A 54,037-nucleotide genomic window follows, 5' to 3' on the forward strand; every position below is an offset into this window, starting at 1 on the left:
AACCTGACAGCGCCGTTCGTCCGCACGAAGTTTTGGGCTCACGGAGAGCAATCCGCCCTGCCCAATCCTCTCGCACCCGACGCTGCCGCGTCCACCGCAGGCCCGGCTCGCGAAAATGACGACCACACGATCGCCCCTCAAGGATGAGCCGGGATGGGCAACACATACGACATTTCCGAATTTCGGTAAAGTGGAATATTTTCGAACGCGCGTCTTGACAACATCGCTGTGACCGCGCGGTGTTTTGCCCGACGGAAGGCATCGCATATCTTTCATGATATGATCACGCGGCAATCGTCCCAGCCCTGAGGTTCATATGATCATTGACCGAAACGCTCTGTCCGTCGACGTCGAATACGTCATCGACGCGAATGGTCGAAAAGCAGTTCTGGTGGTGGAAACCGGCTTGCAGCTGGATCCTGCCGAAATCGATTTTGACAAGGCGGCCGTCGATGCGATTTGCGCCGAGCTCGAGCGGCATCGCGCATCCACTCTCTCGATCGATGCTGTCCGGCTCGTGAGAAGACGACTTGGGCCAGCCGAGGCGATCAAGGTCACCGGAACGCTCGGCGAGCACCATGTCAGGACCGTCCTTAATTCGGACTAGGAGGGCCATGGGATAAAGGCTAAGGGACCACTTGTAAGTCAAACGGTGAAAGCATGGGCCGGTTCGCAAGCACGGCGTCACTCTACGAGCATTTGCGCCCGCCCTATCCGAGCGAGTTCTTTCGCAGCGTCGCGCACAAGCTCGGTCTCTCCAGACAGAGCAGCCTGATCGATCTCGGCACCGGACCCGGGCTGCTGGCGCTCGGCTTCGCGCCCTATGCCGGCCGCATCGTCGGTGTCGACCCGGAGCCGGCAATGCTCGATGCGGCGCGACGCGCGACTGCGAGCGCTGGCCACGTGCTCACGCTGATCGAGGGAAAGACCGAAACGCTTGCCCCTGATATCGGCAGCTTCGATGTCGTGACGATCGGCCGTGCGCTGCATTGGATGGATCGTGAGCCGACGCTGGCACGGCTCGACGGGCTGGTCGCGCCCAACGGTGCAATTGCCATCTGCGCCTCGTTCTCGGCGACCGACGGCAACAATCCGTGGCTCGAGGGCTACAACGAGATCCGCCGCCGCTGGTCGCCGGCCAAGCTCTGGGAGGAGGCAGGCTGGGGCACGCGCACCCATCGCGACTTGCGGGCATTCTTTCGCGGCAGCGCCTTTGCCCCCACCGAGCTCCTCAAGGTCGAAACCAGCCACATGGTCAGCGTGCAAGACCTGACACAACGCTTGCTCACCTACTCGTCATCGTCGCCCGAAGCGTTGGGCGACAACGTCGAGGCCGCACTGCGCGACATCGAGAGCCATTTGGCCTCGTTCAGTCGCGACGGCGCCATCACCGAGACCATCGTCTCGACGGCTGAGATCATAAAGCGCTAGGGAAATTGTCGCGAAGAGCGGAAAGCAAGGCGATCCAGACAACGCCGCCGCAAGACTGGATCGCCTGCCATTCCCTCCGTCCTCAATCGAGTCGAATCCGACGTGACCGTTCGCGCAACCGTGGAGTGGCGGCTGCGTTGAATGCGGTCGAGCAATCGTCGTCGTTCTCGCCATCGAGCAGCGGAGCACCACAGTGCCGGCACATGCGCACCGACAACGACGGCGCCTTGCCGCTCGCCACGGCCTGACGATAGCTCGTCAGATCGATGACGTTGCGGGGCGTCGTTATGTGTTTTTCAACCATGGCTGTTCCTCGCGGCTAACCCGCTGGTTATCGCAGACAAGTTTCGCGCAAACGTTCAGCCCACTGCTCAAATTTTACCGGAGGAATTGGGGCGGCGCGCACACATCACCGCGTGGCCGCAATCCCGCTCTATTCTGCGACACCAACCGCCGTGTCTCTGCGAACGGCGTAAGATATCGGTAGGTATCTTTGCCGGAGTGGCGATACGAACGTCAGGCTGTCGTTCCTGGCATGATCTCGCGGCAAGCTAGTTCCGGATCGCGCTTACAGCCACTTCTTCCACTTGAAGATCCAGTACGGAACGATGGCCGCGAACAGCATCATCACGATCGCCATCGGATAGCCGTGCGCCCATTCGAGTTCCGGCATCGACTTGAAGTTCATGCCGTAGATCGAGGCGATCAGCGTCGGCGGCATCAGGACAACAGCCATGACCGAGAACAGCTTGATAATGTTGTTCTGCTCGAGATTGACGACGCCGAGCATGGCGTCCAGCACAAAGGTGATCTTGCTGGAGAGATAGGAGGCGTGGTCGGTCAGTGACGCCACGTCGCGCTGCATGGTCTTGAGCTGCTCGCGCATGTCCTTCGACCATTTCACGCCTTCTACCACCGCCGAGAGGAACGTGACGACGCGGCCGATCGAGACCAGGCTCTCGCGCACCTTCGAGGTCAAATCGCCCTTGCGGCCGATCGAGATCAGGATCTGGGAATATTGCTTGGCGTGGCCGTGACGCTCGCTCTCGGGCTCGAAGATGTCGTGCGAAACCTGGTCGATCTCGGCGCCGCAGCGTTCCAGAATGTCGGCGCAGCGATCGATCACGGCGTCCAGCAGTTCCATCAGCACCATCTCGCCGGAGATGGAAGGCGTGCAGGAGCGGGCGAGCTTGGCCTCGACCAGCGCGAAGGGTTTTGGCTGATCGTAGCGCACCGTCACCAGGCGATGGTCGCCGAGGATGAAGGTCACCGCCGTGGTCCGGGGCATGTCGGTATCGGAGTGGCACATCAGCGTCGCGGTCATGTAGCGCGCGCTATTTTCGATATAGAGGCGGCTGGAGATCTCGATCTCCTGCATGTCCTCCCGGGTCGGGATCGCAATGCCCAGGAACCGCTCCACCGCCTTGTCCTCAGCGCCAGTCGGGTTGACCAGATCGACCCATACCGCGTGCTCCGGCACGGCCGCCAGATCCTCGACCACGGCCTTCTTGAGGCTGCCCTCGGAGGGAACGAACACAGAAAACATGCACAACTCCAGCAGGGGCCTGCGACAGACTGACAGCCCTTAGCGCGATTCTGACAAGTTGAAGATGACAAGCACATTAACGGAGCGTTTGCATTTATGGCGGCGCCGTGGCACGGAATCGACAGTTTTCGGCATCCTCGGCCCCAAAAACCGCCCAAGGGCGCAAAAATTGCGGCAAAAAAGCCACAGGTTCGCTCTCGCAGCGCGGGAAAAGGTCCGAAACGCTGGAATTGTGGCAGATTTCAACGATAATAGGGACCAACGGAGTCGTGGTTTTGGGCTTTGGCTCAAGCTCCGCGAAAGCTTGTTGTTGTCGATTGGAACCAAATCATGTCGTCGCTGAAAGTTTTGCTGGGTGTTTTGGCCGCTGGCCTGATGCTGTCGGGCTGCATGCAGGCCACGCATTTTGAGGCGACCGACACCAAGGCCTTCAAGCCGAAGGATAAGGAACTGCTCGCCAAGGTCCGGTACGAGAATACCCCGGTCGCCGAGCCGTTCCGCCGCGCCATCGTCGAATACCACCGCAAGGAATCGCCGGGCTCGATCGTGGTCGATTCCGACAACCACTATCTCTACTACGTGCTGGATGGCGGCAAGGCGATCCGTTACGGCATCACCGTCGGTGAAGAGGCCATGGCCTGGTCCGGCATCGCCAAGGTCGGCAGCATGACCGAGTGGCCGGCCTGGCATCCGACCCCGGGCGAGATCTCGCGCCTGGGCGTTCCGACCTATGTCGCGCCTGGCCCGGACAATCCGATGGGCTCTCGCGCGATGTATCTCTACTCGGGCGGCAAGGACACGCTGTTCCGCATCCACGGCACCAACCAGCCGGAATATATCGGCGCCTCGATCTCGTCGGGCTGCATCCGCCTGACCAACGAGGACGCGATCGACCTCTACGGCCGCGTCAAGGTCGGCACCATCGTCGTGGTGCTCGAGCCGAAGCACGGCGACTCGCCCTACAATTCGCGTCTGGCGCTCGGCGCCGGCGGAACCGGCCAGGCGGGCAGCTACTGATCGCCTTCTGATCTCCGAGATTTTAAAAGCGCCGGTTTCACCGGCGCTTTTTTGTTGCCGGCTTGTGCGATCGGGCTTTGTTGCCATCGACCGCCGGCTTGTCCGCAGGCGCCGGAGATTTCTCCGCCGCCTCGTCATCAGCACCCTCCTTCGCCTCGGGCTTGGCATCAGACTTGTTGCCATCAGACTTGTTGCCATCAGACTTGGCGGCGACCTCGCGCGGCGGCGCTTCCTCGGGACGTTCCGCCGGCAACAGCGGGGCGACCTGCGGCAGGGGATCCCAGACATTCCACTGGCAGATCCGGTAGTCGTTGCGCCGCTGCGCCAGATCGAGATGGATGTGGTCCTCGTGGTACCAGTCCGAGCCCGGCCCAAGCACGGTCGAAAACCGCGAACAGACCGAATGCAGCACGCGCTCGCGCACGTCGCGCGGCATGGTGCGGTCGGTGAGGCCGATCGACTGCCCGTTGGCGAGCTTGATGGCGCGGACGTCGAGCGCGTTGGCCTTGCCGTGCTCGGACAGCATTGCGCCTGCGATGCGGTTGCGGCCGCGGCACTCGAAGCTGTCGAAATTGTCGAGATCGCTGATGGTCGAGCCGAGGCTGGTGGCTATCGGCACCATGTCCTTGCGCACCCAGTCGGCGATCGCGGAGGCCATGGTGCAGCGGAGGATCGCCGCCGGCTTGACCGCGACCTTACGCTTGTCCGGCAGCACGATGGCCTCCAACCGCACCAGATCCTGGCCGCCGCAGGCACCGGGACCGCGAATGTCAGGGATCGACGGCGCGATCGCGATCTCCTCGGTCAGTGCAAGCCGGCAGGCCGAGAGCTGCTTCTCCGGCGGCGCCGCGGCCTCAGCGGGTTTGCTGCCGTTCGGCTTGTCGGGAGCAGGTTTTCCTTCGGTCTCGGGCGCGGCCTCGTCCGTTGCCTTCTCGTCCGCCGCCTTGGGGGCTTCCGCCGGGCGGGGCTTTGGTAGCGGTATCTTGGTGGCGTGCACGACCGTGCGCGGCCGTGGTGTACCAAGACCGAAGATATCGAACGGCGCAGCGTGTTTTCGCGCCTCCGCCCGATCGGCGAGCACAAGCGTTAGCCCCAGCACAGCGGTAACCATTGCCGCGCCGGAGGACATATAGCCGCGACAAGACCATTTGCGGCGAAAGTCCGGCAGGCTAAAACTCATGACAATTCTTTGGCCCTGCGCTGAGAGCGACAACCGCCCAGCGAATTCTCGGAGGAACGACGGAATGCTTGGTTTGATGCAAGATTGGCCCCTGCTCTGCCACCGGATCATCGAACACGCCGCCAGGATTCATGGCAAGCAGGAGGTCGTCACGCGATCGGTCGAGGGACCGATCCATCGCACCACCTACGGTGAAATCCACAAGCGCGCGCTCAAGGTCTCCCAGATGCTGGAGCGCGACGGCATCAAGCTCGGCGACCGTGTCGCAACGATCGCCTGGAACACCTGGCGCCATCTCGAAGTCTGGTACGGCATCATGGGGATCGGCGCCATCTGCCATACCGTCAATCCCCGCCTTTTCCCCGAACAGATCGCCTGGATCATCAACCATGCGGAAGACCGCATCGTGATGACCGACCTCACCTTCATTCCGATGCTGGAAAAGATCGCCGACAAGCTGCCGAGCGTGGAGCGCTACGTCGTTCTCACCGACAAGGCGCATCTGCCGCAGACCACGCTGAAGAATGTCGTCGCCTACGAGGACTGGATCGCGGAGGCCGACGGCAAATTCACATGGAAGGAGTTTGACGAGAACACGGCAGCCGCGATGTGCTACACGTCGGGCACCACCGGCGATCCGAAGGGTGTGCTGTATTCGCATCGCTCCAACGTGCTGCACGCGCTGATGGCCAACAATGTCGACGCCCTCGGCACCAGCGCCTCCGAGACAATGCTGCCGGTGGTTCCGCTGTTCCATGCCAACAGCTGGGGCATTGCCTTCTCCGCGCCTTCGCAGGGCACCAAGCTGGTGATGCCCGGCGCCAAGCTCGACGGCGCCTCGGTCTACGAGCTGCTCTCGACCGAGAAGGTGACGCACACCGCGGGCGTGCCGACGGTGTGGCTGATGCTGCTCCAGCACATGACCGCCAACAATCTGAAGCTGCCCGACCTGAAGATGGTGATCTGCGGCGGCTCGGCGATGCCGCGCTCGATGATCAAGGCTTTCCTCGACATGGGCTCGAACGTGCGCCACGCCTGGGGCATGACCGAGATGAGCCCGATCGGCAGCGTCGCGGCGTTGAAGCCGCCGTTCCAGAACGCGACCGGCGAAGCCAGGCTCGACGTGCTGCAGATGCAGGGCTATGCGCCCTTCGCGGTCGAGATGAAGATCACCGACGACGCCGGCAAGGAGCTGCCCTGGGACGGCAAGACTTTTGGCCGCCTCAAGGTCTCCGGCCCGGCCGTCGCCAAGGCCTATTACCGCGTCGACGCCAACATCCTCGACGAGGACGGCTTCTTCGACACCGGCGACGTCTCGACCATCGACGAGGCCGGCTACATGCGGATCACTGACCGCTCCAAGGACGTGATCAAGTCGGGCGGCGAGTGGATCTCCTCGATCGACCTCGAGAACCTCGCGGTCGGTCATCCCGCCGTGGCGGAAGCCGCCGTGATCGGCGTGTTCCACCCCAAATGGGACGAGCGGCCGCTGCTGATCGTGCAACTCAAGCAGGGCCAGCAGGCCAGCCGCGAGGACATCCTGAAATACATGGATGGCAAGATCGCCAAATGGTGGATGCCCGACGACGTCGCCTTCGTCGAAGGCATCCCCCACACCGCCACCGGCAAGATCCTGAAGACGGCGCTGCGCGACCAGTTCAAGGATTATCGTTTCCCGAACGCGGCGGCGTAGGTCCCCACAAGGCGCCATGCCCGGGCAGGAGCGCGAAGCGCGTCTTCGCGCCACCGGGCATCGGCCTCCCGAGCGCGAAAAGATAGACGTGGATGGCCGGGTCCAGCCCGGCCATGACGGCGAGAGGGGTAGCGGAACCCTTGAATTTGCCCCCGGGCCGTGGTCTCAACGGCCTATCGTCGCGCCACACGGCCGGCACCGCCTTCAACACCCCGGCAGAGCTCTTCCGATGGCCCGCAGGTTTTCCGCTCCCTATCAGACGGAGCCCGTGTCCAGCCTCGCGACCTGGGCGCGCAATCTGGCGGTGTTCGCGGTGGTGGCGGTGGTGGTGTCGATCCTCATCGTCCGCTTCGGCTTTCTGGAGCCGAAGCCGGCGGTCGTCACCTTCTTCGGCGGCCTTGCGATCGCCGTGCTCTCCATCCTGTTCGGCCTCGCCGGCTTCGCTTCGATCTGGCAGAACGGCTCGCGCGGCATGGGGCGCATCCTGATCGCCTTCCTGATCAACGGGGCGGTCCTCGCCTATCCCGCCTATCTCGCCCTGCAATACCGCAAGCTGCCGGCGATCCACGACATCACCACCGACCCGATCGACCCGCCCCGCTTCGATGCGCTGGCGCGCCTGCGCTCCGTCGACGGCGCCAACACCGCCGTCTACGCCGGCCTCTACTCGGCCGAGCAGCAGCGCCATTTCTATCCTGAGATCGAGCCGATCGAGCTCGAGATCCCGGTCGACCGCGCCTATGCGATCGCGCTCCAGCTCGTCCACAAGCGCAAATGGCTGGTCATCGACGAGCGCTCGCCGCAGCCGCCGCGCCGCATCGGCCGCATCGAGGCGGTGGCGCGCACGCCGATCATGGGTTTCCGTGAAGACGTTTCGATCAGGGTCGTGCCTGACGGCGACGATTCCCGCGTCGATATCCGCTCGTCCTCGCGCTATTTCGACAGCGACCTCGGCAGCAACGCCGCGCGCGTGACAAAATTCATCGACGATCTCAACACTGCGGCCGACGCCGACGCGCTCAAGCCGGTGAAGAAGACGCCGGTCGCGCCGCCGAAGGCGCCGGCGGCGAAGACGGTGAAGAAGTGAAGTTGGCGAGTAGCGAATAGCGAGTGGCGAATGACCGCCGCCTATTCGCTACTCGCCATTCGCCTCAAGCCATCCGGTACGTCCCGCCGATCACGGGATCGCCGTCGGTCGCCACCACGCCGCGCGCGACCAGATCTTCCAGATGCGCCAGCACGGAATAGCCGGCGGCCGTCGTCAGGCGCGGGTCGATGCCGATATAGATCGCGCGCACCATGGTCGGGATGTCGGTCTCGCCCTTGGCGAGGCGGTGCAGGATCGAGGCCTCGCGCGCCTTGCGGTGGCGGATCAGGAAGCGCACGAAGCGCTGGCCCTCCGGGATCTCCGGACCGTGGCCGGAGAAATAGAGGTCCTCCTCGCGCGCGGCGAGGCGGTCGAGCGAGTCCATGTAGTCGATCATCGAGCCGTCGGGCGGTGCCACGATCGAGGTCGACCAGCCCATCACGTGGTCGCCGACGAAGTTGAACTTCCGCTCCGGCCAGGCGAAGGCGAGATGGTTGGCGGTGTGGCCGGGCGTCGCCACGGCCTCGAGCCGCCAGCCGTCGCCTTCGACGACGTCGCCATGGGCGATCCGGATATCGGGCACGAAATCGCGATCGGAGCCGGATTCCGGATTGTGCTTCTCGCTCTCGAAGCGCGGGCGCGAGGCGCGGTGCGGGCCCTCGGCATAGACCGGCGCGCCCGTCGCCTGCTTGATCCGGCCTGTGTTCGGCGAATGGTCGCGGTGGGTGTGGGTGACGAAGATGTGGCTCACCGTCTCGCCGCGCACAGCATCGAGCAGTGCCGCCGCATGGGCCGCGTCGTCCGGGCCGGGATCGATGATGGCGACGTTGCCCTTGCCGACGATGTAGCTGACCGTCCCGGTGAAGGTGAACGGGCTCGGATTGTTACAGAGCACGCGCCGCACGCCGGGGCGGACTTCCTCGACGACGCCGGGCTGAAGCGGAAAGTTGCGGTTGAACGGGACGTCGTCGTTGTCGGACATGGCTTGCTCATTCCTTGCTGACTTCGTCATGCCCGGCCTTGTGCCGGGCATCCACGTTCCTCGCTTGAGCCAAGATGTGGATGGCCGGGACATCTAGCGCGAAGACGCGCTTCGCGCTTCTGCCCGGCCATGACGGAGTTGGAGAGTTCTCTTGCCTAGTATCCTAACCGCGGGACTCAGAAAAACGCCTGAATGCCCGTGATCGCGCGGCCCAGGATCAGGGCATGGACGTCGTGGGTGCCCTCGTAGGTGTTGACCGTCTCGAGGTTATGAACGTGGCGCATCACGTGGTACTCGGCCGAGATGCCGTTGCCGCCGTGCATGTCGCGGGCGACGCGGGCGATGTCGAGGGCCTTGCCGCAATTGTTGCGCTTCATGATCGAGATCATCTCGGGCGCGAACTTGCCCTCGTCCATCAGGCGGCCGACGCGAAGCGAGCCCTGCAGGCCGAGCGCGATCTCGGTCTCCATGTCGGCAAGCTTCTTCTGCACCAGCTGGGTCGCAGCCAGCGGCTTGCCGAACTGCTTGCGGTCGAGCGTGTACTGGCGGGCACGGTGCATGCAGTCCTCGGCGGCGCCGAGCGCGCCCCAGGAGATGCCGTAGCGGGCACGGTTGAGGCAGCCGAACGGGCCCTTGAGGCCGGAGACGTTGGGCAGCAGCGCGCTTTCGGGGACCACGACGCCGTCCATCACGACTTCGCCGGTGATGGAGGCGCGGAGCGACAGCTTGCTGCCGATCTTCGGCGCGGACAGGCCCTTCATGCCCTTCTCCAGCACGAAGCCGCGGATCTGGTTGTCGTGCTCGGCCGACTTGGCCCAGATCACGAACACGTCGGCGATCGGCGCGTTCGAGATCCACATCTTGCTGCCGGTCAGGCGATAGCCGTCCGAGACCTTCTCGGCGCGGGTCTTCATGCCGGCCGGGTCGGAGCCGGCGTCGGGCTCGGTCAGACCGAAGCAGCCGACCCACTCGCCGCTGGCGAGCTTGGGCAGGTACTTCTTGCGCTGGTTCTCGTCGCCATAGGCGTAGATCGGATACATCACCAGCGAGGACTGCACCGAGTTCATCGAGCGGTAGCCGGAATCGACCCGCTCGATCTCGCGGGCGACGAGGCCATAGGCCACATAGCTGGCATTGGCGCAGCCATATTCTTCCGGCAGCGTGATGCCGATCAGGCCGAGCTCGCCCATCTCGTTGAAGATCTCGCGGTCGGTCTTCTCTTCCAGATAGGCCTTGGTGACGCGCGGCAGTAGCTTGTCCTGGGCGTAGGCGCGGGCGGTGTCGCGCACCATGCGCTCGTCTTCGGTCAGCTGCTCGTCGAGCAGGAACGGATCGTCCCACTGGAAGGAAGCCGCCGCCGGCTTGTCCTTGGTCTGAGGGCGCACGCTCATGAAACGTCCTTTCGCGTCTGGTTCCGTCTAAAAATTGCCCGACAAATTAAAGCGCCGCGGCAACAAGTGCAATTGCGTTGCAGATGTACGGGTCTGCGTGAATCCCGGGGGATGCGCTTCGCGCACCCCGGGGCACGCGACGCGCGTCCCCAGGATGACAGCGCTAACTCTCGAGCTGCTCGTTAGCGACGATCTCGATGCCGAAGCCCGACAGGCCCTTGTAGTCGTGCACCGAGGAGGTGAGATGGCGGATCGAGGTGACGCCGAGATCGCGCAGGATCTGCGCGCCGACACCGACTTCGCGCCACTGGCGGTTGCGGTCGGCCTCGCTCGCGCTTTCATCAGCAAGCGGGGCCACAGGGACACCGGCCGCGCCGTCGCGCAAGTAAACCAGCACGCCGCGGCCGGACTTCCTGAAGTGCTCGAGCACGGCGGCCATGCGCTTGTGGCCGGTAAAGGTGTCCTTGACGATGTTCGGCTTGTGGAAGCGCGTCAGCACGTTCTTGCCGTCGCCGACGCCGTTATAGACGAAGGCGACGTGGGCGATGGAATCGAACGGCGAGCGGTAGGCATAACCCTGCAGCGGCCCGATCGGACTTTCGGTGACGAAGGTCGAGACCCGCTCGATCAGCTTTTCGCGCGCCTGGCGGTAGGCGATCATGTCGGCGATGGTGACGTGCTTCAGCTTGTGCCTGGCCGCAAACTGCGCGACCTGCTCGCCCTTCATCACGCTGCCGTCGTCGTTCATCAGTTCGCTGATGACGCCGACCGGGGGCAGGCCGGACAGCTTGCAGAGGTCCACCGCGGCCTCGGTATGGCCGGAGCGCAGCAGCACGCCGCCGTCCTTGGCGATCAGCGGGAAGATGTGGCCGGGGCGGGCGAAATCGTTGGCGCCGACATTGGGATTGGACAGCGCGCGGCAGCACGAGGCGCGCTCCTCGGCCGAGATGCCGGTGCCGCCGTCGGGCTTGTAGTCGATCGAGACCGTGAACGCGGTGGTGTGCGCGGAATCGTTGTGGGCCACCATCGGATCGAGCCGCAGCCGGCGCGCGTCCTCGGTGGTGACGGGCGCGCAGACGATGCCGGAGGTGTGGCGGATAATGAACGCCATCTTCTCCGCGGTGCAGAGCGAGGCGGCGACGATCAGATCGCCCTCGCCCTCGCGATCTTCGTCGTCGGTCACGACGACGAGCTCACCCCGGGCAAAGGCCTGCAAGACTTCCTGGACGCTATCGGGCATTTCCCAATCTCTATCGGTTATGGCCGGGAGGCTTAGCCGGAGTTGGGCCGGGGCGCTAGTCTCCCCAGCGCAACCACATATGCCTGACGGCAGGCCTGCCAGCAGGTTTCAGGCTTGCACCGAAGATACCAGGGATATAGGCGCGCGGGCCCCCGGACGGAAGGCGCCCGGACACCGTCAGGGCAGCACTTCGCGCCGCTCGCCCAGCCGCACATCGAGCTCGGCGCGCTTGTCGGCCAGAAGCCCGGCCTGGGCGGCTTCGATCACGGTAAACAGCTCATGAGCGTCGCTGAGCCGGGTCACCGTGACGTAGTTGGCGCCGGCCGCATAAAGTTCGCCCACATCCGACAAGAGATCGGCCGTGGCCACGATCATGGCCGTCGGGTTGAGCGTGCGGACGTGGCGGACCAGCTTCTCGTTACTGGCGCCCTTCAGAAGCGCATCCGGCACGCTGAGGATGATCATCTCGGACTTGCCAACGCCGGCATGGAGCAGCGTATCGGCGCTGCTGATGTCGCCATAAATCACGTGCAGGCCGCGTGAGAGCAGGGTCTGGTACACATTGGGGTTGAAGTCGACCACGGTGATCTGCTCGAGCAGCACCGGGGCCTGCCGTTCGATCTCGGCCAGCAGCGCGCTCGCCGCACGGAAAAAGCCGAGGATGACGATGCGGCGGGCCTCGCCATGGCCGCCCCCGTGCCCCTCCTCGCCGCGCGCCTGGCCGTCGCCGAGGTCCTTCAGTCCGATGCGCTTCAGGGGGCCGATCGCCCAGCGGGTGATCTCGTCGCTGCGGCTCATCGCGAAGGTCGAGAGCACCGCGAGCACCACGAAGGCGAAGGAGGCCGCATTCGCGGTCTCGGCCGCGATATGGTGGTCGGCAACGCCGGTCTGGATCACCACCAGCGAGAACTCGGAGATCTGCGCGAGGTTCAGGGCCGGCAACAGGCTGGCGCGCAGGCCCTGCTTCATCAGGTAAAGCGGGGTGAAGGTGGTGACGAGGCGGCTCACCACCGTGAACGCCGCGATCATCAACGCCAGCCCGATCACGGAGAGGCCCGGCACGGGAATGGTCATGCCGAGCGCGACGAAGAACAGCGTGATGAAGAAGTCCCGCAGCGTGGTGACCTTGGCGGTGACGTCGAGCGCGTAAGGGAAGGTCGAGAGCGAGACGCCGGCGATCAGGGCGCCCATCTCGCGCGACAGCGACAGCCGCTCGGCGGTCTCGGCGACGAGAAAGCACCAGGCGAGCGCGCCGAGCAGGATCAGTTCGGGACGGCGGGCGATCTGGTGGAACAGGCGCGGCAACACATAGCGGCTGACCAGCAGCGCGGCGGCGACCAGCACCGCGACGCGGCCGATCGAGAGCAGGATGACGCTGACCTGCAGGTTGGCGAGGCTCGGCTGCACCGCCAGGAACAGGATGGCGAAGATGTCCTGCAACACCAGGACGCCGAGCGTGATGCGGCCCGGCAGCGTGTCGAGCTCGCGCTTCTCGTAGAGCACCTTGACGATGATGACGGTGCTCGATAGCGCGCAGGCGACGCAGAGATAGACCGCATCGAAATGCCCGCCGCCGAGCGACAGGCCGATGCCGACGAAGAACAGCACCCCGAGCAGGCAGCCGCCGAGCAGCTGGCCCCCCGCTGCGAACAGGATCACCTTGCCCGCCCGCACGATCTTCTTCAGGTCGATCTCGAGCCCGATCATGAACAGCATGAAGATCAGGCCGAGCTCGGAGATGACGCTGATCGATTCCTGCGACTGGACCCAACCGGCGCCGAATGGACCTATGCAAAAGCCGGCGATAAGGTAGGCCAGGATCAGCGGCTGCCGGGAGAAATGGGCGAGCAGGCCCAGCATCCAGGCAAACAGAATACAGAGAGTGATGTCGCGAATGAGCTCGTGCATACCAAATCGGTCCGTTTTGCCGCACCCTAGAGACGGGTTGCGGCGCGGCAAGCGAGCAATTCGTCACATGCAAAAAGGGCTTTTCGCGGCATTGCTGCTATGCCCCCTCGCCTGCGCCGTGCCCGCCGCCGCGCAATCCAAGGTCAATATCGAACAAAACTTTGCCGATTCGCTCACCGCAGTGCCGAAGGAGGAACTTGCCGTCTCCGGCGGGTTCTACGTGCCCGCCTATTCCAGCGTTGCGATGAGCCAGGGAAAGCTGCGCGTCGATTTCTCGGTGACGCTGAGCGTGCACAACGCCTCCGAGACCCAGCCGCTGGTGGTCAAACGCATCGCCTATTTCGACACCGCGGGCAAGCAGGTCGAGACCTACCTGAAGGGTCAGGTCGCTCTGAAGCCGCTGGCCACGATCTCGATCTTCGTTCCGACCGACGACGTGCGCGGCGGGACCGGGGCCAATTTCCTCGTCGACTGGGCCGCCACGGGCGAGATCGCCGAGCCGGTGGTCGAGGCCTTGATGGTTGGCGGCGTCGCCAATGCGCATTACGCTTTCATCAGCCAAGGCCGTCCGACTAGGACGGCCGGTAAGAAGTGAGGCCGTCCGACTAGGACGGCCTGCAAGAGACCAGGCAAGCCGGCGCAACGCCGGCTGCTCAACAAGAACAAAACGAGGAACGCCCCCATGACGTCCAGCTTCGATTTCGCGCCCCTGTTTCCTGCAGGGCTGCCGGCCCCTTCTGCGCGCTGGACGGGCCTCGCCAAATACAGCTTCGTCGGCGGCAACAACGATTCCGAGCAGGTGCCGCTCGACGAGCTGATCGAAGCAACCAATGCGGTGCTGCGGCGCGAGGGCCGATCGCTCGCCACATACGGGCTGGCACATGGCCCGCAGGGCTACCTGCCCTTGCGCGAATTCCTCGTCACCAAGCTGAAACGTGATGCCGGCATCAACTGCACGGTCGACGATCTCCTGATCGTTTCCGGCTCGCTGCAGGCGCTCGACCTCGTCAACGCGACGCTACTGACGCGCGGCGACACCGTGATCTTCGAACAGGACAGCTATCAGGGCTCCCTGACCCGTCTGGCGCGGCTTGGCGTCAACGTGGTCGGCATCCCCCTCGACAAGGACGGCATGCGCATGGACGTGCTGGCCTCGACGCTGGCCGAACTCAAGGGCCGCGGCATCCGTCCGAAATACATCTACACCATCCCGACGGTGCAGAACCCGACCGGCAGCATCATGCCGGAAGGCCGCCGCGCCGAGCTGGTGCGGCTCGCGACCGAATATGGCGTGCCCATCTTCGAGGACGATTGCTATGCCGATCTCGTCTGGTCCGGACAGCGGCCGCCCGCGATCCACGCGATGAGCCCGAACGGCGGCGTCATCCATATCGGCTCGTTCTCGAAATCGATCGCACCGGCGCTGCGTGTCGGCTTCATCGTCGCGCCCTGGGATGTGATGTCGCGGATGCTGTCGCTGAAGACGGATGCCGGCTCCGGCGCGCTGGAGCAGATGGTGCTCGCAACCTATTGCAAGCCGCACTTCTCGACCCACGTGCCCGCGCTGACCAAGGCGCTGCGCACCAAACTCGACACGCTGATGGAAGCCCTCAACGAGCAGTTCGGGACGGCGGCGGAGTTCGAAGAGCCGAAGGGCGGCATCTTCCTCTGGGTGAAGCTGCCCGACCAGGTCGACACGCTCAAGCTGTACCAGGCCGCGCTCGCCGCCGGCGTCTCGATCAACCCGGGACCGGAATGGTCGACCAACAAGGGCCATTCCAGCTCGCGCCTGCGGCTGTGCTTTGCCAGCCCGTCGCACCAGCAGATCCGCGAGGGCGTCGCCGTGCTGGCCGAAGTCTGCCGCAAGGAATTCGGCGTGCCGGCCCGCAGCGCCAATGTGGAGAAGCGGGCCTAAGCTGGAGAGTTAAGCCACTTGCGGCTGGCTGCTGTGGATCGCGGCGGCCAGCCGCAGCAGCAGCACGATCGAGACGTTGCCCTTGCCGGCCTCGATCTGGGCGATGTAGCGCTCGGAAATCCCGGAGCGGCGGGCCAGCTCCCGGCGCGACAGCTCGCAGCGGGCGCGCGACGATCTCAGGCGCTCGCCCAGCTCGGCCAGAAACGCGGTCTCGGAATAAGGCGGCACGGCACAGCTACCCGGCAGCACCTCGCCCGCGAAATCCATGACTTGATTCAGCATCGGTCTATCCACGTTCGCCTTCGGGAGCGCCATCCTACCCCTGATGCGACCGGCCTCATTGACGCGGATCAAATTCGCGCGCGAATGGCCGGCGCCGTGGACGACCGCGTGCGGGATGCTAGAATTTGGAATTCTTCGAAGCGGGGCTTTTCGGGACATGATGCGTTGTTTGGGCCGCTGGATCGCGGCTGCGGTGCTGTGGATGATTTGCATGCCCCTCGCCCACGCCGAGCCGCTTGCGGCGACCATCGAGCAATGGGGGCTGCTCGGCTCCTGGGCGGTCGATTGCGCCGCCCGGCCCGACCGTGACAAGGGCGCGCTGCTAACTTACGAAATCCGGAAAGACGGCCGGGTGATGTACCGGCGCAATTTCGGCGATGCCAAGGACGAGAACGAAGTGGTGTCCGCCACGGTCGACGCCGAGGGCCTGATCAACGTGATGGTGTACTTCCCCTCGCTGCAGCAGACGCGCGAATTCGGCTTGCAGTTTTCAGAAGAAGGCAGCCTGCGCGCGATCTACAATCGCAGCGAGCGCGGCGTGTACACGATCAAGGACGGCAAGTACGCCGCGACAGGCGCGCCGACGCCGCAGCAGCAACGCTGCGATTAACGATATCGTTCGATCCTGAATATCCATTCAGAATTCTCTTCGCGTTCCTTCGGAACGTTCACGCGAATGCGCGGTTTAGATTTGCATTCGATTGGAGGAGGACATCATGAAGAAGCTTGGTTATGTCGTTGCCGCTCTGGGTGCGCTCGCGGTTGCGGCGCCGACGCTGGCAAGTGCCGAGACGGTGGTGATCAGGAACGGTCATCATCACGGCCCGTACGGCGCCCGTGCCGAATTCCGCGAGCACCGCGATTATGGCTGGCATCGCGGCTGGCACCATCGCGACAATGTCGTCGTGATCAAGCATCGCCATCACCGCTGGGACTAATGCGCAACGCAAGATGGAAATGGCCCCTCGCGGGGCCATTTCTTTGCGTTCGTTCTCCTTCCTTCTCCCGTTGTGGGAGAAGGTGGCATAGGCGGCCAATGGCCGCCGCTCTTAAGAACGCCGAAGCAAAGCTTCGGCTATGGCGCCGGATGAGGGGTTCTTTCAACTCGAAAGACTGTTCGCGAGGATAGAGACCCCTCACCCGTCTCGCCGCTTCGCGGCGAGCCACCCTCTCCCACAAGGGGAGAGGGTGAAAGAGCAGCTAATCCCACGCCGGCGCAAAGCCCGGATTGACGCAGCGCCTGTCCTTGGGCAGCGCGGCGATCTTGTTGCGGTCGGCATCGTCGAGCGTGATCTTCAGCGCGTCGAGATTGGACTGCTGGCTCTCGCGGCGCGAAGCCTTCAGGATCGCAGCGACGCCGTCCTGATCGAGCAGCCATTTCAGCCCGACCTGGGCTGCGGTGGCGTTGTGCTTGGCGCCGATCTCGGCAAGCACCGGATCCGACGCAATACGCCCCTGCGCGAGCGGACAATAGGCGACCAGCGGGATCGATTTGGCGTTGAGATAGGCCAGCACCTTCGATTGATCGAGCATGGCGTGATATTCGATCTGGTTGCAGGCGATCGGCGCCTTGATGTCCTCGACGGCGATCTTGAGCAGCGCCGTGGTGAAATTGGCAACGCCGATGGCCCGGGTGCGCCCCTCCTCCTTCAGCTTCATCAGGGTCTCGAACACCGCGCCCCAGTTGGCGGACTGCGACGGCCAGTGCACCAGATAGAGGTCGACATGATCGAGCCGCAGCTTCTGCAGGCTGGCATCGAAGGCGCGACGGATCGCATCGGGGCTGAGGTTCTCGTGCCAGACTTTGGTCGTGACATGCAGCTCCGCGCGGGGCAGCCGGGCAGCGGCAAGGGCCGCGCCGATCGGTTCTTCGTTGGCGTACATCTCGGCGGTGTCGATGTGGCGATAGCCGATCGACAGCGCACTCTCGACCGCCGCGCGGCAGGCATCGCCCTGCATGCGGAAGGTGCCGAGGCCGAGCTTGGGCATGCTGATGCCCTGTGTCTTCAGATTATCCATGAAAAGGCTCCTGACATCATTCATCCCGCCAGACACGCGGTGGGGCCGCGAGGGGACAGGCTCTTCGGTGCTGGAAAAGAGGTGGCGGGAGCAGTGAGTATAGCGCGGGAGGCGCGGGGCGGCCAATCAAGATCGGGTTAGGTGAACTCCCTCTTCCGCTTGCGGGAGAGGGCCGGGGAGAGGGTGCATCCGCAACGGGACGATCCCCCAGAGGAGAGAGCCCTCACCCGGCGCGCGGGACGATGCTTCGCATCGCCCGGAGAGCGCCGACCTCTCCCGCAAGCGGGAGAGGCGAAACAGTTGCGACCCTCACGAATGCTGCGCCACCACGGCCGGGCGGGCCTGCGGCTGCGGCGCGATATCGACCGACCAGAGGTCGCGGTTGTCCACGTCTTTCAGCGTCACGGTCATCACGCCGCTGCGCCCATCAATGTCGACGCGGCCGAAGAACTGCAGGCCGAAGCATGGCGCCAGATTCTCGCCCTGCGCCTCGCTGCAGCCGTGCTGGTACATGGCGACCGGACCGAAAGTATTGTCGAGCTCGCCCGGGCCCCAGGTGCCGGCGTGCAGCGGGCCGGAGACGAATTCCCAGAACGGCTCGAACTCCTGGAATTGCGCCTTGTTCGGATCGTAGTAATGCGCGGCGGTGTAGTGCATGTCGGCGGTGAGCCAGACGATGTTGCGCACGCCGGCGCGCTTGATGGAGGCCAGCAGATCGGCGATCTCGTACTCGCGCCGATCAGGCGCGCCATTGCCGAGCGCGACGGCGTCGAGGCTGACGAGGCCGATCGGCAGGTCGGCGGCGATCACCTTCCAGGTCGCGCGCGAGGCCGCGAGCTCCCGCTTCAGCCAGGCAAGCTGGTCGGCGCCGAGAATCCAACCGCGGTGATCGTTACCCTTGTTCCAGGTCTCGTCGCGATAGCTGCGCATGTCGATCATGAAGACGTCGAGCAGCGGACCGTAGGCGATCTTGCGATAGACCCGGCCCCGCCGCGCACCGATATCGCGGATCGGCATGAAGTCGAAGAAGGCGCGGCGAGCACGCGCAATCAGGCGCGGGGTGCCGTCATCCTCATAGCCGGCCTCGTCGTAACTGCCGGTCGGCGACCAGTCATTGGTGACCTCGTGGTCGTCCCATTGCGCGAACATCGGCACCTGCGCGTGGAAGGCGCGGAAATGCTCGTCGAGATGGTTGTATTTATAGTTGCCGCGAAACTGCGCCAGCGTGTGCGCGACCTCGGCCTTCTCCTCGGTCACCAGATTGCGCCAGGTCTCGCCATTCGGCAGCTTCTGCTCGGAGGGAATGGTGCAATCGGCATAGATGTGGTCGCCGGAATGGATGAAGAAGTCCGGGCGGTTGTCGAGCATGGTGCGATAGCTGCGATAGCCACCGCGCGCGATGTCGATGCCCCAGCCCTGCCCCGCGACATCGCCCGACCACACGAACGAGATCGATTTGCCTGCTGCCGACGCGGTGCGGAAATGGCCGACGCGGCTTTCGCCGGCAATGCCGGTCGCGATGTCGTCGAAGCGGATTCGATAGAAGATGTCCTGCCCCGGCGGCAGATCGTTCAGCAGCAGTTTTGCGGTGAAATCCGTATCCGGCAGAGCGTCGTGCGAAGCCGACGCGAGGATGGTCCTGAAACTCTCGACGGTCGAATATTCCACCCGCATCCGCGCGGGCCGGTCAGCGCGTGCCCAGACCATTGCAGAGCCGTCCGAGACGTCGCCGGATTGAATGCCGCCTGCGATCTGCGGGCGGTCGGCGGCACGGCTGAGGCGCGGCGTCGCAAGCGAGGCGATGGCGAGGCTGGAGGCGGAGCGGACCAGGAACTGCCGCCGGGTCCATGCGCGCGACGCGCGGAGCGATGCCATTCAGGAAACCTTCGTCGAATCGCGACGGAAGGTGCCTGCGCTCCTTGACTCCTATCCTGACGGTTTCTTGACTCCGCGCCGACGGTTTTGCGACGCGGAGATGACGGGGCGCGATGCAGCCGCGGCGCAGGTGCGCTCCCTCGCCCCGTTCTTACGGGGCCGCGACGAGCTTCGCTCGCGCTGAGAGCGTTGGGGTGAGAGGCCTCCATCCGCGATCACGCTGAGAGTTGGATTCGCGGAGAGCCCCCTCACCCGGAATCTGCGCTACGCGCGGATTCCGGCCTCTCCCCGCACGCGGGGAGAGGCGAAGAAGAAACGAAGTGCCTAACGCTTCCAGTTGCAGATGCCGCCGGAGCGGCACGGCCAGGTCTGGATGCGGGTGTCCATCGCCTGTGCGTCGAGCGGGTTGCCGCGGCGATGCGCGAGCTTGGCACGAGCGGCGCCGCGCGGCTGCGGGCTCTTCGCACGGGCAACCTTCGGCTCGGCCACATGCACGCGTTCGGCCGCGACCTTCTTCGGCACGTCGAGGGGCTCGGCGCGGGCCTGCGCCTCGTTGCCGCCCTTCGCTTCCAGCGCGACCGGCGCGAATCGCGTCTCCGGTCCGAGCCGCTTCGGCGACAGGACCGCCTTGGAGAGATCGAGACCGAGATATTCGTCAGGCTTGTAGTCGTCAGCGCGCGCAATCCCACCCCATGCGATCGCAAGGGCGAGGGCAACTGCAAAAGGAACGCTTTTCAGGACCACGGACGCCTCCTGAAATTGATTATTAAAGGGACATTTTATCCCTATTTAGGAGGCGTCGCGCGCAATTCCAGCGGTCAGTTCCCGCCGTGGTTAAGAAGTTTCAGGCCACTTTTCGTGCCGCAACCGTACCGTCCAGGAAACCCATCAGGCGGCTGCGGATGATGGTGTCCGCTTCGGCCATGATACGATCGATGAGTTCCTTGCAGGAGGGGATGTCGTGGATCAGGCCGGCGACCATGCCGCAGCTCCAGGCGCCCGCATCCATCTGCCCGTCCAGCATGATCTTTGGATAGACGCCCGCGACCTGGTCGTGGATGTCGTCGATGGTCAGCTTGTCGCCCTTCGCGCGCTCGATCTCGATCAGGCGATCGACATTGGCGTTCTTCAGCACGCGCTCTGTGTTGCGCAAGGCACGCATGATCAGGCGGGTGTCGAGCTCGGTCGCGGCGACCAGCGCGTTCTTCACGTTCTGATGGACCGGTGCTTCCTTGGTGGCGATGAACCGCGTGCCCATGTTCATGCCGGCCGCGCCCAGCGACAGCGCCGCGACGAGGCTGCGGCCGTCGGCCATGCCGCCGGAGGCGACGAACGGGATCTTCAGCTCCTCCGCCGCGCGCGGCAGCAGGATCATGTTGGGGATGTCGTCCTCGCCGGGATGGCCGCCGCACTCGAAGCCATCGACGCTGACCGCGTCGCAGCCGATGCGCTCGGCCTTCAACGAATGGCGGACCGACGTGCACTTATGGATGACCTTGATGCCGGCCGCCTTCAGCGCAGGCATGTATTGTTCGGGGCTGCGGCCCGCGGTCTCCACCGCCTTGATGCCACCCTCCACGATGGCCGCGATGTACTCGGGATAAGGCGGCGCCGAGAAGGTCGGCAGGAAGGTGAGGTTCACGCCGAACGGCTTGTCGGTCATGTCGCGGCAGCGCGCGATTTCCTTCGCCAGCAATTCCGGCGTCTTCTGCGTGAGACCGGTGATGATGCCGAGCCCGCCGGCATTGGAAACGGCAGCAGCCAGCTCGGCAAAGCCGACGAAATGCATGCCGCCCTGGATGATCGGGTGCTCGATGCCGAACAGTTCGGTGATCGCGGTCTTCACGTAAGTTCTCCTCCCGGAATTTTGCTTGAGCTTGGAATCAGTCTAGCCGGACTTTTGCGCTGCGGTCACCATCTCTCTCCAAAGGGCCGGATCTCCATCTCGAAGGTCCAGGCGCTCTTGGGCTGCTGGTAGAGCTGCCAATAGGAATCGGCGACAGCCGCCGGCGGCATCAGGAGATCGGGATTGTCGAGCGCGTTGGGCCCGAGCGCCTCGAGCCGGCGCTGCCGCACCCATTCGGTGTCGACGCCGGAATCGATGATGAGATGGGCGACGTGGATGTTCTTCGGCCCGAGCTCGCGCGCCATCGCCTGCGCCACGGCGCGCAGACCGAACTTGGCGCTGGCGAAAGCGGCAAAGCCGCTGCCGCCGCGCAACGACGCGGTCGCGCCGGTGAAGAAGATGTTGCCGCCGCCGCGCGGCAGCATCAGCCGCGCCGCCTCGCGCCCCGCGAGGAAGCCGGAATAGCAGGCCATCTCCCACACCTTGCGGAACACGCGCTCGGTGGTGTCGAGGATCGGGAAGTTGACGTTGGCGCCGACGTTAAAGATGCAGACCTCGAGCGGCGCGTGCTTGTCGGCGTCGTTGAGGAAGGAGATCACTTCTTCTTCCTTCCGCGCATCGAGCGAGCGCGCATGGATCTCGCCGCCGGCGGCCTCGATGTCCTTTACCAGCGGCGCCAGCTTGTCGCCGTTGCGGCGGCCGGCGAAAACCGTGAATCCTTCCGCGGCAAATTTCTTGGCGATCTCGGAGCCGATGAAATCGCCGGCCCCGATCACGGCGGCAGTCGCGTTTCGCTTGGGCAAGGTCGCCTCCTCCGGTTAAGCAGTGATTAGCGGGAGGCTATAGTTCTAAAATAGAACTGTCAAACCTTCGGGCCGGATGCTAGCTTAGGCTCGAAATTTCGTTGGACATTCAAGTCAGTTCCTTTTCCTGACTGACGCGGCCTGAGCCGGAGACCGACATGAAGTGGGACACGCTGGACGAAGAGCAATGCTCGCTCTCCCGCACCGTCGCCGTGGTCGGCGACCGCTGGACACTCTTGATCCTGCGCGAATGTTTTCTGCGCGTGCGGCGGTTCGAGGCGTTCCAGTCCTCGCTGCAGATCACACGGCACCTGCTCTCCGAGCGGCTGAAGAAGCTGGTCCGCTTCGGCATTCTGCGCCGTGCCCCCTATTCCGAGGCGCCCAAACGCTACGAATACATCCTGACGCAGAAGGGGCTCGACCTCTATCCGATCATCATGGCGATGGTGCATTGGGGCGACACCCACATGGGCGACGAGCGCGGCCGCCCGCTACTGCACGAGCACAAGACCTGCGGCAAGCTGTTCGATCCCGTAATGGTGTGCTCGGAATGCGGCGAGCCGCTGCATGCCAAGCAGGTGCATGTGCATGCGGGGCCGGGGCGGAAGGAAGCGGTGGGGTGAGTTCTGCCTCACGACACCGTCGTCATTGCGAGGAGCGAAGCGACGAAGCAATCCAGAGTCCCTCCGCGGAAATGGTCTGGATTGCTTCGCTGCGCTCGCAATGACGGGAGGGCTTCAATGCCCCCGCACCGGCGCGCCGAGCTTGATGGGGCGCAGCACGGCCGCCGTGGGGATCATCAGCACGGCGACGATCGCAAGCGTCCAGAACACATCGATATAGGCGAGGAGGTCGACCTGCTGCTGCAGGGTCTTGCCGACCCAGGCCACCGCCTGTGACGCGGCATCGCTCGCATTCGAGCCCTGCGCCTGGAAATAGCGCGTCATGGCGTCGATGGTCTGCTGATAGCCGAGGTCGGACGGCGCGGCATGCTCGATCAGGCGGCTCTGATGGAATTGCTGGCGCTGGGCGAGAAGCGTCTGCGCCAGCGCAACCCCCATCGAGCCGCCGATATTGCGCGCGACATTGATCAGGGCGGAGGCCTGGTTGGTTTTCTCGGGTGGCAAGCCCTCATAGGATGCCGTCGTCACCGGAAGGAACAGGAAGGGAAGAGCGACCGCGAGGTAGATCCGCGCCAGCGCGGCATAGCCGTAGCTGATGTCCCCGGTAAGCCCGGTCAGATGCCACATTGAAAGCGCGGCGACTGCAGCGCCGAACATGATCAGATATTTCGGCTGCACTATCGTGACCAGTCGTCCCGCCACCGGCATCAACATCATCGTCACGACGCCGCTGGGCGACAGCACCAATCCCGCGAGCATGGCGGTGTAGCCTAACTCGGTCTGCAAGAGCTGCGGCAATAGCTGCGTCGTTGACATCAGCACTGCAAACGTGCCGAGCATGACCAGGAAACAGGACCCGAACTGCCACCGACCGAGCAGGCGGATGTCGACGATGGGATCATCCCGCGTCAACTCCCATGGGATCAACGCGAGCAGGCAGAAGGCGGAGAGCAGCGCAAAGGACAGGATCATGTTCGATCCGAACCAATCGTTGCGCTGGCCCTCATCGAGCACGAATTCGAGCGAGCCGAGCCCGATCGCGATGAGCAGGAAGCCGATGTAGTCGACGCGCAGGCCTTTGCTCAGCAGCGCCGCCCTCTCCTCTTCCGCCCCGGACGGCTCCTTGACCAGGGTGCCGACCAGGAACAGCGAGAGCAGCCCCATCGGCACGTTGATCAGGAACACCCAGTGCCAGGTGTAGGTGTCGGTGATCCAGCCGCCGAGCGTCGGGCCGATCACCGGCGCGACGACGACGGCAACGCCGTAGATGGCGAAGGCCTGTCCGCGCTTGTGCGGTGGGAAGGAGTCGGCGAGGATCGCCTGCTCGCTGGTCGCCATGCCGCCGCCGCCGAGGCCCTGGAGGATCCGGAACAGCACCAGCGCCTGCAAATTCCACGCGAGGCCGCACAATAGTGACGCGACCGAGAAAGTAGCCACGCACATCATGTAGAAGCGCTTGCGGCCGATCACGGTCGAGAGCCAACCCGAGATCGACAGCACGATGGCGTTCGCGACGAGATAGCTGGTGATGACGTAGGTGCTCTCGTCGATGCCGACCGCGAGCCCGCCGGCAATGTGGCGCAGCGCGACATTGGCGATGGTGGTGTCGAGCACCTCCATGAAGGTCGCGATCGAGACCACGAAGGCAATCAGATAGGGATTGTGTCCACCCGCTGCCGAGCGTTCCGGCGACCAGCCTCCGGCCGACGCGCCGTCTTGCGTCGTGTCCGTCATCGCACCCGGGTCCAGGGCACGACCGACATGCCGGGACCAACAGGCAGATCGGCCGGCCAGTTGTCGACCACGATCTTCACCGGCACGCGCTGCACCACCTTGACGTAATTGCCGGTGGCATTCTCCGCGGGCAGCAGGCTGAACGCCGTGCCCGAGCCGGGCTGCACGGAATCGACATGGCCGGTCAGCTTGCGGGCGGGATAGGCATCGATGCGGATCTCGACCGGCTGGCCCGGGCGCATGTCGTTGAGCTGAGTCTCCTTGTAGTTCGCGACGATCCAGACCTCGTCGGGCACGAACATCATCAGGCTCTGCCCTGCCGTGACGAAGGTGCCCTTGGCACCCGAGAGCTTGACGACGCGGCCGGACTGCGCGGCGACGACACTGGTGTATTGCAGGTTCAGCCTGGCCTGATCGAGCTGCGCCTGCGATTGCTCGAGCTGCGCCCTGGCGCCTTCAAGCTGCGCTTGCAGCGTCTTGATGCCGACCTGCGCAACGGCGACCGCCGTCTTCATGCGCTCGGTGTTGGCCTGCTGCGCCTGAAGGTCCGAGCGGGTCTGCTGCTGGCGCTGCACGGTGCCGGCGCCCTTCTCGACCAGATCCTCCGCGCGCTTGAACTCTTCCTGCGAGAACTGGAGCTGGGCCTGTGCCTGTTCGAGCTGGGCCTGGGCCTGCTTGATCTGCTCCTGCTGGGAATCGATCTGCGCCTCGACATTGCCGATATTGGCCTTGGAGACCGCGACCTGCGCCGCGGCCTGATCGACGGCGATGCGGTAGTCGCGCTCGTCGATCTTCGCCAGCAGATCTCCGGCATTGACGTGCCGGTTGTCCGTGACCGGCACGTCGGTCACGTAGCCGCCGACCTTCGAGGCCACCGAAAAGCTGCGCGCGGCAACGAAGGCATCGTCGGTGGATTCGTAGTGGCGGACCGCCAGCCAGTAGAGCAGACCGCCGATGAGCGCTGCGACCAGCACGATTGCGCCGACACTGGCGAGCAGCCAGTGCTCGTGAAACCGCTCGCGCAGCGTCGGCGTCTTCGCCGGCTTCCGGTCCTCGGCGTCGCGGGTCTGATCAGGAGATGTCTTTGGAGCTTCTTTCGACCTCTGCGGCTGCTCCGCGGACAGATCACGCTCCGGGGTTTGAGCATCCACGATGAACACCTTTCTCGGCACCAAAGCGGCGACGAGCAATCAGAGCGAGCTCGCGCACCGCGAGCCCAACCGCAGCGCCAGGGCATCGTTCCAGCTTGGGGAGCACCGCTGTCATTCGTGATCGCGATGCCTAAAAAGGAAGCGCGGCACCATCCGTGCCGCGCTCATCTCGATTGTCGTCTTCGGCGCAACTTGCTCAGTGCGTCTTGGTCTCTTGCCACTTCTCGAGGTCGGGCTTTGCCTCGCCCGGCTTCTGCTCCTTCTCCGGGTTACCCTTCCAGGGCTTGTCCGTCTGGGCATGCGATCCCCAGTCATTCTGCTGCCGGGGATCGTCGGTGGGCCGTTCCTTGCTCATCGAACTCTCCCTTGTGAAACCCTACGCGAAGGGAACACCGTAATAGGCGTTGATGCTACGCGTCGCGGCGTCGTCGCCCCAGTTCCAATCGCTGCGTTCGCCGTATTTCGGCGCGCCTTCGAGCGCCTTGGCGGTAATGCCCGTGACGTAGCCGCCGAGATCGGTGTCGTATTTCAGCGACTGCCAGGGCAACGGATAGTGATCGTTGCCAAGACCCAGAAAGCCGCCGAAGCCGAGCACGGCGTAGGACACCTTGCCGCTGACCTTGTCGATCATCACCCGTTCGATCGAACCGATCTTGTTGCGGTCAGCACCATAGACCGATGTTCCCTCGACCTTGTCGCTGCCGATCAGGCGGCCCATCTCGTTTCGATCCATTTCACCTTGGTTCAACATCTGTCGTCTCCACTCAGCCGATGTGAGAACCAACTTGCGCGAAGGGGTGATCGTTCCAGACGGCACCCGCGATCAGCAGGAACATCGGCGGAAACCGGCTGTTCTTAATCTCTCAGATCAGGAAACCTGAAAGCCAGCCCGCGATGTCCCAGACCGTCTCCGACTTCATCGTCCAGCGCCTGCATGAGTGGGGCGTACGCCACATCTTCGGCTACCCCGGCGACGGCATCAACGGCGTGTTCGGCGCGATGAACCGAGCCGAGGGCAAGATCGGTTTCGTGCAGGCGCGGCATGAGGAGATGGCAGCGTTCATGGCGAGCGCCTATGCCAAATTTTCCGGGCAGCTCGGCGTCTGCATCGCAACCTCCGGTCCTGGCGCCTCGCATCTGATTACCGGCTTGTACGACGCCCTGCTCGATCATCAACCCGTGCTGGCGATCGTCGGCCAACAGGCCCGCAATGCGCTGGGGGGCCAGTATCAGCAGGAACTCGACCTCGTCTCGATGTTCAAGGACGTTGCCGGTGCTTATGTCGTGCAGGCGTCCTCGCCTGCGCAGGTGCGGCACCTGATCGACCGCGCGGTCCGCATCGCGCTCGCAAGGCGGACTCCGACCGCGATCGTCCTCCCCAACGACCTTCAGGAAGAACCCTACGAAAGCCCCCCGCGGGCGCATGGCACGCTGCACTCCGGCGTCGGCTACAGCGCTCCGCGCATCACGCCGCGCGAAACCGAGCTCGACCGTGCCGCTGAGGTCCTCAATGCCGGCAACAAGGTCGCGATGCTGGTCGGCGCCGGCGCGCTGCACGCCACCGACGAGGTGATCGCGGTCGCAGACCGGTTATCGGCGGGCTGCGCCAAGGCGTTGCTCGGCAAGGCTGTGCTTCCCGACGATCTGCCCTGGGTGACCGGCTCGATCGGCCTGCTCGGCACCGAGCCCAGCTACAACATGATGATGGATTGCGACACGCTGCTGATGGTCGGCTCCGGATTTCCCTACGCCGAGTTCCTGCCCAAGGAGGGCGCGGCGCGCGGCGTCCAGATCGACATCGACGCCAGCATGATGTCGATCCGCTTTCCGATGGAAGTCGGTCTCGCCGGCGATGCCGCCGAAACGTTGCGCGCGCTGCTGCCGCGGCTTGCGCCCAAGTCCGACGGCGCCTGGCGCAAGGGCATTGCGGACGACGTCGCAAAATGGTGGAAGACGCTGGACGACCGCGCGCATCAGCCCGCCGCGCCCGTCAATCCGCAGCTCGTCGCCTGGGAATTATCCGCTCGCCTGCCCGACCGCGCCGTCGTCACCAGCGATTCCGGTTCATGCGCCAACTGGTTCGCGCGCGACCTGAAGATGCGGCGCGGCATGACTTCGTCACTATCCGGCGGTCTTGCATCGATGGGCGCGGCGGTGCCTTACGCGCTCGCCGCAAAATACGCCCATTCGGACCGGCCGGTGATCGCCTTGGTCGGTGACGGCGCGATGCAGATGAACAACATGGCCGAGCTCATCACCGCCGCCAAATACTGGCGCTCTTGGCGTGATCCGCGCTTCATCGTCTGCGTGTTCAACAACGAGGATCTCAATCAGGTCACCTGGGAGCAGCGCATCATCAACGGCGATCCCAAATTCGAGGCATCGCAGCGCATTCCGGACGTGTCCTATTCCCGCTTCGCCGAGATGATCGGGCTGACCGGCATCTTCGTCGACAGGCCGGAGTTGCTCGGCTCGGCCTGGGAGCAGGCGCTGGCGAGCGAGATGCCCGTCGTGCTCGAGGTGAAGACCGATCCCGAGGTGCCGCCGCTGCCGCCGCACATCACCTTGCAGCAGGCCAAAAACTTCTCTCTTGCGCTGATGAAAGGCGACCCCAACGAGAGCGGCGTGATCAAGGGAGCCGCGCGGCAGGTGCTCGAAACGATCCTGCCCGGAAAGGAGTGAACCATGAGCGATTTCCGCGATATCCAGCATGGCGTCAACGATCCCGTCGACGGCGTCGATGTGAAGTGGCAGATCAACTCCAACCAGACCCCGCATGAGCGGGCCCAGCGCCACGCCGATGTGCGTGCCGAGCCGTCGGCTTCTCCGTCCGAGCCGTTTCTGCCGGAGCGACTGCGGCGCAAGGCGACCGATCCGATCAATCCGCGCACTGGCCGCCACCCGACCGATTAGGAACTCCGGTCCCGAGGCCGTGTTGATCACCGCAAAGAACGGCGCAGCAAGCAGCCGCGCGGGTATCCAGAGGGACCGAGCATGAAACGTACCGCCATCGCATTCGCCTGCGTGCTTCTCGCAGGGCCCGCCCTCGCCCAGTCGCTGGGCGAGAAGACCGGCGTCAATTCGGCGCTCGGCGTCGCGCCGACCACTGCCGATTTCGTCAAGGAGGTCGCCATCAGCGACATATTCGAGATCGAGGCAAGCAAGCTCGCCGAGCAGAAGGGAAACGCCCAGGAGAAGCGTTTCGCGCAGCAGATGGTCACCGACCACACCAAGACCAGCGGCGAGCTGAAGGCGCTCGTCGGCGACGGCAAGGTGCAGGCGACACTGCCGACCGCGCTCGACAGCTCGCACCAGAGCAAGCTCGACAAGCTGAAGAACGCGACCGGCAAGGACTTCAGCTCGGATTACAATTCCTATCAGATCAGCGCGCACGAGGATGCGATCTCGCTGTTCGACCGCTACGCCAAGGGCGGCGACAATTCCGCGCTGAAGGACTGGGCCGGGAAAACGCTGCCGGCGCTCAGGCACCATCTCGATATGGCAAAGGAGCTCGGCAAGGCGGCGAGTGTTGGCCAGTCGAAGTAACCGTTTCTGAGGATGCCGGCCCTGCCGGCGTCCTCTCGTTTGGCAGCGATGCCCCCTCTCCGCGCATTGAGATCGCAAGATCGCGGAGGCCATCATGACGCATCGAGACAAGACATCACTATCCCGCCGGCAAATCGTCCGTGCGGCGAGCGCAACGCTCGCCGCGGCTTCGCTGGCATCTTCGGCAGCGAAAGGAGACGCGCCCATGACCTCGCAGAAACTGGCCGAGCAGAAACTTATTGACCCCGTCAGCCGCTATCCGAAGCCGCCGTTCAAGAGGCAGACGCAGCCCTGGCCGGGCCTTGCCGGCAAGATGGAGCCGCCCCCGGATCATGGCGAGACCAGCTACAAGGGCTCCGGCCGTCTCGCCGGCCGCAAGGCGCTGATCACCGGCGGCGATTCCGGGATGGGCCGCGCCGCGGCGATCGCTTATGCGCGCGAGGGCGCCGACGTCGCCATCAACTATTTTCCGAACGAGGAGCCCGACGCGCAGGAGGTGATCGCCCTGATCAAGAAGGAAGGGCGCATCGGCCTTGCCATTCCCGGCGATCTCCGCGACGAGGCCTTCTGCAAGAAGCTGGTCGAGCAGGCCCTGCAAGGACTGGGCGGTCTCGACATCGTCGTCTGCAACGCCGCGCGGCAGCAGAGCCGGGAGTCGATCCTCGATGTCTCGTCCGAGGATTTCGACGCGACGATGAAGACCAACGTGTATGCCCCGTTCTGGATCATCAAGGCGGCGCTGCCGCATCTGAAGCCGGGCTCGTGCATCATCGGCACGACGTCCGAGCAGGCCTACGACCCGTCTCCGGAACTCTACGATTACGCGCAGACCAAGGCTGCAACGATGAACTACGTCAAATCGCTCGCCAAGCAACTGGGGCCGAAGGGCATCCGCGTCAACGGCGTGGCGCCCGGGCCGATCTGGACACCGCTGCAGGTCTCCGGCGGCGCCCCGATGAAGAAGCTGGAGAAGTTCGGCGGCATGACACCGCTCGGCCGCCCCGGCCAGCCTGCGGAGCTCGCCTCGATCTACGTTCAGCTTGCCGCCTCCGACGCGAGCTATGCGACCGGCCAGGTGTACGGCTCCGCCGGCGGATCGGGACAGCCGTAGCGCCTAGTTCAGGAACGATCGCCGCCGCCTCGACTTTACAAAATTGTCATGGAGAACTTTTCGCCAGCCTTGGACCGATGGCGCTTGTAACAGTCAAACCAACACACATCGATATCGCGATCGCGGACGAGATCGCCGATCATACCAATGCCGGCCTCGAGGAGACTGCCGAAGCGCTGACCTGGGGCGCGGACGAGCATGTGCTGCTCGCTCTCGCTGCTGCGGGCTGGCTCTACGCCCGGCGTCGGCCTCCCGCGGAGCGCCGCACCGCTGATCACATCCTGGCGGTATCGCTGGCGACCGCGGTGCTGCCGCATGTCCTGAAATCGGTATTCGACCAGGTCAGGCCGGACCGTCTGACGGTGCGCGGCCATCGCCGCGGCGTCCCGTTCTCGGGACGGCCGCGCGATGCGTTTCCGTCCGGCCATGCCGTGCATATGGGCGCACTGGCGTCCGCGGCCAGCCTGTTGCCACCGGCGCGGCGCCGTCTCGTGCGCGCCATCGCCGTGTCCTTGTCGCTGACGCGCATTGCGCTGCTGGCACATTGGGCGAGCGACGTTGTCGCCGGCTTCACGCTCGGCATTGTCGTCGAACGGCTGCTGAGACCGTGGACGTTGACGAGACGGCAGCGCAATTCCACAGACCGGCGGGCGCGATCATGACCGAGTATGTCCTGCGCTTCATTGCCGGCGGCCTCATCGTGTCGGTCTTCGCGATCCTCGGCGATATGCTGCGACCCAAGAGTTTCGGTGGGCTGCTTGGTGCCGCGCCGTCGGTCGCGCTCGCGACTTTAAGCATCGCGATCGTCCAGCACGGCCCGTACTATGCTGCGGCCGAAAGCTGGACCATGATCTACGGCGCGATCGCCCTCGCCTGCTACAGCGTAGCCGTCTGCCATCTCCTGATGAGGTTTCGGCTCGCGGCGCTGCCTGCCACCATTCTCGCCTTTGCCGTGTGGCTTGCGGTCGCGTTCGGCCTGCTCGCGGGTCTCGAAGGAGCCGCCTGATGCTGGTCAAGCTGTCATCGTCGTCACTCAGGCAAACGCACTGGTATGAGTACGGCATTCGCTTTCTGCTCGGAGGCCTTGCGACAGTGTTCGCCGGGATCGTCAGCGCGCACTTCGGCGTCGCCGTCGGCGGGCTCTTTCTCGCGCTTCCCGCGATCTTCTGCGCCAGCGCAACGCTGATCGAAAGCCATGAGCGCCGGGCCAAGGAGAGGGCCGGTCTCAGCGGGCAAAGACGCGGCCAACAGGCCGCAGCGCTGGACGCTGCGGGTGCCGGTCTTGGAAGTATCGGACTTGCCGCGTTTGCCGCGACTTTCTACGCTCTGGTTTTGACGAGCGTGATTGGAGCCTTCGCTGCCGCCATTCTGATATGGGCCGCCGTTTCGGTATCGGCGTGGTGGCTGAGACGGACGCTTCGCATCACCTCCCGCCACAAGCAGCCCGAGCGCCTACAGCACTCAGCCAAGGGCCGAAGTGCCCCGTAGCTTCAGGAATCCATACATCTCGACAGCAGTCTGAAGCTGATCGAGCCGCGCGAGAACGGAGTCCCGTTTTTGGCCATCCGGCAGGCCGGATAGCTCATGCTCCAGCCGCAGCCTGTGCTCGTCGAGACGCTGCTCGAATGTGTGGGGTTCAGACCGTCTTCGCATCATCTGTCCTCGGCGGTTGCAGGCTCGGGCTATTCGCCCAGCGTTCGACTTGATCGATCACCTTCTGGTGGCTCGGACGCACCGGCTTTGGCGCTTCGGGCTCATCGGAAAGCTTGCGAGGCAACCTGACGTCCTCTGTCATGGCTTCACTCCCTTTCCAGAAGAATGCGCCAGCGCGCAAGTCGTTTCAATAATAACTTATTGATTTTATTGAATATTTTTGCTCATTTGGGGATTTTTCCGACTCTTATGGAACTCAAGACAAGTTCGTTCATTGAGTAAACTACTCAACTTGCTCAAATTGCGTAATCAACCATGAACGACCTTCGCGCCGAGCGCCTCCAGGTCATGCTTTCGCCGGAAGAGCTGGCCGCCGTTGATGATTTCCGGTTCAAGCATCGCATGCCGACGCGGGCGGCAGCTGTCCGCGAACTCCTGAAGTGCGGGCTGGCCGCTGTGGGCGTTGATGCCGCGGCCGGTGTGAAGTCGAGCAGCTTCGGCGTGTTCGGCCGCGGGCCTGATGGGCACACCCAGGGCGAACCCAACAACGGCCAAGACGACTGAGCGCCTCTCACAGCAAAACGGCCCCGGCACGGTGGGTGCCAGGGCCGTCCTTGGAGATTGCTTCCGGCGCACCGGGGGCATGACAGCCGAAAGCAACCTGTCGACTCTTCGCGCGAGGATTCGTTCCTCGCGTAACCAGCCTTGCGTGATCAGCCGCTCGGCGCGGCGCCGGAATCATCCGGCGTCATGCCGGAGCCCGGCGTCTTGCTGTTGTCGTTCAGCTTGGGATCTCGCGTCGCCTCACGCGACGGCGAGCCCTTGGGATCGGTCGTCTGGGGATCGGTCTTGTGCACGGTCTGTGCGCGCTGCTTGTCGCGCGGCTGATCCTCTGCGCGCTTGTCCTTGACGATACCGTGGTCGGAATGCGCCATGATGTCCTCCTCTCGCCTCTCCTGATGTCTTGGAGCGGCTACGCGCCGGCGCGATGAATGTTCCAGCGCGGAAAGACCCCAACGCTAGCTATGGGTTGCGTGGATCGCAGCCGAAGCATTTTCCTGATGCACCTGCCGCACCGTCGTCACGGCCGCGAACACAACCGAGACGCCGAAGGCAAGAATGAGCGAGAGAAGTGCAAGACGTGGCGCCATCGCAAAACCTCCTTCTGGAAAATCAACGCGATCGACTATTCCTGAATGATCCTTGATTGGGCGAACCCATTCCGTGAGCCGTCTCACATGCAGATTCTCGAACACGAGAGCGGTCAGGCATCCTGTGCTTGAACGACGCTGACCTTGACGGGCGGGATTTCGCCGTCGAGCCAGTCCTGCTCGGTCGCGAGCGCCGTCCAAGCGTCCGCCATACGCGAATAGCGTTTGTAGGCGGGTTTGCCTTCCGCGCGCTCGGCGAGCTGCAGGCAGTTGTCCGCGTTGTCCCTGAAGATGTCAGACTGTTTCATGGAAAGGACGTGGGGACGGAACTCCTGCATCGCAACCGCCCCTTACCGGATCGTAACGTTCGGGGAACTTCGCACGCCATCGGTCATTGCCTCTCCATGCGAGTTCTTGTCGCGATAGTCCTGGTCTTCATCAGCACCGCGGCGCTTGCCGACAGTACCGGCGAGCGGACGCCGGGCGAACGCGCCCCGACCGCAACCGATGTCATCACCGGCCTCTACACGTTCAGCCGCTTCCAGCAGGGCCTGCTGGAGAGCACGGACCTCAAGGGCAATGCGGAAGTGAAGAACCTCGCCGCACTGCGCGCCGAAGAAGCTGCCAAGCGCGACAAGGCGCTGAAGCAGATTCAGGACGCGATCGGTACCGAGCCACGTGTGGGCAAGACGACCTCGGTGAGCGCGAGCCTGGTCGAGCCCGAAAATTCCGACGGTCCGACCTTCGTCAAGAGCTTCTATGCCGCGCAGATCCCCGAATATGAATCCGCCATCAGCCTGCTGGAGCGCTATCTGAAAGCGCCCGATAACGCTGCGCTCGCGGCCTTTGCACACGAGCAATTGCCGATGCTCCGCGCCCAAGTGAAGGACGCCGAGCGCACCATGGCGGACAAGTAGCAGCCTTACTTGTCCTGCGGATGATGCTGCTGGTTCATCGGCCGCACCGTGCGATCGCTGTCGGGCATCATGTCGCGGCCTGCATCGCCATTGTCATCCTTGCCGCCCGAGGTCGAGGTGCCGCTGCCGCTCGGGTTCGATTTCGGCGCGGTCCCGGTGGTCTGCGACCCCGCCTGCGGGGTGGCGGAGCTTGCGGCGGGATCGCCGGTCACGGCCCCTCGCCCGCTAGGCGCACCGGCCTGCGCAAAGGCCGATCCGGCAGCAAACAATGTCGCGACGACGACGGCAAATCCGGCTCTCATATCTGCTCTCCCTGAGTCCGCTGATTAACCTCAGGGGCGAGCCCAGCGTTCCTAAAGCCGGGCGCTGCGGGTTTCGAAATGGGAACAACCGGCAACCTTCCAAGGGCGGAAATTAAGGATGGGAATATTTTCTGAAACCGGAAGGAACCATTGGCAATCTCTACGGTTATTTCGGCCGGGCTGAGCATGGCAAGTTCCAATTCCTGGCGTCGCAACCTTGGCGCTTGATTTCGAATTTGGCTGACGCTCTATTTTGAATCAGTCGCGTCTTGCCATCAGATTCGGCCGACGCCTGCGGGGGAATTAGTATGAGCGACCTCGATTCCGGAACAGCATCTCGCTCCGGTCGTCGCGTCCCGAAACCCAAACCCAACGGCACGTCAGAGCCGGATTCCCGGCAGGAATTGCTGCTCGCGCTCCAGGCCATGCGCAGCGGCGATTTCTCGGTCCGCATGAGCGGCGATTACCTCGGCATCGACGGCAAGATTGCCGACACTTTTAACGAAATCATCGCCGCCAACCAGCGCATGGCGCAGCAGCTCGAGCTCGTCGGCCAGGTCGTCGGCCGCGAGGGCAAGACCCGCCAGCGCGTGAAGTTCGGCCTCGCCTCGGGCTCCTGGGCCGACATGGAAGGCTCCGTCAACACGCTGATCGACGATCTGCTCTGGCCGACGCGCGAGGTGACGCGCGCCGTCGCCGCGGTGGCGCAAGGCGACCTGCTCCAGACCGTCAAGCTCGACGTCGACGGCCGCCCATTGCGCGGCGAATTCCTGCAGTCGGCGACCATCGTCAACACCATGATCAAGCAGCTCGGCGTGTTCACCTCCGAGGTGACACGTGTTGCGCGCGAGGTCGGCACCGAAGGCAAGCTCGGCGGCCAGGCCCAGGTGCCGGAGGTGACCGGCGTCTGGAAGGATCTGACCGAGAGCGTCAACTCGATGGCGAACAACCTGACCAACCAGGTTCGCAACATCGCCGAGGTGACGATCGCGGTCGCCAACGGCGACTTGTCCAAGAAGATCACCGTCGACGTCCGCGGCGAGATCCTTCAGCTCAAGGAAGCCATCAACACGATGGTGGACCAGCTCCGCTCCTTCGCCTCCGAAGTGACGCGCGTGGCGCGCGAGGTCGGCACCGACGGCAAGCTCGGCGGCCAGGCCATCGTGCCCGGCGTCGCCGGCACCTGGAAGGATTTGACCGACTCCGTCAACGCGATGTGCGGCAACCTGACCGCACAGGTCCGCAACATCGCCAACGTCACCACCGCCGTGGCGCGCGGCGACCTCTCGCGCAAGATCACCGTGGACGTGCGCGGTGAAATTCTCGAGCTGAAGGACACCATCAACACCATGGTGGACCAGCTCAACTCCTTCGCTTCGGAAGTGACGCGCGTCGCGCGCGAGGTCGGCACCGAAGGCAAGCTCGGCGGCCAGGCGCAGGTGCCCGGCGTGGCCGGCACCTGGAAGGACCTCACCGACAACGTCAACTTCATGGCCTCGAACCTGACCGCGCAGGTCCGCAACATCGCCGACGTCGCCACCGCCATCGCCGGCGGCGATTTGTCGAAGAAGATCACGGTGAACGTGTCGGGCGAGATCCTTCAGCTGAAGGAAACGCTCAATACGATGGTCGACCAGCTCAACGCCTTCGCCGGCGAGGTGACGCGCGTCGCGCGCGAGGTCGGCACCGAAGGCCGGCTCGGCGGTCAGGCCAACGTGCTCGGCGTTGCCGGCACCTGGAAGGACCTCACTGAAAGCGTCAACTCGATGGCGTCGAACCTGACTGCACAGGTCCGCAACATCGCCGAGGTGACGACGGCGGTCGCCGGCGGCGACCTCTCCAAGAAGATCACCGTGGACGTGCGCGGCGAAATCCTGGAGCTGAAAGACACCATCAACACCATGGTGGACCAGCTCAACGCATTCGCCGGCGAAGTCACCCGCGTCGCCCGCGAGGTCGGCACCGAAGGCAAGCTCGGTGGCCAGGCCCAGGTGCGCGGCGTAGCCGGTACCTGGAAGGATTTGACGGACAGCGTCAATTCGATGGCCTCGAACCTGACCGGTCAGGTTCGTAACATCGCCGAGGTCGCCACGGCCGTCGCCAAGGGGGACCTGTCCAAGAAGATCACGGTGAACGTGTCGGGCGAAATCCTTCAGCTGAAGGAAACGCTCAATACCATGGTCGACCAGCTCAACGCATTCGCAGGCGAAGTCACGCGCGTGGCGCGCGAGGTCGGCACCGAAGGCAAGCTCGGCGGCCAGGCCCAGGTGACGGGCGTCGCCGGCACCTGGAAGGACCTCACCGACAACGTCAACTCGATGGCGGGCAACCTCACCGCCCAGGTCCGCAACATCGCTGAAGTCGCAACCGCCATCGCCGGCGGCGACCTCTCGCGCAAGATCACCGTGGACGTGCGCGGCGAGATCCTTCAGCTCAAGGATACGCTGAACACGATGGTCGACCAGCTCAACCGCTTCGCGGGCGAGGTGACGCGCGTCGCGCGCGAGGTCGGCACCGAAGGCCGCCTCGGCGGCCAGGCCAACGTGCCCGGCGTCGCCGGCACCTGGAAGGACCTCACCGACAGCGTCAACTCAATGGCGGGCAACCTCACCGCCCAGGTCCGCAACATCGCCGAAGTGACCACCGCGGTGGCGCGCGGCGACTTGTCCCGCAAGATCACCGTCGACGTGAAGGGCGAAATCCTCGAGCTGAAAAACACCATCAACACCATGGTGGACCAGCTCAACGGCTTTGCCGGCGAAGTGACGCGCGTGGCGCGCGAGGTCGGCACCGAAGGCAAGCTCGGTGGCCAGGCCGAAGTGCCCGGCGTGGCGGGCACCTGGAAGGACCTCACCGACAACGTCAACTTCATGGCCTCGAACCTGACGGCCCAGGTCCGCAACATCGCCGAGGTCGCGACCGCGATCGCCGGCGGCGACCTCTCCAAGAAGATCACCGTGGACGTGCGCGGCGAGATCCTGCTGCTCAAGGACACCCTCAACACGATGGTGGAGCAGCTCCGCTCCTTCGCGGCCGAAGTGACGCGCGTGGCGCGCGAGGTCGGCACCGAAGGCCGGCTTGGCGGTCAGGCCGTCGTGCCCGGCGTCGGCGGCACCTGGAAGGATCTCACCGACAACGTCAACCTTTTGGCTGCGAACCTCACCACGCAGGTCCGCAACATCGCCGAAGTCACCACGGCTGTGGCGCGCGGCGACCTGTCGCGCAAGATCACCGTGGACGTGAAGGGCGAAATCCTCGAGCTGAAAAACACCATCAACACCATGGTGGACCAGCTCAATGCCTTCGCCGGCGAAGTCACCCGCGTGGCGCGCGAAGTCGGCACCGAAGGCGAGCTCGGTGGCCAGGCCCAGGTGCCCGGCGTGGCCGGCACCTGGAAGGACCTCACCGACACCGTCAACTTCATGGCGGCGAACCTGACCGAGCAGGTCCGCGGCATCGTCAAGGTGGTGACCGCGGTCGCCAACGGCGACCTCAAGCAGAACCTCACCGTGAAATCGAAAGGCGAGGTCGCGGCCCTCGCCGACACCATCAACAACATGACCTCGACGCTCGCGACCTTCGCCGACCAGGTGACGTCGGTGGCGCGCGAGGTCGGCGTCGAGGGACGACTGGGCGGCCAGGCCGACGTGCCCGGCGCGGCCGGCACCTGGAAGGACCTCACCGGCAACGTCAACCTGCTCGCGGCCAACCTCACCTCGCAGGTGCGCGCGATCGCGGAAGTGGCGACCGCCGTGACCAAGGGCGATTTGACGCGCTCGATCCAGGTCGACGCCCGCGGCGAAGTCGCGGAATTGAAAGACAACATCAACACGATGATCACGAACCTCCGTCTGACGACGGACGTGAACACCGAGCAGGACTGGCTGAAGACCAACCTCGCCAAATTCACCAACATGCTGCAGGGCCAGCGCGACCTCGCCACCGTCGGCCGACTGCTGCTCACCGAGCTGTCGCCACTGGTGAACGCGCATACCGGCGTGATCTACCAGGTCGAGAGCGAGGACAATCCGCGGCTCCTGCTGCTCGCCTCCTATGCCGGCGACGGCGTCTACCCCTATCAGCGCGTGCTGCCGTTCGGCGAAGGCTTGGTCGGCCAATGCGCGGTCGACCGGCGGCCGCGCGTGATCGCAGACATTCCCTCCGACGTGGTGCCGATCAATTCAGCCTTGTTCCGTGTCGCGCCGAAGAACCTCGTGGTGCTGCCGGTGCTGTTCGAGGGCCAGGTCAAGGCGGTGATCGAGCTCGCCTCGCTCACCTCGTTCACAACCTCGCAGATGACCTTCCTGGAGCAGCTCACCGACTCCATCGGCATCGTGCTCAATTCGATCGAAGCGACGATGCAGACCGAAGGCCTGCTCAAGCAGTCGCAACAGCTCGCCGGCGAGCTTCAGACCCAGCAACGCGAATTGCAGCAGACCAATGACCAGCTCGAGCAGAAGGCGCAGCAGCTCGCCGAGCGCAACGTCGAGGTCGAGCGCAAGAACCAGGAAATCGAGCAGGCCCGCCGGGCGCTCGAGGAAAAGGCGACCGAGCTCGCGCTGACCTCGAAGTACAAGTCCGAATTCCTCGCCAACATGAGCCACGAGCTGCGCACGCCGCTGAACTCGATCCTGATCCTGGGACAGCAGCTCACCGACAACCCCGACGGCAACCTCTCGGCCAAGCAGGTCGAATTCGCCCGCACCATCCACGGCGCCGGCACCGATCTCTTGAACCTCATCAGCGACATTCTCGATCTCTCCAAGATCGAATCCGGCACGGTGACGGTCGACGCCGAGGAAATCCTGACCTCGAACCTGCTGGAGACCGTCGGACGGCCGTTCCGGCACGAGGCGGAAAACCGCGGCCTGTCGTTCAAGATCGACGTCGACCCGAACCTCGCGCGCAGCATCGTCACCGACTCCAAGCGCCTGCAACAGGTCCTCAAGAACCTGCTGTCCAACGCCTTCAAGTTCACCGCCGAAGGCGAAGTGCGCCTGAAGGTCAGCGGCGCAGTCGGCGGCTGGGGCACCGATCACCCGGTGCTGAACTCCGCGCCGGCCGTGATCGCGTTTGAAGTGTCCGATACCGGCATCGGCATTCCCCTGGAGAAGCAGAAGCTGATCTTCGAGGCGTTCCAGCAGGCCGACGCCGGCACCAGCCGCAAATATGGCGGCACCGGCCTTGGCCTTGCCATCAGCCGCGAGCTCGCCAGCCTGCTCGGCGGCGAAATCCATCTGCGCAGCGCCCCCGGCAAAGGCTCGACCTTCACGCTCTATCTGCCGCTGAAATATTCCGGCCCGACGCTGGCGCCGCGTGCGCCATCGCCGCAAGCCTACAGCCAGCCTCCGGCGCTGCAGCCGACGGCACCGGCGGAGCAGCGCGTCATCGAGCAACTGCCCGACGACCGGCTCGATCTCGAGCCCGGCGATACTATCCTGCTGATCGTCGAGGACGACCCGCATTACGCCCGCGTGCTGGTCGATCTCGCCCGCGACAAGGGTTTCAAGGTGCTGGTCGCCGCGCGCGGCGCCGAGGCACTGGAGCTTGCCAAGCAGTACCAGCCGCGGGCGGTCTCGCTCGACGTGTTCCTGCCTGACATGCTCGGCTGGACCGTGCTGAGCCAGCTCAAGCACAACCCGCTGACCCGCCACATCCCCGTGCAGATCATCACGCTCGACGAGGACCGCCAGCACGCGCTGGCGCGCGGCGCCTTCTCCTTCGTCAACAAGCCGACCACGACCGAGGGCGTCGCCGCGGCGCTGACGCAGATCAAGGAATATGCGCGTCCCAGGCGCAAGCGGCTCCTGATTGTCGAGGACAACGAGGCCGAACAGCTCTCGATCCGCGAGCTGCTGCATCACGACGACATCGAGATCGTCACCACCGACACCGGCGCCGGCGCACTCTCGACGCTGCGCGAGACACCTTGCGATTGCGTGGTGCTCGACCTCCGCCTGCCCGATATGAGCGGCTTCGAGGTGCTGGACCAGATCCGCAACGACGAGGCGCTATCCAACGTTCCGGTCGTGGTGTTCACCGGCCGCGAGCTTTCGGCGGAGGAGGATGCGGAACTTCACACCATGGCGCGCAGCATCGTGGTCAAGGGCGTGGAATCGCCGGAACGTCTGCTCGACGAGACGGCCTTGTTCCTGCACCGCGTGATCACGGAACTTCCCGTCGAAAAACAGCGCATGCTGGAGAAGCTGAACAGTTCCGACGAGGATCTGATCGGCAAGACCGCCCTGCTCGTGGACGACGACGCCCGCAACATCTTCGCGCTGTCGAGCGTGCTGGAACGGCGCGGCATGAAGGTGCTGACGGCGACCACCGGCCGCGAGGCCGTGACGCTGGTCGAGTCCAATCCGGAAATCGCCATCGTTCTGATGGACATCATGATGCCTCAGATGGATGGCTATCAGACCATCGGCGTGATCCGCGAGAACCCGGCCTTCGCACGCCTGCCGATCATCGCGCTGACCGCCAAGGCGATGAAGGGCGATCGCGAGAAATGCCTGGAAGCCGGTGCGTCCGACTACCTCGCCAAACCCGTCAACACCGATCAATTGCTGCTTGCGATCCGCATGTGGCTGCACCGCTGAGCTGGATCCGCGAATGGACCACGAAAAGGTCAACATCCTCCTCGTCGACGACCAGCCGGCCAAGCTGCTCGCCTATGAGGTGATATTGAAGGATCTCCGCGAGAACCTCGTGATCGCCTCGTCGGGCCGCGAGGCGCTGGAGGTTCTGCTCAAGACCGAGATCGCCGTGATCCTGGTCGACGTCTGCATGCCCGAGCTCGACGGCTTCGAGCTCGCCGCGATGATCCGTGAGCATCCGCGCTTCCAGAAGACCGCGATGATCTTCATCTCCGCGATCCAGGTCAGCGACATCGATCGCTTGCGCGGCTACGAGATGGGCGCAGTCGATTACGTGCCGGTGCCGGTCGTGCCGGAGGTGCTGCGCGCCAAGGTCAAGGTGTTTGCCGAGCTCTACCGCAAGACCCGCGAGCTCGAACGGCTGAACCAGGACCTCGAGGACCGCGTGCGGGCGCGCACCGCCGAGCTGGAAAACTCCACCGCAAAGCTGCGCGAGAGCGAAGAGCGGCGCAGCATGGCGATCGCCGCCGGCAAGATGGGCTCCTGGGACTGGGACTGGATCACCGGAGACTGGATGTGGGACGAGGGGCAGTATCGCATCTTCGGCGTTACCCCCGAGAGCTTCGAGGTCAACCCGGCCAACGTCCAGGCCCTGCTGCATCCCGACGACGTCGATCAGCTCCGCAAGGCGGTCGCCGAGTTCAACAAGGGCACGCGGGCCTATGAGACCGAGTTCCGCATCGTGCGGCCCGACGGCGATGTGCGCTGGTGCGTCGGCACGGCCGCCGCCACGGCCGACAACAGCGGCCGCGTGGTGCGCGTGAGCGGCGTCACCGTCGACATCACCGAACGCAAGCGCGCCGAGGAGCGGCAGAACCTGCTGGCGCGGGAAGTCGATCATCGCGCCAAGAACGCGCTGGCGCTGGCGCAATCCATCGTGCGCCTCACCCGTGCCGACGAGGTCAAGGCCTATGTCAACGCCGTCGAGGGGCGCATCAATGCGCTGGCGCGCGTGCACACGATCCTGTCGCTGTCGAGCTGGCAGGGCGCCGAGCTTTCGAAGTTGATCGACGAGGAGCTCGCGCCCTATTCGCTCGGGGGCCAGATCAGATTGGCCGGTCCCGAGGTTCAGCTGGTGCCGGCGACCGCCCAGACGCTGGCGCTGGCGCTGCACGAGCTTTTCACCAACTCGGCCAAATATGGCGCGCTCTCGACACGGTCGGGCCGGCTGATGATCAGCTGGCAGGTCGAGGACGACCACCTCAGGCTGACCTGGGAGGAATCCGGCGGTCCGCTGGTGAGAACACCGCAATCGCGCGGCTTCGGTACGCGGAGCTTGCTTGCGAGCGTCGAGTCCCAGCTCGGCGGACAGGCACAATTCGATTGGCGTGCCGAGGGCCTGTTGTGCCGCCTTGAGGTGCCGTTGACCCGCAGGACCATGCCGACGACCGCAGCTGGTCAATTCGACGCCGGCAACTCCGCCGAGCTGCAGCGCGCATCCGGTTAACCGGATGCGGCCGTCGTCATGTGCTGCGCCGGACGCGGCTCGTTCGCGACCCGCCCTTCGAGCCAGGCTTCCGTTCGGGCGAGATCTTGCAGCGCTCTCGCGTAGCGGCGTGCGGCGCTGCGCTCTGCACCGCGCGGCAGCTTGCGTGCCTTGCGCAGCATGTCGGCGGCGGCGTTGCGGTACGCCAGCGAACGGTAAAGAAAAACGACCTTACCCATATCCAAGGTTCCCGTGTTGATGGCGTCCATCCTCGCAAGCCCGGCATGAACGTTGGATGAAGCGGCAAATGACAATTCCTTCATGCGGGTGGAACCCATCGGCGTCGCGCGCGTTTTGCATGCAGAACCGAGGGTCGGTTCCATGCTTGCGACAAAGCCGCCTAAGAAACCGCCGAGCCTGATCTCTCCCGCCGGAGCCATCAAGCTTGTGACGCATACGATGATGGGCGCAGCTCTCGGGCTCGCATTCGGTCTCGCGCTCACGCTCTCCAATCCCGCGGTCGCCAGCCTGCTTAATCACGGCGGACGCCAGGCCGTTCTCGTCTTCATGCTCACATTGGTGACGACGTTCGCGATCGGGGCGACCCTTACGGGTGTCGTGTTCATCATCGCGGAAGACAAGGAATCTTGACGCGTGTGTGAAGCGCGCGGCTTGCTTTGTCAGGAACTCCTGCGGCAAACGGCGGTTGGCTGCCTGCGTCAATTCAACTCAGGGAGTTCCCGCGCATGAAGACCACGAAGCTCGCTCTCGCTGTGATGCTGGCAACCGGCCTCGCCGCCGCCCCGTTCGCCGCGCAGGCCAAGTCGCACAAAGCCAAGCATGAATCCTCGACGACGTCGTCGCAGACCACGGGCGCCAACACCAAGTCCTCCAAGGGTGCCGATCCCTCCGGCCAGGGCGGCTCCGGTCCCGGCTCCGACCAAGGCGGCACCATGACCAACAACAAAGGCGGCATGAGCAACACCAAATAAGCTCGCCGCAATTCGCAAAGGCCCCGCATGCGCGGGGCCTTTCACTGTGTGTCTCAACAAGATTCTTTCAAGGCCACATGGTCGGTGCGTGGACCAGCGCGTTCCGGCCCGCCTGCCTCAGATCCTCGAGCGAGCAGCGATCCTCCCGCATCATCTCACGCAGTCTTGCCGCGACGCGCTCGCGCGTTGCCGTCTCGGAGAGAGGAAGTCCGGCGCAGATCTCGTCATGCACCGCCTGCAGCAAGGCAGCCGCGTCCGCATCAGACATTGGCAAGCTCCCGCGTGTCGCGTTCGCTTTAGCTGCGTCGGATATCAGGGATGTTAAGGCGGTCGCCCGCCGAATTGCTCTTCACGAGATGGTCGAGCTGCGCCCGCTTGCGGGTGATCAGGAGCTGGGCCGCGGCGTCGTCGAGGCCTTCGCGCTGCAATTGCCTGACGGCAGAGCCCAGTTCGAGAATCTCGGCGCGCAGTCTCAGGATCCGGTACGTGTCCGGGTCGTCCTCCACCGCCCGCTCCCAAATGTCTCAGCGGCGCGCGATCGCGCGCACGGGATTGGCTAATGTCTTCACGGAACGAAGGCGCACCCGGTCGCGGACATCCGGCAGGACGTCGCCGCCGCCGGCAGCCTTCCACTCACCGATCAGCAGGTTGATTTTCCGGCGCAGACCCATCTGCGCCAGGGCCTTTTCTGTGCAGTCGCGGTCGCGATTGACGAGGTCGCGCACCGACGCCTCCATATCGGCCATCTCCAGCCTCAAGGCACTGATTTTACGTCGAATTTCATTAATTCTGTTGTCCATGACTTGTTAGAACAAAATAAGAACATATAGTCAAGTCACGATTTCAGAACGGAGAGGTCAGATGCAGGTTCAAGGTAAATACGATGCCAAGGCTTTTCTCGACGCCAAGGCTTTTCTCGACGCCAAGACTTTTCGTGACGCCAAGACTCTTCGTGACGCCAAGGCTTTCCTCAGCGAACAGATGACGCGGGCGCAAGGCCTGAAGCTGAAGCGGCTGAGCGAGGAGGCCTATCAGCCCGCGCAATATGATCGCGCTCTGTCCTTCAGCGAGGCTGCGCGGCGCATCCAGGTGCTGGAAGCCGAGATCGAACTCGCGAACTCGTTCTAGCTGCGTCGCGTAGCGGAACGCTGCGTACGCGCTTTCGGAACCTTGCCTGCATCGCGTGGTTCTCCCCGACCAAGGGAGAACATCCATGGCACGCAAGGCCAAGAAACGACGTTACTCGCGCAGCTCCGGCAGCGATGTCGAAAGCGAAATGCGACGCTACAAGAAGGGTACTGCAAAGAGCGGCCGTGGTGGTCGCGGCGGGCGCGTGAAGAGCCGCAAGCAAGCGATCGCGATCGGCCTGTCAAAGGCGCGCAAGAAGGGAAAGAAGGTCCCGAAGAAGGCGTCGAAGCGCAAGAGCTCCAAGAAGGCATCGAAGAAGAAGACGACCAGGAAATCGTCGAAGCGCAAATCCAGCAAGCGGTGACGCCGGCCGGCGTCAGATCATGCTGCCGGGCATGAAGCAGCGAATCGCAACCCCGAACGCGGTCTTCACCGGCCAGACCATGGTGTGGCCTGCCCGGTTCGGCTCGGTGATGACGGCCTCGTCGGGCACGTCCACCCACTGACCGTCGAGCCGCACACGATAATGCCCGTCATGCGATTCCCAATCGGGATCGGAGACGGCAAAGCCATCCGCATCCGAGCAACACGGCCCGAGATGGCTGCGCAGACTGTCGAACCAGGGTTTTAAGGGCGAGTTCGCGTAACGGCCATCGTCGCGCCCCAGGGCGCTCCCGGTCGTCAGCACGATTGGCGCCACGAGCAGCGCACATCTCAGCGAGAGCTTCAATCGATCCATGTCGGCACCGATCAAATGCGAACGTCAGGTTCCACGAGACGGCCGGGCGTTCGAAGTTTCACTCCTGCGATTTACCCGGGCGTCGTCATCGGCGCCAAGGCACAACACGTTATTCCAAAGTGTGACCAGCGAACGCGGCTTTTTCGGACGAACCCGTCATCATCGCTGCCGTTAACGAGAATGTTATCGGTGGCCTGTGGGTATCTTCCAACCGCGCACGAAAAAGGCGGCCCGCAGGCCGCCTTTTGAGTTTGCCGTCGAAAGCAGCAACTTATGCGAGCGGCACCGCGACGAACCGGGTCGCCTGCGCGTTCTTCACCTGCAGCAGCACGCTGTTCTTGCCCGACGATTTGGCCTGCGCCAGCTCCGCACGGACTTCGCCGACGTTGGAGACGGCCTTGCCGCCGACATTGAGGATGACGTCACCGGTCTGGATGCCGCGCTGTGCCGCGGGCCCCTCCGGATCGACCTCGGTGACGACGACGCCCTTCTGGCCGGCGCCCTGGACATCGCCTGCCGGCGCCAGAGAGAGACCGAGGCGCGGCGTGCCGGCGTTCGACTGTGCCTTGCCGTCGTCGGCCTTGGCCTGCCGCTCGTTCGGCAATTCGCCGAGCGCGAGCGTCACCGTCTTGCTGTCGCCCTTGTGGATTACGTCGAGCTTCACGGACGTGCCCGGCGCCAGCGTCGCAATGGTGCGGGCGAGATCGCGGGAGTCCTTGACCGCAGTGCCGTTGACGGCCGTGATGACGTCACCTGCCGCGATGCCGGCCTTTGCCGCGGGGCTGCCGTCCTGCGGATTGTCGACGATCGCGCCGCGTGCCTCCTTCAGGCCGAGGCTGTCCGCGATTTCAGCCGTCACCGGCTGCACCTGGACGCCGAGCCAGCCGCGGGTCACCGCACCCTTGTCCTTCAACTGCGCGACGACGAGCTTAGCGGTCGAAGCCGGGATGTCGAAGCCGATGCCGACCGAGCCGCCCGAGGGCGAGAAGATCGCCGTGTTCACGCCGATCACGTTGCCGCTCATGTCGAAGGCCGGGCCGCCGGAATTGCCCTTGTTGATGGGGGCGTCGATCTGGATGAAGTCGTCATAGGGGCCGTTGCCGATGTCGCGGCCGCTGGCCGAGACGATACCGGCGGTCACGGTGCCACCGAGGCCGAAGGGATTGCCGACCGCGACCACCCAATCGCCGATCCGCGGCTTCTGGTCGGAGAACTTCACGAACGGAAAGTCCTTCTTGCCGTCGACCTTGATCAGCGCGAGATCGGTCTTCGGATCGGTGCCGACCACCTTCGCGGTGTAGATCGTGCCGTCATCCATCGTCACCTGCACGGATTCGGCGTGATCGACGACGTGGTTGTTGGTCACGGCATAGCCGTCGGCGGAGATGAAGAAGCCCGAGCCTTCACCCGTGATCACCTGGTGGCGCTGGCGCGGCATGCCGTTCATGCCGGGACCGCGGAAGCCGAACTGCCGCGAGAACTGGTCGAACGGCGAATCCTCGTCCTGATCCATCCGGTTCTGTTGCAGCATCGCGCTCTTGTCATTGTCCTGGTCGATCTTGACCCGCACGGAAATGACAGCAGGTTTGACCTTGCTGACGAGGTCGCCGAAGCCCGGCGGCGTCACGGCCGATTCCGCGGCCTGGGCAGGCGCGATGAAGTGGGTCACGCCAAACGGCGAAGTGCCGGGCGAGGCAGCGAGCACGGCCACGCCAAGCGCGGCCACGGTGCCGAGCAGCGCCAGCCGGCGCGGCTTCAGGATCTTACGGGTCGTGGGGTCGGAATTGACGCGATCGTTCATGTCGAAATGTCCATGTTGGTAAGTCGCCTTGCACCCAACATGGCGGTCGTCACCTTACGGCGTCCCGTCCGTCCGATTAAATCTTGGCAAAGGTGCCGGCGGTGCGGCTCAAATCGGGGCTGCTCGTTTGATACAGCTCAACGCGCGCCCTCTGCGCAATGAAAGACTGCCGCCACTGGATGATGTCCACCGGAGACGCGCCATGTACAAAGACATCCTCGTCCACATCCCGACCGAGCGGCCAATGCGTGCCCTGATCGACGGCTCGATCTCGCTCGCCGCCAAGCTCAACGCCCACATCGACGCGGTCGCCGTCGGCTATGTCGCAAGCAGTGCGGCTTACATCATGGAAGGCGGTGCCGCCGTTGCGGCCGTGTTCGAGATGGAGCGCGAGCGCGCGTTGGAGCGGGCAGAGGCCGCGCTCGCGGTGTTCAGGAGCGGGGCGACAAGCGCCGGGATTTCCTGCACCTGCCATCCGCTCGGTGAGATTCCGATTGATGCAGCCGTCTCGCTCGGCGAGATGGCGCGGCTGCACGATCTCAGCATCGTGCTGCAGCCCGATCCGTCACAAGCCTCATTCGACAACGACGTGCCCGGCGAGATCCTGTTTCAGTCGGGCAGCCCGGTGCTGTTCCTGCCCCATACCTTCCGCGGCACCTTCAAGGCCAAGCGGATCGGCCTCTGCTGGGACGGCAGCCGCCTCGCTGCCCGCGCGATGCGCGACGCAGCTCCCTTCCTGGCTCGCGCCGAGGGGATCGTGATTATCACGATCAACGAAGCCGATTCCGTTCCGGAGGAGGTCTCCGCGAGCAATCTGGCAAGACATCTCGGCCGGCGCGGATTGTCGACCCGCACCGTCAGCCTGTCAGCCGCGCGCGCCGACATTCAGCCGACCATCCTGTCGATGGCGGCCGACGAGAACCTCGATGTCCTGGTCATGGGCGGCTACGGTCATTCGCGCTGGCAGGAACGCTTACTCGGCGGCGTCACCCGCGCCATGCTGGAGGCCATGACGGTCCCGACGCTGATGTCGCATTGATCGGGAGATGACCGGTCGCGGACCGGTCACACCCCCCTGTCGTTGGGATTGGCGACCGCGTCCTTGAGCGGAGCCGGCATCGGGAAGTTCAGGTTCACGTTCTTCGGCGGAATCGGCTTCGTGAACCATTTCGCGTAGAGTTCCGCGAACTGGCCACTCTTCATCATGGCGCCCAGCGTCTTGTCGACCAGCGCCTTGAACTCCGGATCGCCCTTGCGGATGATCAGCCCATAGGGCTCGGTGCGCAGACTGTCGTCGATGATCCGCCAATTGTCCGGCGTCTGGCTGCCCGCGATGAGTCCTGCGAGCAGGATGTCGTCCATGACGAAGGCATCGCTGCGGCCGGTCGTGAGCGCGAGGAACGATGCGGCATGGTCCGGCGACAGGACCTGCTTGACCTCGAACTTCTTCTCTAGGCTGCGTGCCAGCAGCAAGGCAATCGAGGTCGAGCCGGCGGTCAGCGCCACCGGTTTGTCCTTCAGATCCTCGAAGGTCTTGATCGGCGCGTCCTTCCGGACCACGGCGCGAATGCTCGACACGAAGATGGTGTTGCTGAACGCGACCACCTTCTGGCGCTCCAGCGTGTTGGTGGCGGGACCGCAGACGATATCGATGGTGCCGTTCTCGATCAGCGGGATCTGCGTGCTGAGCTGGATCGGTTGCAGTCTGGTCTGAAGCGCCGGGAGCTTCAGTTCGTCCTTCACCGCATCGACGATCCGCGCGCACAGGTCCATCGCGAAGCCGACCGGCTTCTGGTTGTCGTCGAGATAGGAGAACGGGACCGAGACGTCGCGATGGCCGAGCCGGATTTCGCCGACATCCTTGATCTTGGCCAGCGTCCCGCCCGACGTTTGAGCCTGCGCAGACGCCGCAACCGCGGCCAAAAATACGAGCGAATACAACATCCTCTTCATGACCCTACTCCCCCAATGGATATTATCTTGAGAGATTTTATACACGGCATTGCATAATCCACAATCTGATTTTATACAATCTGCCTTGGGCCAACCGCGACGGGATGCCGGATGAAATCGGGAGCAGTGGCAAAGCAACGAAGTGGCGGCAGTCACGGCTCGACGCCTGACGCTGTTCGCGAGGCGCTGCGCCGCGCGATCAGCGCGGGCGAGCTGGCGCCCGGCATCCAGCTTCGTCAGGACGAACTCGCCGAGAAGTTCGGGACCAGCCGCATTCCCGTCCGGGAAGCGCTGCGGCAGTTAGAGGCGGAAGGCTTCGTGACGTTCCTGCCCAATCGCGGGGCCGTCGTCTCCGATCTCTCCATCGACGAGGTCGTGGAGCTGCTCGAGATCCGCATCGCACTCGAATGCCACGCCTTACGCCTCGCCATCCCTGCCATGGGCGATATCGATCTCGACGACGCGAAGACGATTCTGCGCTCCTATGACGACGAGCCCGATCCGGAGAAATGGGGCGCGTTCAACTGGCGCTTCCACAAGGCGCTCTACGCGCCCTGCAACAGCCCGCGCCTGCTGACGATGATCGAGGCCAATTACGGCCATGTCAGCCGCTTCACCCGGGCCCTGGTGTCGCGCGCGACCGGCAAGGACCGGCCACAGCGTGAGCACTACCAGATGCTCGAATATTGCCGCGACGGCGAGGTCGAAAAGGCCGTGCGCCTGCTGCGCGAGCACATCGTGCAGACGCAGAAGACGCTGCGATCGGCCCAGCGCCAGGCTTCACGGCAGGCATCACGGCAGGCATCGCCGGACGAGGCGGGCTGATCGGGCAACCGACCATGCCGGGAGCTAAAGGAGACTACGCTTGAAGACGAACGACGTCGAAATTCTGGTCATTGGTGCCGGCATGGCCGGCCTTGCCACGGCCTATTACCTCGCCGTCGAGCACAGGCGCTCGCGCCTGTTGATCGTCGACGAAGGCCAGCCGATGGCGCTGACGTCGGCGCAATCCGGCGAGAACTACCGCAACTGGTGGCCGCATCCGACCATGGCGGCGTTCACCGACCACAGCACCGATCTGATGGAGGACATCGCACGCCGCACCGATAACCGCATCCACATGACGCGGCGCGGCTATCTGCTGGTGACGCGCGACAACCAGCCGGACGAGCTGCTGCGGCAATTGCATGCCGGCTACGGCGCCTCGGCCGCAAAACTGATCCGCCAGCACGAGGGCACCAGCCAGAGCTATTCGCCGCCGCTCTCGGCGGACTGGCAGACCGCGCCCGACGGCGTCGATGTGCTGCGCGGCCGCGACCTGATCCAGCGCTATTATCCGGCCTTCGGAGGTCGCCACCGCGCTTCACATCCGCCGGGCCGGCGACATCAGCGGTCAGCAGCTCGGCCAGTACATGCTGGAGACGATGCGCCCGCTGGGCGCGCAGTTCCAGCAGGCGCGCGTGGTCGGCATCGCCAAGGCCGACCGCTTCACGGTTGACGTCATCGCCGGCGGCGAGCGGCAAAGCATCAAGGCCGATATCATCGTCAATGCGGCGGGCCCGTTTGCAGCGCACATCTCCGCGATGCATGGCGAGAAGCTGCCGATGCACAACGTGCTTCAGCAGAAGATCGCCTTCGTCGACCGCAATCGCGCGGTCGACCGCAAGATGCCCTTCGCGATCGACCTCGACGGCCAGACGCTGGCCTGGTCGCCCGACGAGCGCGAGGCGCTCGCGGCGGCACCGGAACTGGCGCGGTTGCTGGAGCCGATGCCGGGCAGCATCCATTGCCGCCCCGATGGCGGCGACCAGGGTCAGTGGATCAAGCTCGGCTGGGCGTTCAACTCGGAGCCGTCCGAGCCCACCCGCGAGCCGGAACTCAATCCGTACTTTCCGGAAATCGTGCTCCGCGCCGCCAGCCGGCTCCAGCCTGCGCTCGCGCAATATCTCGGCGCCCTGCCGCGCGACCGGATCCATTACGGCGGCTTCTATCCGATGACGAAGGAAAACTGGCCGCTGATCGGCGCGGCCCGGACGCCGGGCGTGTTCCTGACGGCTGCGCTATCGGGTTACGGAACGATGTCGGCCTGTGCGGCCGGCGATCTCTGCGCGCGGGCAGTGGTCGGCGCGCCCCAGCCAACTTTCGCGGACGTTCTCTCACTCGCGCGTTACGAGAACAAGACGCTCATGGACGAACTCGAAAGCGCCGAGAGCCGCGGCCTGCTCTGATCGCCTTTGGGCTAGATGCTCTCACGCCGCGACGGGGGCCTCCCATGCCGCGGCGGCGGCGCCTTTCTCGCGTTGCGCATTGCACGCGTCGAAATGCGCCTTGAGCTCGACTTCCGCCAAATGTTCGAAATGCTCGGCCTGACCGAGGAGTTCCCAGCTCTGCAGCGGCCGGTAGGCCGCCTGCTGGCGACAGAGGGACGCCAGCGCGCGGTAGCGACGTACGTTCTCCATGAGACCCTCCCTCGCATTCACAGGGCTTATTGCCCTGATTTACGTCACGCCGATGGCGGTTATGCAAAACATTTTATGCGCGTACAGCCCAGCTGATCGCGGTTAACTTTTGAGAAATGCGCATGCGAACTTTTGTTCCAATCGCGCCCGTGCCCGTGCGTGGAATCGGAGACCCTAGGCGTAGAGCCGCCGCTCAACGGCGACGCCGACCAGGTCGAGGTAACGCTCGATCAGGTCGGGCCGGCCGATGAGATAGCCCTGCATCTCGTCGCAGGCCTCGCGTTCCAGGAAGGCGCGCTGCGCCTCGGTCTCCACCCCTTCGGCGACGACCGGGATGTTCAGCGCATGCGCAAGACTTAGCACTGCGCGGACGATCTCGGCCGATTGCGGCGATGCGTTCCTGCGTATTGACGCGCTCGGTGACGTCCTCGATCACGCCCACCAGATATTGCGGATCGCCTGCATCATCCGTGGTCTACCGGATCAACGCACTCTCTCCGGCCCGCGTCGACTGGACGGAATTATCCTGCAGTTTTGGAACCCGGCCCGCCTCCGCGGCAGCGCGGATGGCCGCAATGTTCGCGGCATAATCGGCGCTGCTCCTGCCGCGGAACACCGCCGATCCCGCGACCAGCGTGTCGGCGCCCGCCGCGGCAACGGCCGCCGCGTTGTCGCGCGTGACACCGCCATCGACCTCGAGCCGGATCGGCCGCTCGCCGATCATGCTGCGGATGCGCCTGATCTTCTCGAGTTGGGAGTCGAGGAACGACTGCCCGCCGAAGCCGGGATTGACCGTCATGACCAAGATGAGATCAAGACGATCGAGCACATATTCGATCGCACTCTCGGGCGTTGACGGGCACAGGCTGACGCCGGCCTTCTTGCCGAGCGCGCGGATCGCCTGGAGCGAGCGGTCGAGATGCGGGCCGGCTTCGGCATGCACGGTGATGATATCCGCGCCTGCCTTGGCGAAGGCCTCGAGGTAGGGATCAACAGGCGCGATCATCAGATGAACGTCGAAGATCTTCGACGTCACCGGCCGGATCGCCTTGATGATATCGGCGCCGAAGCTGATGTTCGGGACAAAGTGGCCATCCATGACGTCGCAGTGGATCCAGTCGGCACCGGCCGCATCGATGGCCGCGATCTCCTCGCCGAGCCGCGCGAAATCGGCCGCCAGGATCGACGGCGCGATGATGATCTCCTTGGTCATGGCTTTGCACTCCGCGCATCGGCTCCGCCGGTGAAGACACGGCTCGCCAGAATGTCCGCCGGGTCGATCGTCTCGAGGTCGGCGACATCGAGCATGCGGTCGAGATCCGACACCAGCCGATCGGCCTGCCGCAAACGGATGCGATCGACCGCGTTGCGGATCGAGCGCGCATTGGAGAAGAACGGCTGGGTCCGGCGCAGCGCGATGTATTTCTCGAATGCTTCCCGCGCCGCCGCCGAGAACCGGTAGCCGCGCTCTTTCAGCATCAACTCAGCGATCACAAGCAGTTCGGCCTCCGCATAGTCAGGGAATTCGATGTGGTGGGCGATGCGCGAACGGAAGCCGGGATTGGAACCGAAGAACTTCGTCATCCGCTCGCCATAGCCGGCGAGGATCACGACGAGGTCTTCGCGTTGGTTCTCCATCACCTGGAGCAGGATCTCGATCGCCTCCTGACCGTAGTCGCGCTCGTTGTCGGGCCGGTGCAGGTAATAGGCCTCGTCGATGAAGAGCACGCCGCCCATCGCCTTCTTCAGGATCTCCTTCGTCTTCGGCGCGGTGTGGCCGATATATTGCCCGACGAGATCGTCGCGCGTCACCGAGATCACCTGCCCGCGCCGCACGAAACCGAGCCCGTGCAGGATCTTCGCCATGCGCAGCGCCACGGTGGTCTTGCCGGTGCCGGGATTTCCGGTGAACGACATGTGCAGCGTCGGCGGCGCGGCGGCCAGCCCCGCGCGCTGGCGAATGCGCTCGATCAGCAGCAGCGACGCGATCTGGCGCACGCGGTTCTTGACCGGCTTGAGCCCGATCAGCTCCTGCTCGAGCTGTTGCAGCGTATCGGTGATCCCTGCCGCTTCGGCCTCCTTGCGGAGGTCGAAGCTGGTCTCGTTGGGCTCGGCGGTCGTAGCGTGGGGGACATCCAGCATGGCTACCCTCGAAGAAAAGAGCTTCGCCGCGGGGGAGCGGCGAAGCAGTGGTCCGCCAAGGAAACGGAGCAGGGAGTGCTCCGCGCGGAGGAGAACGACTTAGGTCGAGGCGTGCGCGACCTGCCGGCGCACGGTGGTGTAGCGGATGGCGCGGCCGCCGACCTCCTGCCGCACCAGCTCGAACTCGGCCTCCTGCGGCGGGCGGTTGACGATGAACGAGATCCGCACCGATTCCCAACCATGGCTGGAATCGAAGCCGCTGATGCGGATGTAGCGGTCGCCGTACACCCGGCGGCATTCGGCGAGCTCCATCATGACGCCGGCGGCGTCCTGGA

The 54,037-nt window shown here is 64.4% G+C and carries 63 protein-coding genes (1 of these 63 cut by a window edge); 28 read left to right on the top strand and 35 right to left on the bottom strand.

Going from position 1 to position 54,037, the window contains the following annotated elements; all coding sequences use genetic code 11:
* Positions 1–283: 283 nt before the first annotated feature.
* On the bottom strand, positions 284–580 hold the full coding sequence (locus RAD16_RS18895; protein ID WP_458159411.1) for a hypothetical protein: 297 nt from the start codon (positions 578–580) through the stop codon (positions 284–286).
* An 80-nt stretch (positions 581–660) separates the two neighbouring features.
* On the opposite strand from RAD16_RS18895, the gene RAD16_RS18900 reads away from it, so the two are divergent.
* Positions 661–1,431 carry a class I SAM-dependent methyltransferase gene (locus RAD16_RS18900; protein ID WP_458159412.1) on the top strand — a complete coding sequence of 257 codons (771 nt, stop codon included), beginning with the start codon at positions 661–663 and terminating at the stop codon, positions 1,429–1,431.
* An 82-nt stretch (positions 1,432–1,513) separates the two neighbouring features.
* Here the strand turns inward: RAD16_RS18900 and RAD16_RS18905 are convergent, their stop codons facing one another.
* Together RAD16_RS18905 and RAD16_RS18910 are read right to left on the bottom strand one after the other, a co-directional pair.
* Entirely contained in the window at positions 1,514–1,735 is a 222-nt protein-coding gene (locus RAD16_RS18905; RefSeq protein WP_458159413.1) for a hypothetical protein, read from the bottom strand.
* Between the two features lie 264 nt (positions 1,736–1,999).
* The gene (locus RAD16_RS18910; RefSeq protein WP_458159414.1) at positions 2,000–2,977 is read right to left on the bottom strand and encodes a magnesium transporter CorA family protein; all 978 of its coding nucleotides are present in this window, start codon (positions 2,975–2,977) and stop codon (positions 2,000–2,002) included.
* 330 nt (positions 2,978–3,307) lie between these two features.
* On the opposite strand from RAD16_RS18910, the gene RAD16_RS18915 reads away from it, so the two are divergent.
* Positions 3,308–3,994: a L,D-transpeptidase gene (locus RAD16_RS18915; RefSeq protein ID WP_458159415.1), complete on the top strand. Its 687-nt coding sequence runs from the start codon at positions 3,308–3,310 to the stop codon at positions 3,992–3,994.
* A gap of 37 nt (positions 3,995–4,031) precedes the next feature.
* Here RAD16_RS18915 and RAD16_RS18920 read toward each other — a convergent pair whose 3' ends face one another.
* Complete coding sequence (locus tag RAD16_RS18920; protein ID WP_458159416.1) at positions 4,032–5,174, bottom strand: extensin family protein; 1,143 nt, start codon at positions 5,172–5,174, stop codon at positions 4,032–4,034.
* Between the two features lie 64 nt (positions 5,175–5,238).
* Between RAD16_RS18920 and RAD16_RS18925 the strand changes: the two genes are divergently transcribed.
* Positions 5,239–6,867, top strand: coding sequence for a fatty-acid--CoA ligase (locus tag RAD16_RS18925; protein ID WP_458159417.1), 1,629 nt, complete (start codon positions 5,239–5,241; stop codon positions 6,865–6,867).
* Positions 6,868–7,096: 229 nt separating this feature from the next.
* Positions 7,097–7,954, top strand: a complete 858-nt coding sequence (locus RAD16_RS18930) for a DUF1499 domain-containing protein (RefSeq protein ID WP_458159418.1) — start codon at positions 7,097–7,099, stop codon at positions 7,952–7,954.
* Positions 7,955–8,018: 64 nt separating this feature from the next.
* On the opposite strand, the gene RAD16_RS18935 is transcribed toward RAD16_RS18930, so the two are convergent.
* From RAD16_RS18935 to RAD16_RS18950, 4 genes are all read right to left on the bottom strand, one after another.
* A complete protein-coding gene (locus tag RAD16_RS18935; RefSeq protein ID WP_458159419.1) occupies positions 8,019–8,936 on the bottom strand; it encodes an MBL fold metallo-hydrolase in 918 nt (305 codons plus the stop codon).
* A gap of 176 nt (positions 8,937–9,112) precedes the next feature.
* The gene (locus tag RAD16_RS18940; protein ID WP_212323360.1) at positions 9,113–10,327 is read right to left on the bottom strand and encodes an acyl-CoA dehydrogenase; all 1,215 of its coding nucleotides are present in this window, start codon (positions 10,325–10,327) and stop codon (positions 9,113–9,115) included.
* 163 nt (positions 10,328–10,490) lie between these two features.
* Positions 10,491–11,567 carry a 3,4-dihydroxy-2-butanone-4-phosphate synthase gene (ribB, locus tag RAD16_RS18945; RefSeq protein ID WP_458159420.1) on the bottom strand — a complete coding sequence of 359 codons (1,077 nt, stop codon included), beginning with the start codon at positions 11,565–11,567 and terminating at the stop codon, positions 10,491–10,493.
* A gap of 177 nt (positions 11,568–11,744) precedes the next feature.
* The gene (locus RAD16_RS18950; RefSeq protein WP_458159421.1) at positions 11,745–13,475 is read right to left on the bottom strand and encodes a cation:proton antiporter domain-containing protein; all 1,731 of its coding nucleotides are present in this window, start codon (positions 13,473–13,475) and stop codon (positions 11,745–11,747) included.
* 67 nt (positions 13,476–13,542) lie between these two features.
* On the opposite strand from RAD16_RS18950, the gene RAD16_RS18955 reads away from it, so the two are divergent.
* Together RAD16_RS18955 and RAD16_RS18960 are read left to right on the top strand one after the other, a co-directional pair.
* Positions 13,543–14,070, top strand: a complete 528-nt coding sequence (locus RAD16_RS18955) for a DUF3124 domain-containing protein (protein ID WP_458159422.1) — start codon at positions 13,543–13,545, stop codon at positions 14,068–14,070.
* An 87-nt stretch (positions 14,071–14,157) separates the two neighbouring features.
* Entirely contained in the window at positions 14,158–15,390 is a 1,233-nt protein-coding gene (locus tag RAD16_RS18960; protein WP_458159423.1) for an aminotransferase-like domain-containing protein, read from the top strand.
* A 9-nt stretch (positions 15,391–15,399) separates the two neighbouring features.
* On the opposite strand, the gene RAD16_RS18965 is transcribed toward RAD16_RS18960, so the two are convergent.
* Positions 15,400–15,672, bottom strand: a complete 273-nt coding sequence (locus RAD16_RS18965) for a helix-turn-helix domain-containing protein (protein WP_458159424.1) — start codon at positions 15,670–15,672, stop codon at positions 15,400–15,402.
* A gap of 160 nt (positions 15,673–15,832) precedes the next feature.
* Between RAD16_RS18965 and RAD16_RS18970 the strand changes: the two genes are divergently transcribed.
* Positions 15,833–16,282 carry a hypothetical protein gene (locus RAD16_RS18970; RefSeq protein WP_458159654.1) on the top strand — a complete coding sequence of 150 codons (450 nt, stop codon included), beginning with the start codon at positions 15,833–15,835 and terminating at the stop codon, positions 16,280–16,282.
* A 106-nt stretch (positions 16,283–16,388) separates the two neighbouring features.
* Entirely contained in the window at positions 16,389–16,610 is a 222-nt protein-coding gene (locus RAD16_RS18975; RefSeq protein ID WP_458159425.1) for a hypothetical protein, read from the top strand.
* Positions 16,611–16,872: 262 nt separating this feature from the next.
* Here the strand turns inward: RAD16_RS18975 and RAD16_RS18980 are convergent, their stop codons facing one another.
* From RAD16_RS18980 to RAD16_RS19000, 5 genes are all read right to left on the bottom strand, one after another.
* Positions 16,873–17,691 (bottom strand): aldo/keto reductase, encoded by an 819-nt coding sequence (locus RAD16_RS18980; RefSeq protein ID WP_458159426.1) that lies wholly within the window; start codon positions 17,689–17,691, stop codon positions 16,873–16,875.
* Between the two features lie 309 nt (positions 17,692–18,000).
* Entirely contained in the window at positions 18,001–19,566 is a 1,566-nt protein-coding gene (locus tag RAD16_RS18985; RefSeq protein WP_458159427.1) for an alkaline phosphatase D family protein, read from the bottom strand.
* A gap of 324 nt (positions 19,567–19,890) precedes the next feature.
* On the bottom strand, positions 19,891–20,310 hold the full coding sequence (locus tag RAD16_RS18990) for a hypothetical protein (RefSeq protein ID WP_458159428.1): 420 nt from the start codon (positions 20,308–20,310) through the stop codon (positions 19,891–19,893).
* Positions 20,311–20,410: 100 nt separating this feature from the next.
* Positions 20,411–21,412 carry an NAD(P)H-dependent flavin oxidoreductase gene (locus RAD16_RS18995; protein ID WP_458159429.1) on the bottom strand — a complete coding sequence of 334 codons (1,002 nt, stop codon included), beginning with the start codon at positions 21,410–21,412 and terminating at the stop codon, positions 20,411–20,413.
* 65 nt (positions 21,413–21,477) lie between these two features.
* The gene (locus tag RAD16_RS19000; protein WP_458159430.1) at positions 21,478–22,215 is read right to left on the bottom strand and encodes an SDR family oxidoreductase; all 738 of its coding nucleotides are present in this window, start codon (positions 22,213–22,215) and stop codon (positions 21,478–21,480) included.
* 158 nt (positions 22,216–22,373) lie between these two features.
* On the opposite strand from RAD16_RS19000, the gene RAD16_RS19005 reads away from it, so the two are divergent.
* Entirely contained in the window at positions 22,374–22,838 is a 465-nt protein-coding gene (locus tag RAD16_RS19005) for a winged helix-turn-helix transcriptional regulator (RefSeq protein ID WP_458159431.1), read from the top strand.
* Between the two features lie 114 nt (positions 22,839–22,952).
* On the opposite strand, the gene RAD16_RS19010 is transcribed toward RAD16_RS19005, so the two are convergent.
* The 4 genes from RAD16_RS19010 to RAD16_RS19025 form a co-directional block, all read right to left on the bottom strand.
* A complete protein-coding gene (locus RAD16_RS19010) occupies positions 22,953–24,572 on the bottom strand; it encodes a DHA2 family efflux MFS transporter permease subunit (RefSeq protein WP_458159432.1) in 1,620 nt (539 codons plus the stop codon).
* Positions 24,569–25,723, bottom strand: coding sequence for an HlyD family secretion protein (locus tag RAD16_RS19015; RefSeq protein WP_458159433.1), 1,155 nt, complete (start codon positions 25,721–25,723; stop codon positions 24,569–24,571). Before RAD16_RS19015 ends, RAD16_RS19010 begins: the two co-directional genes overlap by 4 nt.
* Positions 25,724–25,919: 196 nt before the next feature.
* On the bottom strand, positions 25,920–26,078 hold the full coding sequence (locus tag RAD16_RS19020) for a hypothetical protein (RefSeq protein ID WP_458159434.1): 159 nt from the start codon (positions 26,076–26,078) through the stop codon (positions 25,920–25,922).
* 21 nt (positions 26,079–26,099) lie between these two features.
* Complete coding sequence (locus RAD16_RS19025; protein WP_458159435.1) at positions 26,100–26,474, bottom strand: PRC-barrel domain-containing protein; 375 nt, start codon at positions 26,472–26,474, stop codon at positions 26,100–26,102.
* Positions 26,475–26,617: 143 nt separating this feature from the next.
* Here RAD16_RS19025 and RAD16_RS19030 point away from each other — a divergent pair, with 143 nt between their 5' ends.
* The 7 genes from RAD16_RS19030 (at position 26,618) to RAD16_RS19060 (ending at position 31,868) form a co-directional block, all read left to right on the top strand.
* Positions 26,618–28,405 (top strand): thiamine pyrophosphate-requiring protein, encoded by a 1,788-nt coding sequence (locus RAD16_RS19030; protein ID WP_458159436.1) that lies wholly within the window; start codon positions 26,618–26,620, stop codon positions 28,403–28,405.
* Positions 28,406–28,408: 3 nt separating this feature from the next.
* The gene (locus tag RAD16_RS19035; RefSeq protein ID WP_458159437.1) at positions 28,409–28,636 is read left to right on the top strand and encodes a hypothetical protein; all 228 of its coding nucleotides are present in this window, start codon (positions 28,409–28,411) and stop codon (positions 28,634–28,636) included.
* Between the two features lie 81 nt (positions 28,637–28,717).
* Positions 28,718–29,269, top strand: a complete 552-nt coding sequence (locus RAD16_RS19040; protein ID WP_458159438.1) for a DUF4142 domain-containing protein — start codon at positions 28,718–28,720, stop codon at positions 29,267–29,269.
* Between the two features lie 205 nt (positions 29,270–29,474).
* Complete coding sequence (locus tag RAD16_RS19045) at positions 29,475–30,380, top strand: SDR family oxidoreductase (protein ID WP_458159439.1); 906 nt, start codon at positions 29,475–29,477, stop codon at positions 30,378–30,380.
* A gap of 77 nt (positions 30,381–30,457) precedes the next feature.
* On the top strand, positions 30,458–31,042 hold the full coding sequence (locus tag RAD16_RS19050) for a phosphatase PAP2 family protein (protein ID WP_458159440.1): 585 nt from the start codon (positions 30,458–30,460) through the stop codon (positions 31,040–31,042).
* Positions 31,039–31,386 (top strand): DUF3147 family protein, encoded by a 348-nt coding sequence (locus tag RAD16_RS19055; RefSeq protein WP_458159441.1) that lies wholly within the window; start codon positions 31,039–31,041, stop codon positions 31,384–31,386. Before RAD16_RS19050 ends, RAD16_RS19055 begins: the two co-directional genes overlap by 4 nt.
* Positions 31,386–31,868 (top strand): hypothetical protein, encoded by a 483-nt coding sequence (locus tag RAD16_RS19060; RefSeq protein WP_458159442.1) that lies wholly within the window; start codon positions 31,386–31,388, stop codon positions 31,866–31,868. The genes RAD16_RS19055 and RAD16_RS19060 overlap by 1 nt, the downstream gene beginning before the upstream one ends.
* A gap of 148 nt (positions 31,869–32,016) precedes the next feature.
* Here RAD16_RS19060 and RAD16_RS19065 read toward each other — a convergent pair whose 3' ends face one another.
* On the bottom strand, positions 32,017–32,175 hold the full coding sequence (locus RAD16_RS19065; protein ID WP_458159443.1) for a hypothetical protein: 159 nt from the start codon (positions 32,173–32,175) through the stop codon (positions 32,017–32,019).
* A gap of 173 nt (positions 32,176–32,348) precedes the next feature.
* On the opposite strand from RAD16_RS19065, the gene RAD16_RS19070 reads away from it, so the two are divergent.
* Positions 32,349–32,597, top strand: coding sequence for a hypothetical protein (locus RAD16_RS19070; protein WP_458159444.1), 249 nt, complete (start codon positions 32,349–32,351; stop codon positions 32,595–32,597).
* 149 nt (positions 32,598–32,746) lie between these two features.
* Here RAD16_RS19070 and RAD16_RS19075 read toward each other — a convergent pair whose 3' ends face one another.
* From RAD16_RS19075 to RAD16_RS19085, 3 genes are all read right to left on the bottom strand, one after another.
* The gene (locus RAD16_RS19075) at positions 32,747–32,968 is read right to left on the bottom strand and encodes a hypothetical protein (RefSeq protein WP_458159445.1); all 222 of its coding nucleotides are present in this window, start codon (positions 32,966–32,968) and stop codon (positions 32,747–32,749) included.
* Between the two features lie 84 nt (positions 32,969–33,052).
* Positions 33,053–33,184, bottom strand: coding sequence for a hypothetical protein (locus RAD16_RS19080; RefSeq protein ID WP_458159446.1), 132 nt, complete (start codon positions 33,182–33,184; stop codon positions 33,053–33,055).
* A gap of 113 nt (positions 33,185–33,297) precedes the next feature.
* Entirely contained in the window at positions 33,298–33,492 is a 195-nt protein-coding gene (locus tag RAD16_RS19085; RefSeq protein ID WP_458159655.1) for a hypothetical protein, read from the bottom strand.
* Positions 33,493–33,588: 96 nt separating this feature from the next.
* Between RAD16_RS19085 and RAD16_RS19090 the strand changes: the two genes are divergently transcribed.
* The gene (locus RAD16_RS19090) at positions 33,589–34,101 is read left to right on the top strand and encodes a DUF4142 domain-containing protein (RefSeq protein WP_458159447.1); all 513 of its coding nucleotides are present in this window, start codon (positions 33,589–33,591) and stop codon (positions 34,099–34,101) included.
* A 5-nt stretch (positions 34,102–34,106) separates the two neighbouring features.
* Here RAD16_RS19090 and RAD16_RS19095 read toward each other — a convergent pair whose 3' ends face one another.
* Positions 34,107–34,403, bottom strand: a complete 297-nt coding sequence (locus tag RAD16_RS19095; RefSeq protein ID WP_458159448.1) for a hypothetical protein — start codon at positions 34,401–34,403, stop codon at positions 34,107–34,109.
* A gap of 308 nt (positions 34,404–34,711) precedes the next feature.
* Here RAD16_RS19095 and RAD16_RS19100 point away from each other — a divergent pair, with 308 nt between their 5' ends.
* Positions 34,712–41,005 (top strand): HAMP domain-containing protein, encoded by a 6,294-nt coding sequence (locus RAD16_RS19100; RefSeq protein ID WP_458159449.1) that lies wholly within the window; start codon positions 34,712–34,714, stop codon positions 41,003–41,005.
* 13 nt (positions 41,006–41,018) lie between these two features.
* Entirely contained in the window at positions 41,019–42,509 is a 1,491-nt protein-coding gene (locus RAD16_RS19105; protein ID WP_458159450.1) for an HWE histidine kinase domain-containing protein, read from the top strand.
* Here the strand turns inward: RAD16_RS19105 and RAD16_RS19110 are convergent.
* The gene (locus RAD16_RS19110) at positions 42,506–42,811 is read right to left on the bottom strand and encodes a hypothetical protein (protein ID WP_458159451.1); all 306 of its coding nucleotides are present in this window, start codon (positions 42,809–42,811) and stop codon (positions 42,506–42,508) included. The two genes, RAD16_RS19105 and RAD16_RS19110, sit on opposite strands and share 4 nt — an antisense overlap.
* A gap of 58 nt (positions 42,812–42,869) precedes the next feature.
* Here RAD16_RS19110 and RAD16_RS19115 point away from each other — a divergent pair, with 58 nt between their 5' ends.
* Both RAD16_RS19115 and RAD16_RS19120 read left to right on the top strand, forming a co-directional pair.
* Complete coding sequence (locus RAD16_RS19115; RefSeq protein WP_458159656.1) at positions 42,870–43,139, top strand: hypothetical protein; 270 nt, start codon at positions 42,870–42,872, stop codon at positions 43,137–43,139.
* 95 nt (positions 43,140–43,234) lie between these two features.
* Positions 43,235–43,480 carry a hypothetical protein gene (locus tag RAD16_RS19120; protein ID WP_458159452.1) on the top strand — a complete coding sequence of 82 codons (246 nt, stop codon included), beginning with the start codon at positions 43,235–43,237 and terminating at the stop codon, positions 43,478–43,480.
* A 67-nt stretch (positions 43,481–43,547) separates the two neighbouring features.
* On the opposite strand, the gene RAD16_RS19125 is transcribed toward RAD16_RS19120, so the two are convergent.
* Genes RAD16_RS19125 through RAD16_RS19135 form a run of 3 tightly spaced genes read right to left on the bottom strand, consistent with a single transcriptional unit; the run spans position 43,548 to position 44,226 of the window.
* A complete protein-coding gene (locus tag RAD16_RS19125; protein WP_458159453.1) occupies positions 43,548–43,748 on the bottom strand; it encodes a hypothetical protein in 201 nt (66 codons plus the stop codon).
* Between the two features lie 28 nt (positions 43,749–43,776).
* Positions 43,777–43,986, bottom strand: coding sequence for a hypothetical protein (locus tag RAD16_RS19130; RefSeq protein WP_458159454.1), 210 nt, complete (start codon positions 43,984–43,986; stop codon positions 43,777–43,779).
* Positions 43,987–44,004: 18 nt separating this feature from the next.
* Positions 44,005–44,226, bottom strand: coding sequence for a hypothetical protein (locus tag RAD16_RS19135; protein ID WP_458159455.1), 222 nt, complete (start codon positions 44,224–44,226; stop codon positions 44,005–44,007).
* Between the two features lie 115 nt (positions 44,227–44,341).
* Here RAD16_RS19135 and RAD16_RS19140 point away from each other — a divergent pair, with 115 nt between their 5' ends.
* Positions 44,342–44,608 (top strand): DUF3072 domain-containing protein, encoded by a 267-nt coding sequence (locus RAD16_RS19140; protein ID WP_458159456.1) that lies wholly within the window; start codon positions 44,342–44,344, stop codon positions 44,606–44,608.
* Positions 44,609–44,693: 85 nt separating this feature from the next.
* Positions 44,694–44,972, top strand: coding sequence for a DUF6496 domain-containing protein (locus tag RAD16_RS19145; protein WP_458159457.1), 279 nt, complete (start codon positions 44,694–44,696; stop codon positions 44,970–44,972).
* Positions 44,973–44,984: 12 nt separating this feature from the next.
* Here the strand turns inward: RAD16_RS19145 and RAD16_RS19150 are convergent, their stop codons facing one another.
* The gene (locus tag RAD16_RS19150; protein ID WP_458159458.1) at positions 44,985–45,347 is read right to left on the bottom strand and encodes a hypothetical protein; all 363 of its coding nucleotides are present in this window, start codon (positions 45,345–45,347) and stop codon (positions 44,985–44,987) included.
* Between the two features lie 271 nt (positions 45,348–45,618).
* Positions 45,619–47,148 carry a Do family serine endopeptidase gene (locus tag RAD16_RS19155; protein ID WP_458159459.1) on the bottom strand — a complete coding sequence of 510 codons (1,530 nt, stop codon included), beginning with the start codon at positions 47,146–47,148 and terminating at the stop codon, positions 45,619–45,621.
* A gap of 202 nt (positions 47,149–47,350) precedes the next feature.
* On the opposite strand from RAD16_RS19155, the gene RAD16_RS19160 reads away from it, so the two are divergent.
* Positions 47,351–48,187: a universal stress protein gene (locus tag RAD16_RS19160; RefSeq protein ID WP_458159460.1), complete on the top strand. Its 837-nt coding sequence runs from the start codon at positions 47,351–47,353 to the stop codon at positions 48,185–48,187.
* 26 nt (positions 48,188–48,213) lie between these two features.
* Here RAD16_RS19160 and RAD16_RS19165 read toward each other — a convergent pair whose 3' ends face one another.
* Positions 48,214–49,101: an amino acid ABC transporter substrate-binding protein gene (locus tag RAD16_RS19165; RefSeq protein WP_458159461.1), complete on the bottom strand. Its 888-nt coding sequence runs from the start codon at positions 49,099–49,101 to the stop codon at positions 48,214–48,216.
* 111 nt (positions 49,102–49,212) lie between these two features.
* Here RAD16_RS19165 and RAD16_RS19170 point away from each other — a divergent pair, with 111 nt between their 5' ends.
* Genes RAD16_RS19170 through RAD16_RS19180 form a run of 3 tightly spaced genes read left to right on the top strand, consistent with a single transcriptional unit; the run spans position 49,213 to position 51,329 of the window.
* A complete protein-coding gene (locus RAD16_RS19170) occupies positions 49,213–49,926 on the top strand; it encodes a GntR family transcriptional regulator (RefSeq protein ID WP_458159462.1) in 714 nt (237 codons plus the stop codon).
* 40 nt (positions 49,927–49,966) lie between these two features.
* On the top strand, positions 49,967–50,599 hold the full coding sequence (locus tag RAD16_RS19175) for an FAD-dependent oxidoreductase (protein ID WP_458159463.1): 633 nt from the start codon (positions 49,967–49,969) through the stop codon (positions 50,597–50,599).
* A complete protein-coding gene (locus RAD16_RS19180) occupies positions 50,487–51,329 on the top strand; it encodes an NAD(P)/FAD-dependent oxidoreductase (RefSeq protein WP_458159657.1) in 843 nt (280 codons plus the stop codon). The genes RAD16_RS19175 and RAD16_RS19180 overlap by 113 nt, the downstream gene beginning before the upstream one ends.
* 21 nt (positions 51,330–51,350) lie before the next feature.
* On the opposite strand, the gene RAD16_RS19185 is transcribed toward RAD16_RS19180, so the two are convergent.
* The 5 genes from RAD16_RS19185 to RAD16_RS19205 all read right to left on the bottom strand — a co-directional run.
* The gene (locus tag RAD16_RS19185; protein WP_458159464.1) at positions 51,351–51,560 is read right to left on the bottom strand and encodes a hypothetical protein; all 210 of its coding nucleotides are present in this window, start codon (positions 51,558–51,560) and stop codon (positions 51,351–51,353) included.
* A 174-nt stretch (positions 51,561–51,734) separates the two neighbouring features.
* Positions 51,735–51,968 carry an EAL domain-containing protein gene (locus tag RAD16_RS19190; RefSeq protein WP_458159658.1) on the bottom strand — a complete coding sequence of 78 codons (234 nt, stop codon included), beginning with the start codon at positions 51,966–51,968 and terminating at the stop codon, positions 51,735–51,737.
* A gap of 67 nt (positions 51,969–52,035) precedes the next feature.
* A complete protein-coding gene (rpe, locus tag RAD16_RS19195; RefSeq protein WP_458159465.1) occupies positions 52,036–52,773 on the bottom strand; it encodes a ribulose-phosphate 3-epimerase in 738 nt (245 codons plus the stop codon).
* The gene (gene cbbX, locus RAD16_RS19200) at positions 52,770–53,702 is read right to left on the bottom strand and encodes a CbbX protein (protein WP_458159466.1); all 933 of its coding nucleotides are present in this window, start codon (positions 53,700–53,702) and stop codon (positions 52,770–52,772) included. The genes rpe and cbbX overlap by 4 nt, the downstream gene beginning before the upstream one ends.
* Positions 53,703–53,801: 99 nt before the next feature.
* Positions 53,802–54,037 carry the 3' portion of a ribulose bisphosphate carboxylase small subunit gene (locus RAD16_RS19205; protein WP_458159467.1) on the bottom strand. The gene runs 172 nt beyond the window's last position, so 236 of the gene's 408 nt are visible here — the last part of the coding sequence; the start codon falls outside the window, past its right edge — the gene reads right to left on this strand; its stop codon occupies positions 53,802–53,804.

The organism is Bradyrhizobium sp. 18BD, assembly GCF_054185225.1.

Coding starts and splice junctions, on each gene's coding strand:
- RAD16_RS18950 (WP_458159421.1), bottom strand. CDS start 13,475: ATGCACGAGCTCATTCGCGACATCACTCTCTGTATTCTGTTTGCCTGG.
- RAD16_RS19105 (WP_458159450.1), top strand. CDS start 41,019: ATGGACCACGAAAAGGTCAACATCCTCCTCGTCGACGACCAGCCGGCC.
- RAD16_RS19145 (WP_458159457.1), top strand. CDS start 44,694: ATGGCACGCAAGGCCAAGAAACGACGTTACTCGCGCAGCTCCGGCAGC.
- RAD16_RS19085 (WP_458159655.1), bottom strand. CDS start 33,492: ATGAAACAGTCTGACATCTTCAGGGACAACGCGGACAACTGCCTGCAG.
- ribB (WP_458159420.1), bottom strand. CDS start 11,567: ATGCCCGATAGCGTCCAGGAAGTCTTGCAGGCCTTTGCCCGGGGTGAG.
- RAD16_RS19095 (WP_458159448.1), bottom strand. CDS start 34,403: ATGAGAGCCGGATTTGCCGTCGTCGTCGCGACATTGTTTGCTGCCGGA.
- RAD16_RS19055 (WP_458159441.1), top strand. CDS start 31,039: ATGACCGAGTATGTCCTGCGCTTCATTGCCGGCGGCCTCATCGTGTCG.
- RAD16_RS18975 (WP_458159425.1), top strand. CDS start 16,389: ATGAAGAAGCTTGGTTATGTCGTTGCCGCTCTGGGTGCGCTCGCGGTT.
- RAD16_RS19100 (WP_458159449.1), top strand. CDS start 34,712: ATGAGCGACCTCGATTCCGGAACAGCATCTCGCTCCGGTCGTCGCGTC.
- RAD16_RS18920 (WP_458159416.1), bottom strand. CDS start 5,174: ATGAGTTTTAGCCTGCCGGACTTTCGCCGCAAATGGTCTTGTCGCGGC.
- RAD16_RS19120 (WP_458159452.1), top strand. CDS start 43,235: ATGAAGACCACGAAGCTCGCTCTCGCTGTGATGCTGGCAACCGGCCTC.
- RAD16_RS19140 (WP_458159456.1), top strand. CDS start 44,342: ATGCAGGTTCAAGGTAAATACGATGCCAAGGCTTTTCTCGACGCCAAG.
- RAD16_RS19185 (WP_458159464.1), bottom strand. CDS start 51,560: ATGGAGAACGTACGTCGCTACCGCGCGCTGGCGTCCCTCTGTCGCCAG.
- RAD16_RS19080 (WP_458159446.1), bottom strand. CDS start 33,184: ATGGCGCCACGTCTTGCACTTCTCTCGCTCATTCTTGCCTTCGGCGTC.
- RAD16_RS18935 (WP_458159419.1), bottom strand. CDS start 8,936: ATGTCCGACAACGACGACGTCCCGTTCAACCGCAACTTTCCGCTTCAG.
- rpe (WP_458159465.1), bottom strand. CDS start 52,773: ATGACCAAGGAGATCATCATCGCGCCGTCGATCCTGGCGGCCGATTTC.
- RAD16_RS19020 (WP_458159434.1), bottom strand. CDS start 26,078: ATGAGCAAGGAACGGCCCACCGACGATCCCCGGCAGCAGAATGACTGG.
- RAD16_RS18970 (WP_458159654.1), top strand. CDS start 15,833: ATGCGTTGTTTGGGCCGCTGGATCGCGGCTGCGGTGCTGTGGATGATT.
- RAD16_RS19045 (WP_458159439.1), top strand. CDS start 29,475: ATGACCTCGCAGAAACTGGCCGAGCAGAAACTTATTGACCCCGTCAGC.
- RAD16_RS18925 (WP_458159417.1), top strand. CDS start 5,239: ATGCTTGGTTTGATGCAAGATTGGCCCCTGCTCTGCCACCGGATCATC.
- RAD16_RS19060 (WP_458159442.1), top strand. CDS start 31,386: ATGCTGGTCAAGCTGTCATCGTCGTCACTCAGGCAAACGCACTGGTAT.
- RAD16_RS19025 (WP_458159435.1), bottom strand. CDS start 26,474: ATGTTGAACCAAGGTGAAATGGATCGAAACGAGATGGGCCGCCTGATC.
- RAD16_RS19160 (WP_458159460.1), top strand. CDS start 47,351: ATGTACAAAGACATCCTCGTCCACATCCCGACCGAGCGGCCAATGCGT.
- RAD16_RS19135 (WP_458159455.1), bottom strand. CDS start 44,226: ATGGCCGATATGGAGGCGTCGGTGCGCGACCTCGTCAATCGCGACCGC.
- RAD16_RS19050 (WP_458159440.1), top strand. CDS start 30,458: ATGGCGCTTGTAACAGTCAAACCAACACACATCGATATCGCGATCGCG.
- RAD16_RS19155 (WP_458159459.1), bottom strand. CDS start 47,148: ATGAACGATCGCGTCAATTCCGACCCCACGACCCGTAAGATCCTGAAG.
- RAD16_RS18980 (WP_458159426.1), bottom strand. CDS start 17,691: ATGGATAATCTGAAGACACAGGGCATCAGCATGCCCAAGCTCGGCCTC.
- RAD16_RS19065 (WP_458159443.1), bottom strand. CDS start 32,175: ATGACAGAGGACGTCAGGTTGCCTCGCAAGCTTTCCGATGAGCCCGAA.
- RAD16_RS19070 (WP_458159444.1), top strand. CDS start 32,349: ATGAACGACCTTCGCGCCGAGCGCCTCCAGGTCATGCTTTCGCCGGAA.
- RAD16_RS19030 (WP_458159436.1), top strand. CDS start 26,618: ATGTCCCAGACCGTCTCCGACTTCATCGTCCAGCGCCTGCATGAGTGG.
- RAD16_RS18915 (WP_458159415.1), top strand. CDS start 3,308: ATGTCGTCGCTGAAAGTTTTGCTGGGTGTTTTGGCCGCTGGCCTGATG.
- RAD16_RS18960 (WP_458159423.1), top strand. CDS start 14,158: ATGACGTCCAGCTTCGATTTCGCGCCCCTGTTTCCTGCAGGGCTGCCG.
- RAD16_RS18900 (WP_458159412.1), top strand. CDS start 661: ATGGGCCGGTTCGCAAGCACGGCGTCACTCTACGAGCATTTGCGCCCG.
- RAD16_RS19150 (WP_458159458.1), bottom strand. CDS start 45,347: ATGGATCGATTGAAGCTCTCGCTGAGATGTGCGCTGCTCGTGGCGCCA.
- RAD16_RS19090 (WP_458159447.1), top strand. CDS start 33,589: ATGCGAGTTCTTGTCGCGATAGTCCTGGTCTTCATCAGCACCGCGGCG.
- RAD16_RS19040 (WP_458159438.1), top strand. CDS start 28,718: ATGAAACGTACCGCCATCGCATTCGCCTGCGTGCTTCTCGCAGGGCCC.
- RAD16_RS19165 (WP_458159461.1), bottom strand. CDS start 49,101: ATGAAGAGGATGTTGTATTCGCTCGTATTTTTGGCCGCGGTTGCGGCG.
- RAD16_RS19115 (WP_458159656.1), top strand. CDS start 42,870: ATGCTTGCGACAAAGCCGCCTAAGAAACCGCCGAGCCTGATCTCTCCC.
- RAD16_RS19010 (WP_458159432.1), bottom strand. CDS start 24,572: ATGACGGACACGACGCAAGACGGCGCGTCGGCCGGAGGCTGGTCGCCG.
- RAD16_RS19075 (WP_458159445.1), bottom strand. CDS start 32,968: ATGGCGCATTCCGACCACGGTATCGTCAAGGACAAGCGCGCAGAGGAT.
- RAD16_RS18930 (WP_458159418.1), top strand. CDS start 7,097: ATGGCCCGCAGGTTTTCCGCTCCCTATCAGACGGAGCCCGTGTCCAGC.
- RAD16_RS18895 (WP_458159411.1), bottom strand. CDS start 580: ATGGTGCTCGCCGAGCGTTCCGGTGACCTTGATCGCCTCGGCTGGCCC.
- RAD16_RS19125 (WP_458159453.1), bottom strand. CDS start 43,748: ATGTCTGATGCGGACGCGGCTGCCTTGCTGCAGGCGGTGCATGACGAG.
- RAD16_RS19005 (WP_458159431.1), top strand. CDS start 22,374: ATGAAGTGGGACACGCTGGACGAAGAGCAATGCTCGCTCTCCCGCACC.
- RAD16_RS19035 (WP_458159437.1), top strand. CDS start 28,409: ATGAGCGATTTCCGCGATATCCAGCATGGCGTCAACGATCCCGTCGAC.
- RAD16_RS18965 (WP_458159424.1), bottom strand. CDS start 15,672: ATGCTGAATCAAGTCATGGATTTCGCGGGCGAGGTGCTGCCGGGTAGC.
- RAD16_RS18940 (WP_212323360.1), bottom strand. CDS start 10,327: ATGAGCGTGCGCCCTCAGACCAAGGACAAGCCGGCGGCGGCTTCCTTC.
- RAD16_RS18985 (WP_458159427.1), bottom strand. CDS start 19,566: ATGGCATCGCTCCGCGCGTCGCGCGCATGGACCCGGCGGCAGTTCCTG.
- RAD16_RS19170 (WP_458159462.1), top strand. CDS start 49,213: ATGAAATCGGGAGCAGTGGCAAAGCAACGAAGTGGCGGCAGTCACGGC.
- RAD16_RS18910 (WP_458159414.1), bottom strand. CDS start 2,977: ATGTTTTCTGTGTTCGTTCCCTCCGAGGGCAGCCTCAAGAAGGCCGTG.
- cbbX (WP_458159466.1), bottom strand. CDS start 53,702: ATGCTGGATGTCCCCCACGCTACGACCGCCGAGCCCAACGAGACCAGC.
- RAD16_RS18955 (WP_458159422.1), top strand. CDS start 13,543: ATGCAAAAAGGGCTTTTCGCGGCATTGCTGCTATGCCCCCTCGCCTGC.
- RAD16_RS18905 (WP_458159413.1), bottom strand. CDS start 1,735: ATGGTTGAAAAACACATAACGACGCCCCGCAACGTCATCGATCTGACG.
- RAD16_RS19110 (WP_458159451.1), bottom strand. CDS start 42,811: ATGAAGGAATTGTCATTTGCCGCTTCATCCAACGTTCATGCCGGGCTT.